This window comes from Streptosporangium oxazolinicum (assembly GCF_039537505.1).
GTDB lineage: Bacteria > Actinomycetota > Actinomycetes > Streptosporangiales > Streptosporangiaceae > Streptosporangium > Streptosporangium oxazolinicum.
The window spans coordinates 171,777-229,447 of the sequence record NZ_BAABAQ010000005.1; the positions used below are offsets into that span (position 1 = coordinate 171,777).

A 57,671-nucleotide genomic window follows, 5' to 3' on the forward strand; every position below is an offset into this window, starting at 1 on the left:
GTAACCGAGAAGAACTTCAACGACATCGCCGACGAGGGGATCGTCCTGCTGGACTTCTGGGCGGCCTGGTGCGGACCGTGCCGCACCTTCGGACCGATTTTCGAGAAGTCCTCGGAGAAGCACGCCGACATCAAGTTCGGCAAGATCGACACCGAGGCCGAGCAGGCGCTCGCGCAGGGGTTCGAGATCACGTCGATTCCGACGATCATGGCGATCCGTGATGGCATCGTCGTCTTCGCCCAGCCGGGCGCGCTGCCCGAGCCCGCCCTTGAGGATCTCATCGGTCAGGTTCGCGCACTCGACATGGAGGCGATCCGCGCCGAGCTCGCCAACGAGCTGGGCGTCCAGAAGGGCTGATGCCCGGATCGCGAAAGCCCCGTGTCGCCGGAGAGGGAGACCGATGACGCGGGGCTTTTCGCATGATCACAGGCCCGGGGGGCCGGTTCGTGAGGTCAGACCGAGCGGTAGAGCTCGGCCACCCGGAAGGCCAGGTCAAGCGACTGGCCACGGTTGAGGCGCGGGTCGCAGGCCGTCTCGTAGCGTCTGGCCAGGTCGTCCTCGACGATCTCGGCGCCGCCGCCCACGCACTCGGTGACGTCGTCGCCGGTGAACTCGATGTGCACGCCGCCCGGGTGGGTGCCGAGCGCGCGGTGCACCTCGAAGAAGCCCGCCACCTCGTTCAGGACGTCGTCCAGACGGCGGGTCTTGTGGCCGCTGGGTGCCTCGAAGGTGTTGCCGTGCATGGGGTCGCAGATCCACGCCACCTGGGCGCCGCTCGCGGTCACCTTCTCCACCAGCTCGGGGAGGTGCTCGCGGATCTTCGACGCGCCCATCCGGGTGATGAAGGTCAGGCGCCCGGCCTCGTTGTCCGGGTTGAGCTTCTCGATCAGTGCGAGGGCGTCCTCGGCGCTGGTCGTCGGGCCGAGCTTGACGCCGATCGGGTTGCGGATGCTGGCGAAGAACTCCACGTGGGCGCCGTCGAGCTGGCGGGTGCGCTCGCCGATCCAGACCATGTGCGCCGAGACGTCGTACGGGTGGCCGGTCCGCGAGTCGATCCGGGTGAGCGCCCGGTCGTAGTCGAGGATCAGCGCCTCGTGCGAGGAGTAGAACTCGACGGTGTGGAACTCCTCGGGCTCCGCCCCGCAGGCGCGCATGAAGGCGAGCGCCTGGTCGATCTCGCGGGCGAGCTGCTCGTAGCGCTTGCCGGCCGGGGACTCGATCACGAAGTCCTGGTTCCAGGCGTGCACCTGGCGCAGGTCGGCGTAGCCGCCCTTGGTGAAGGCGCGGACCAGGTTGAGCGTCACGGCCGAGGAGTGGTACGCCCGCAGCAGCCGCCACGGGTCGGGGACGCGGGACTCGGGGGTGAAGTCGAAGCCGTTGACCATGTCGCCCCGGTAGGCGGGCAGCTCGACGCCGTCGCGGATCTCGGAGTTCTTCGAGCGCGGCTTGGCGAACTGCCCGGCCATCCGGCCGATCTTCACCACGGGGACCTTCGCCGCGTAGGTCAGCACGATGGCCATCTGGAGCAGTGTCTTGAGCTTGTTGCGCACGTCGTCGGCGGTGGCGCCGCCGAAGGTCTCGGCGCAGTCTCCGCCCTGGAGGACGAAGGCCTCGCCCCGCGTCACCGCCGCGAGGTCGGCCTTGAGGTTGTCGCACTCGCCCGCGAAGACGAGGGGCGGGAGACCTTTCAGCTCGGTGACGACCTTGTCCAGCTCGCCGCGGTCGGGCCACTCGGGCTGCTGCGCCGCAGGCAGCCGCCGCCAGGAATCGAGGTTGATGCTCACGACATACCAGGCTATTGCAACCGGCTCTTCGAACAGACCCGATTGTCCACGTAGTGAGAAGGTCTTTATACCTGGTGAGATTCTACCGGGCTGGAGACATGTTCCGGAAGCACACCCATGCCGATGAAACGCCTGGCCAGGAAGCCGATCAGCGGGAGGCGGGAGATGTCGCGCGGCAGCCGCACCGCCTGGGAGCGCTCGGTTAGCGCCGGCCGGATCAACCGGTTCTGGACGGCACGCTGGGCGAGCTGGGTGATCACGGTGGGCGGGGTGCGCCGCCGCTGGACCCGCGCGAGCAGTGATTCGGGAATCTCGGCCCCGGAGGCGAGCGGCCCGGCGATCAGGTTCGCGGCGGCGACCGCGTCCTGTACGGCCAGGTTGATGCCGACGCCGAAGACCGGCGACATGGCGTGCGCGGCGTCGCCGATGATCAGCAGGCCGGGGCGGTGCCAGCGGCGCAGCCGGTTGAGCGCGACCGACAGCACGCTGACCGCCCCGAAGTCCCGCAGTAGCCCGGCCTTGTCCTTGAGGAAGGGCAAAAGCTCGGCGACCGGTTCGCGGAGCGCCTCGATTCCCTGCGAGCGCAGGGCCTCGAAGCCGCCCTTGGGGATCAGGTAGGCGAGCTGCCAGTAGGTCTCGCGGTTGATCGACACCATCATGTGGCCGTTGGACACCCGCAGGAACGTCATGCCGGGATCGGCGGGCTCGCGCGGCAGCCGGAACCAGACCACGTCCATGGGGGCGCTGTGCTCCACGGGGACCAGCCCGGCGGCCCGGCGTACGTCGGAGTGGCGGCCGTCGGCGGCCACGGTGAGCGTCGCGCGCAGCTCGTGCTCGCCCGAGGGGTCCCGGTAGCGCACCCCGCGCACCGCGTCGCCCTCGCGGATCACCCCGTGCACCTCGGCATCCATGACGAGGTGGAAGCTGGGGTACCGCTTGGCGGCGTTGGTCAGCAGGTCGAGGAACTCCCACTGCGGCACAAAGGCAATGTACTGATATTTGCCTTTAAGTCCCTTCAGGTTGGCGACCGGCACCGTGGCGTCGTCGGTGTGGATCTCCATCCCGTACGCCTTGCGGTGCGGGAGCCGGTGGAACTCCTCGGCCAGGCCCAGCTCGTCGAGGATCTGGAGGGTCGAGGGATGGATGGTGTCGCCCCTGAAGTCCCGTAGGAAGTCGCCGTGCTTCTCCAGGAGCGTCACCTCGACGCCGGCCCTGGCCAGCAGCAGTGCGAGCATCACCCCCGCCGGGCCGCCCCCGACGATCACGCATGTGTTGCGTCTCATAATTCATCACCTAATGAAATTCTGGCACAGGATCCGCCGGAAGAAAACAGGTTTCGCGGCAATCCACTCCCAGTCCAGTGTCGAATTGCGGAGTGTGAGGACAGAACGCGACCCCGGGGAAACGCCGGATCCCGACGGTCCCCCCGGCCTGGAGGACCTGCTGGCCCAGGTCGCCCTCGGGCAGGAGCCGGCCTTCGAGCGGCTCTACGATCTGCTGGCCGGTCCGATCTTCGGCCTCGCGCGGCGGGTCGTGCGTGACCGCGCGCAGGCCGAGGAGGTGGCGCAGGAGGTCCTGGTGGAGGTCTGGCGTACCGCCTCCCGGTACGACCGGACCCGTGGCAGCGCCCTGGCGTGGGTGATGACGATGGCCCACCGCCGCTCCGTCGACCGGGTACGTTCCGCCCAGGCCTCCACCGACAGGGAGGAACGGGTCTCCCGGATGTCCGGGGAGATCCCCTACGACCAGGTATCCGAGACGGTGACCACCCGGCTGGAGGGAGAGCGGGTGCGCCGCTGCCTCGGTGGCCTGACGGACCTGCAGAAACAGGCCGTCACCCTGGCCTACTACGGCGGCTACAGCTACCCGGAGGTGGCCGGGCTGCTCAGGGTGCCGCTGGGTACGATCAAGACGAGGATGCGCGACGGCCTGGTGCGGCTCCGCGACTGCATGGGGGTGGAAAAGTGAACGACGACCTCCACACCCTCTCCGGCGCGTACGCGCTGCACGCGCTGCCCGAACAGGACGTGGCGCTCTTCGAGGCGCACATGTCCCGGTGCGAGGCCTGCGCGGTCGAGGTGCGCGGCCTGTCCGAGACCGCGGCCCGGCTCGCCCTGGGCGCGGCCGAGCCTCCCCCCTCGGCGATGAGGGCCCGGGTCATGACGCGGATCGCCGAGGTGCGGCAGGAACCGCCGATCCTGGAGCGCCGGACCGCGCCGCCCGAGTGGTCCGAACGGTCCGAGGACTCCGAGGACTCCGAGTCGCCCGACCAGGCCGAGCGGTCTGAGCGGCCCGAGCGGTCCGGGCGCTCTGAGCGGCCCGGGAGGTCCAGGCGATCCGGGCGGGACGACGTGGTGCCGCTGCGCCCGGGTTCCCGGTGGCGCGGGCGGGTCCTGACCGGCCTGGCCGCGGTGGCGACCGCGGCGGCGGTGGTCCTCGGCGTCGCCGCGGTCAACGCGGCCAGGGAGCGCGACGAGCTCCGGCAGATCGTCGCCGTGATCGCGGCCCCTGACGCGCGGACCGTGAGGCAGCGCGTCTCCTCCGGGGGCACCGGCGTCGTCGTGATGGCGCCCTCCCAGGGCAGGATGCTCTTCACCGCCAGCGGCCTGCCGCCGCTGCCCGGCTCCCGGGTCTACGAGCTGTGGCTGATGGGCGGCGAAGGCGTCCGCCCGGCGGGGCTGCTGGAACGGACCGCCGACGGCGGTGTCGTCCCGATCCTGGCCACCCCTTTGCGCGGTGACGAGCAGGTCGGCCTGACCGTCGAGCCCGCCGGGGGCTCCGACCGGCCCACCACGACCCCCATCATGATCGCCGACTTTCCCGCGACCTGACCGGCCCGGCCGACCTGACCGACCTGGCCGGCAGTCCGCGGCTTCGGGGGCGCCCCTCTCGTTTCTCATTCCCCGGTCAGCTGGCTCACCGCCCGGACCAGGAGCCGCCGGAAGTCCTCGGGGGACCTGCCGGGGTAGGCGGCCTCTCCGGATCCGGGGCCGGCCATCGAGGAGAGCCTGAGGATCATGAGCAGGAGCTCCTCGGGCGCGTAGCGGGTGCTCACGGCCCCGGCGTCCTGCGCGTCGCGGATCGCCTCCAGCTTCGCGCCCACCGATCGCAGGCCCGCCGGGGTCGGCCCCGCCCGAGGGTCGCGTTCGAGCTGGAACCACAGCGTCAGTCTGGCGAACTCGGGATGGCGCCGGTGGTGGTCGAACAGCGACCCGGCGTATCCGGGCAGGTCGAGCGGGTCCATCGGGACGCTCTCGACCGTGTGCGTCACCATCGCGTCGTAGACGGCGTCGTAGAGCCCCTCCTTGTTGGTGAAGTAGGCGTAGATCAGCTGTTTGTTGCACCCGGCGGCGGCGGCGATGCGGGCGACGCGGGCGCCGGCGATGCCGTGGGCGGCGAACTCCGCCGTACCGGCCTCCAGTATTCGCCTGCGCGTGTCCTCTGAGTTGCGAGACATGATGCGCGCCAGCTTATCCAACCGTTTGGTTGACGGGGGGTCGGGGCCGCCCTATGGTGAAGTAACCAACCGGTTGGATACATGCGCGGCGCCGGTTCTGGCGCGTGGATCACCGGCACCGGTTCCGGCGTGCGGGCCCCCGCTGGAGGCGGGCCGACGGGTGCGGCTCCTGTCGAACATTCATCTCAAAAAACGACATATGGGCATAAGAAAGGACACACCGCTATGACGAAGGTTTACGTACCGGCCGAGCCGGAAACAGTCGCGGGGCGGTCACGGCGCACCGGGTGGCGCGGCCGGCGGTGGAGGATCGGCGTCGCCGTCGCGCTGCCGCTGTCACTCGTGGCGTACGGGACGTCGGTCTACGGTTTCCAGCCACTGCGCCTGGAAGACGCCCAGCGCGCGGCCATGAGCAAGGAGGGTGGTGAGTACGTCGCCTCCCGGGAGACGTTGGTCGTGCCGGATCTCGTCACGGGGATGATCACCGGCAGGCAGGCCGTACTCGACGGGCAGAGACGGTTCGCCGAGGCCGAGAGGCCGGTCGAGGACGGGATCATCCGGCGCTACGGGCTCCGCCTGGAGAACACGACGATCGCCGGTGTGCCGGTGACGATCGTGACCCCGCCCGCCGTCCGGCCGGGAAACGAGGACGCCATAGCGATCAACATCCACGGCGGGGGGTTCGTGTACGGCTCGGCGCGCGATCGCGTGGGGCTCCTCATGGCCCATGACCTCGGCATCAAGGTCTACTCGATCGACTACACCCTCTCTCCCCAGGCGGCCTACCCGGTCGCGATCAACGAAAGTCTCCGGGTCTACCGAGACCTCGTCGGACGGTTCGACCCGCGAAGGATCGTCGGCTTCAGCAGTTCCTCGGGCGGGAACCTCATGCTGGCCACGCTGCTCCAGGCGGAGAGACAGGGACTCCCCATGATCGCCGGGCTGGGACTCTTCACCCCCGCCACCGATATCAGCGGGGCCGGAGACAGCGGGGTCTTCAACGACGGCCGGGACGGTCTCGCGAAGAACATGGCGATGAGCATCGCCAGGCGCCACTACGCCCCGGGAATGGACTTCCGCGCACCGGGCCTGTCGCCCCTCTACGCCGGATACTCCGCCGGGTTCCCGCCGACCACCCTGGTCAGCGGTACGCGGGACCTCTTCCTCAGCAACGCGGTCCGCCAGTACTGGAAGCTCGACAGCGCCGGGGTGGACGCCGAGCTCCTGGTCTCCGAAGGACTGGGGCACGGCTTCCACTGGGAGCCCGACCTGCCGGAGGCCGTCCAGGTCCGCCGGGCCGTGTCCGATTTCCTCGCCGAGCGGCTCGGCGAGGAGCCCTCGAAGCGACCTGGGAGGTCATGATGACGGACGAGACCGCGGACGTCCGCGCGGAGGTGTTCCCGATGGCGCGGACGTGCCCGTTCGCCCCACCGGAGGAATACCGGACGATCAGGACGGAGCAGCCGGTCGCGCGGGTGCGCATGCCGGGTGACAGGTGGGCCTGGGTGATCACCCGGCACGAGGACGTGAGCGCGATGCTCGTCGATCCGAGGTTCAGCTCGGACCGGCGCGACCCGAGGTTCCCGGCGCAGGTGCTCGGCAGCCGGCCGGGCGAGGACGACAGGAGGATCGCCAAGTCGCTCATCACGATGGACGGGCCCGAGCACGCCCGGGTGCGCCGCGCGGTGCTCGGCGAGTTCTCCCCGCGCCGGATGGAGGCACTGCGGCCACGGATCCAGCGGATCGTCGACGAGCGGATCGACGCCGTCCTGGCCGGTCCGCGTCCGGTGGACCTCGTGCGGGAACTGTCACTGCCGGTGCCCTCGACGGTGATCTGCGAACTTCTCGGGGTCCCCTCCTCCGACGACGGGTTCTTCCAGGAACAGTCCGCCAGGATGCTCGACCGGTCCACCCCGGGACCCGAGCGGATCGCCGCGCTCATGGCCCTGGAGGCGTATCTGGACGATCTGGTCACCGCCAAGGAGCGGAACCCCACGGAGGAGGACCTGCTGGGCAGGCAGATCCTCCGGGGGCGGGCGGCGGGCGACTACCGGCACGGGGAACTGGCGGAGCTGGCGTACCTGCTGCTTCTCGCGGGGTACGAGACCACGGCGAACATGATCTCGCTGGGCGTCGTGGCCCTGCTGGAGAACCCGGGCCAGCTCGAACGGATCAGGGCCGACCCGGCGAGGACCCCGGCCGCGGTGGAGGAGTTGCTGCGCTACTTCACCATCGCCGAGTTCACCGCGGTGCGGCTGGCGATCGCGGATGTGGAGATCGGCGGCGTCTCCATCGGGGCGGGCGAAGGCGTACTGGGGCTGACCTACTCGGCCAACCGGGATCCGGACGTCTTCGAGAACCCCGACGACCTGGACGTCGAGCGTGGCGCGCGGCGTCATCTCGCGTTCGGGCTCGGGCCGCACCAGTGCCTCGGGCAGAGCCTCGCGAGAATCGAGTTGCAGGTCGTCCTCGACACGCTGTTCCGGCGGATCCCCGATCTCGGGCTCGCCGTGCCGGTCGCCGACCTGCCGTTCAAGGACAACGTGTCGGTCTACGGCCTGCACGCCCTGCCGGTCACCTGGTAGCCGGTCGCCGCCCCGGTGGCCCCTACGCGGCGATGACGGCCACGCCGACGCGGCCGCCGTCGACGTCGATCACCGTGCCGTGCACGAAGGCCGCCTCGTCACTGGCGAGGTACACGGCGGCGTGCGCGACGGCGTCGGGGGTGCCGGTGCCCCCGGCGGGGGTGCCCCTCATCATGACCTCCGCCGGATGCGTCCCGGTCTGGCCCGGCTCCGGCGCGTAGATCACTCCGGGGGAGATCGCGTTGACGCGTACGCCGGCGGGGCCGAACTCCGCCGCCCACGCCCTGGTCAGGGTCTCCATCGCGCCCTTGGTCGAGCTGTAGAGGGTGCCGACGGGGATGCCCAGGCGGGCGACCCAGGAGCCGAGGTTGATGATCGCTCCGCCGCCGCGCCCGGCCATCGCCGGGGCGATCGCGGCGGTGAGGAAGTAGGGCGCCTTCACGTTCACGGCGTAGACCTCGTCGAAGGTCGCCTCGTCGGTGTCGGCGGTCGTCCAGCCGGGGAAGATACCGGCGTTGTTGACCAGGATGTCGACGCGGCCGCCCAGCACGCGGTCCGCCTCGGCGGCCAGGTCGCGGGAGGCCCGGAGCGAGCCGTCCAGGCGCGCGGCGACGAAGTCGCCCCGGCCTCCCGCCGCGCGGATCCGCGCGACGACCTCCTCGCCGCGCCCCGCGTCGCGGCCGGTGACGACCACGTGCGCCCCCTCGGCGGCGAACGCGGTGGCGACGGCGCGCCCGATGTTGCTCGTGGCGCCGGTGACGAGCGCCGTCCTGCCGTCAAGTCTTCTGCTCACGGGGGTACTCCTGTCTCTCACGGTGGTCCGTTGACGACCTGTTTTGGACTGCTGGGTCCATACCGTAGCAGCAGATTGGACTGTGCAGTCCAGAGGGTTATGCTGGGGACATGTCGACCACGGCGAAGTTCACCGTCAAAGGGGCGCTCACCCGCGCCCGCATCGTCGAGGCCGCCGCCGATCTGGTCCTGGCCCGCGGGGTCGGTGGCACGACCCTGGACGACATCCGTGCCGGGACGGCGACCAGCAAGAGCCAGCTCTTCCACTACTTCCCGGACGGAAAGCGCGAGCTGGTCGCGGCGATCGCGTCGTTCCAGGCCGAGCGGGTGCTCCAGGCGCAGCGGCCCTTCCTGGACACGCTCGACACCTGGGAGGCATGGGAGGGCTGGCGCGACGCCGTCATCGCGCACTACGAGTCGCAGCCGCACTGGGGCTGCCCGATCGGGACGATGGCGAGCGAGCTCATCGGCAGTGATCCCGAGCGCGCGGCCGAGGTGGCCGCGCACATGGACCGCTGGTGCGGATACCTGCGGGCGGGACTCACGCGCATGCGCGCGACCGGCCTGCTGCGCCCCGGCGCCGACCCCGGGGAACTGGCTTTGGCGATCTTCGCGTCGCTTCAGGGAGGGCTGCTGCTCACCCAGACGATGCGGTCGATCAAGCCGCTGCGCGCCGCGCTGGACGCGGCCCTGACGGCGCTGCGGGCCGAGGCGGCCTGAGCCCGGCCCCCTCCGATGACGCGATCATCGTCGCCCTCGTCCCGCCCTCGCCTCGCGGTCGCTCGCCAGGCATGCCGGTCCCGGCGCGGCCCTCGTCCGGCGCCTCGCCGGAGGGCCGCGTTCCCCGGTGCCGGTACGTTGGCGGATCGGCCCGGGTCTACGGCCTCGCCGAGAGCACGCCGAGGGTTTTGAGCACGGTGGCGACGGAGCGGTCGCGGAGGGGGGCGTACTCCTTCTCCGGATACCGGCGGGGGCCGTTCTCGACCAGGATGATCAGGGCGAGGTAGAGGCGGTAGAGGGCCATCCGGGTGCGGGCGGAGCCGGTGAACTCCACGACGCCGCCCGCGTCGCGGTATCCGGCGACGATCGGGTCGGACTCCTCCAGCTCACCGGAGATCGTCGGGGTGACGAAGTCGGCCAGCGGGTCGCCCCAGAAGGCCCGCTCGTGGTCGATGATCGCCTGGACGCGCGGCGTCTCGTCGCGGGTCAGGAAGACGTTGCCCGGCCACACGTCGAAGTGGACCAGGCAGGGGGTCACGACCTCGTCCAGCGCGTCCGCGCCCGCCTCGATCGCCGCCGCGATCTCGGGCACCGGCCTGGGCAGCGGCGTGGCGTAGCGGCCCGCGTCGGCCAGGATCGCCCCGGTCATCGCCAGGAACGCCTCCCGCCAGGTGCCGCCGGTCAGGCCCGCGTACGGGTAGCCGTAGACGTCACCGGTGATCGCGTTCAGCCGGGCCAGGTGACCGCCGAGCTCCCCGCGCAGGGCCCGCCGGTCCGCCTCCGCCGGTCTCGCCCGGTTCCACGGCACCCCGTCGAGAGCGGACAGGACCAGGTAGTCGCCGCCCAGCACCGGATCGTCGAACCCGGCGCGCACCAGCTCGGGAACCGGCACCCCCGCGGGGCCCGCCAGGCCGTAGACCATGGCCTCGGTACGCAGCAGGTCGCGCTCGTAGCGCAGCTGCTCCAGCTCGGGCGGCGGCGACAGCTTCAGGACCACCTCGCGCCCGTCCAGCAGGGCCAGCCGCCACACGGCGTTGGCGAAGCCGTCGGTGAGCTCGGTGGCGGAGGAGACGCCGACGCCCAGGGCCCGCCGCGCCAGCGCGTCGAGTTCGGCGGGCGCGAGCGGGCGTTTCGTCCTACTCTCCACGCCCCACCTCGACACGCCCCGCCCCGACGCCGTACGCGGCCCTCAGGGTTCCGGTCGTCGTGGTGTGCGCGGTGGTGCCGCAGTGGGGGAGGGGCCGCGGGGACATGGGGGCCTTTCTGCGGGGGTTCTTCCGAAGGCCGGGACGCGGGCGGCGGGTCAGGCGGAGGCGCGCTCGATCAGGTGGGTGTCCAGTATCACCACCGGCTGCTCCAGATGCTCGCCGTTGATGCGGGCGACGAGCAGGTGGGCCATCTGCCGGCCCATCGACTCGGTGGGCTGGTGCACGCTGGTCAGGGCGGGGGAGGAGTGCGCCCCGGCGGGGGAGTCGTCGAAGCCGATTACCGCGACGTCACCGGGGATCGACCTGCCCTCCTCGCGCAGCACCCGCATCGCGCCCAGCGCCATCGGGTCGGAGGCGGTGAAGACGGCGTCCAGGTCCCGGTTCTCGGCGAGGAGCTTGCGCATCGCCGCCATGCCGCTCTCCTCGCTGAAGTCGCCGTACGCCACGATCTCGCCCACGCCGGTCGCGAGCAGCGCGTCGCGGTAGCCCGCGAGCCGGTCGACGCCCACCCCCATGTCCTGGGGGCCCGCGATGGTGGCGATCCGGCGGCGGCCCCTGCCCAGCAGGTATTTGACCGCCTGCCTGGCCCCGGCCCGGTTGTCGACGTCGACGTAGCTGTAGGGGGTGAGGCCGACGGGGCGGCCGCCGATGACGGTCGGCACGCCCATCGCCTCCAGCCGCCCCGGCAGCGGGTCGGCGCCGTGCAGGGAGATCAGCAGCACCCCGTCGACGTGCTGCCCGGTCAGGTAGTGCTCCAGCCGCTCGTGCTCCTGCTCCGACTGCGCCATCGCGAGGATGAGCTGCAGGCCGGTCTCGGACAGGGCCGAGCCGATGCCGCGGATGGTCCCGGCGAAGTACGGCTCGTCGAAGACCCTCAGCTCCGACTCCGAGACGACCAGCGCCACGGTGTCGGTGCGCCGGGTGACCAGCGCGCGGGCCGCCCGGTTGGGCACGTAGCCCAGCTCCTGGATCGCCCGCAGTACGGCGTTGCGAGCCTTCTCGCTCACCTTCGGCGAGCCGTTGATGACCCGCGACACCGTGCCCCGGCCGACACCGGCCAGGGCCGCGACCGCCTCAAGCGTCGGACGACGGTCGCCGTTCATGTGTGTACGCCCCCAGTGGTGAATTTCCCGGCCCCTATTCTGCCGGACCGCCCAGGCCTCCACGCCTGATGGTCCCGGCATACCAGAGAGCGCTCTCTTTGGGAACTCTGACCTGGGTCTCGTAGTCGACGTGCACCAGCCCGAACCGCTTGCCGTACCCCCACGCCCACTCGAAGTTGTCCATCAGCGACCAGGCGAAGTACCCCTCCAGCGGGATCCCGGCCTCGATCGCGGCGTGGCAGACACGCAGGTGGGCGTCGAGGTAGTCCACCCGGTCGCGGTCGTGGACGACGCCGTCGGGGCCCACGACGTCGTCGAAGGCCGCGCCGTTCTCGGAGATGACCAGCGGGACGCGCGGGTACTCGGCGGCGAGCCGGCGCAGGACCTCCAGCAGGCCCGAGTGGTCGATCTCCCAGCCCATCGCCGTCACGGGCCGCCCGCCCCCGACGAACGACACGTGCTCGCTGCCGACCCAGGGCGACCCGGTGTCGGTGGGCGCCGCCGCGGCCGACGCGGCGCCGCCGGGGGTGCCCGAGACGGTGAAGCGGCTGTAGTAGTTGATCAGCAGCTTGTCCAGCGGCGCCGAGATGAGCTCCATGTCCCCGTCGTGGACGAGCCCCGCGGGCCGGCCGAGGTCCTCCAGGACGTCGTCCGGGTACTCGCCCTTGAGCAGGGCGTCCAGGAAGAAGCGGTTCTGCAGCCCGTCGATGCGGCGGGCGGCGTCCTGGTCGGCCTCGGAGGAGGTGTGGGGCGAGACGGCGTACAGGTTGACGCAGCCGCCGAGGACGGTCTCCGGCCGCTGGGCCCGGATCGCCTGGGCGGCCAGGCCGTGCGCGAGCAGGAGGTGGTGGGCGGCGTACACGGCCCTGCCGGGCTCGCGCCGCCCGGGGGCGTGCTCACCCGAGGCGTACCCGAGGAACGCCGAGCACCAGGGCTCGTTGACCGTGCTCCAGTTGGCGACCCGGTCGCCCAGCGCGTCGTGCACGGCCGCCGCGTAGTCGGCGAAGCGCTTCGACGTGTCCCGTGACGGCCAGCCGCCCGCGTCCTCCAGGGGCTGGGGCAGGTCCCAGTGGTAGAGCGTCACCCACGGGTCGACGCCCCGGGAGAGGAGCTCGTCGACCAGGCGGCTGTAGAAGTCGATGCCCCCGGGGTTGACGGCACCGCGCCCCTCGGGCTGGACGCGGGGCCAGGAGATGGAGAACCGGTACGCGCCGAGGCCGAGTTCGGCCATCATCCGCACGTCGTCCCGGTAGCGGTTGTAGTGGTCGATGGCGACGTCGGCGTGCTCGCCGTTCACCACCCGTCCCGGCTGCTTGACGAAGGTGTCCCAGATGGAGCGGCCTCTGCCGTCCTCCGAGACCGCGCCCTCGATCTGGTAGGCGGAGGTGGCCGCGCCCCAGACGAAGTTCGCCGGGAACACCAGATCCGGGCTCTGAATCCGCGTCTCTTGCGTGGTCACGCCTTGACCGCACCTTCCATGAGTCCGCCGACGATCTGGCGGCCGAACATGATGAAAACGATGAACAGCGGCAGGACCGACGCCGCGGTGCCGGTGAACAGCATCACGTAGTCGGTTCCGTGCGCCTGGTTGAGCGCGGCGATCGACGTCTGCACCACCGGGTTGTCCGGGTTCAGCACGATCAACGGCCACATGAACTCGTTCCAGGTCTGCATGAAGACCAGGAGGGCGAGCACCGCCATCCCCGGCCGGAGCGCCGGGAGGATGACGCTCGTGTAGATGCGCATGGTGGAGGCGCCGTCGACGCGGGCCGCCTCGACCAGCTCGTCCGGCACCGCCTGGGTGGCGTACTGGGTCATCATGAAGACCCCGAAGCCGTTGACCAGGAAGGGCAGGATCACCGCCTTCAGCTGGCCGGTCCAGCCGAGGGTGACCATGAGCTCGTACAGCGGCACGACGCCCATCTGCTGGAGCGGGACCATCATCGTCAGCAGGATCAGGCCCAGCAGGATCTTGCTGCCCCGGAAGCGCAGCTTGGCGAAGGCGAAGCCGGCCAGGGTGGAGATCAGCACGACCGAGACGGTCACGGTGACCGAGACGATGGCCGAGTTCACCAGGCCGGTCACGAAGTAGGCGTCCTCGGTGGACAGCAGCCGCGCGACGTTCTCCCCGAGGTGGCCGCCGGGGAGCAGCGGCGGGGGTACGTCGATGGCCTCCTCGTTGGTCCGGGTGGCCATGATGAACATGTAGTAGATGGGGAACGCCGACAGCACGAGGGCGAGGGCCAGCACGACCTTCGTCATCGGGCCCGCGTCCCAGATGCGGTTCCGCGCGGCCGACGGGCCCGAAGGCCGTTCGGAACGCCGCGCGGGAGACCGCCGGAGCTGGGTGGCCGTCACGTGGAACCCCCGATACGGCGGGTGAAGGAGTAGTTGACGAGCGTCCCGACGAGGATCAGCGCGAACAGCAGCCACGCCGCGGCCGCGGCGTAGCCGAAGTCGAAGTCGCGGAACGCCTCCTTGACGATGAACATCGCCACGGTCTGGTACTGGCCGGTGGAGCCGCCGCTCATCGTCGGGTTGCCGTCGAACATGACCGGCTCGGTGAACAGCGTCAGGCCGCCGATGGTGGAGATGAACACCGTGAAGACGATCGTCGGGCGGAGCATCGGGATGGTGATCCGCCAGAACTGCCGCCTGGGCGAGGCGCCGTCGATGGCGGCGGCCTCGTAGAGGTCCTTGGGGATGGTCTGCATCGCGGCGAGCAGGATGATCGCGTTGTAGCCGGTCCAGCGCCAGTCGATCATCGTGGAGATCGCGATCCACGAGGACCACTTCTCGTTCTGCCAGTTGATCGCGTCGACCCCGAAGAGGCCCAGGAACCAGTTGATCATGCCGTAGTCGCGCCCGTACAGCTGGGTGAAGACCACCGCGACGGCGACGACGGAGGTGATCAGCGGCAGCAGCACGCCGAGGCGGAAGAAGAGCCGTCCCCGGATGCGTTTGTTGAGCGCGTTGGCCAGCAGGAGGGCGAGGACGAGCTGCGGGATCGTCGACATGACGAACATACCGAGGGTGTTGACCACCGCGTTCCAGAAGGTCTCGTCGGTGATCAGCTCGATGTAGTTGTCGAGGCCGACGAGGGTCTTGTCCCCGGCGAGCTCCCACTCGTGCAGCGAGACCCAGAGGGTGTAGCCGAGCGGGAAGACACCGAAGATCGCGAAAAGCAGGAAGTACGGGGAGACGAGGAAGTAGGGGGTCGCCCGGAGGTCGAACCGGGCCCACCCGCTGCTCCGCTCCGGTCCGCGGCGCCCCGCCGGCCGGCGGGGGCCGGGCCGGGGCGGGGCGGCCGGGGAGTCGACGTGCACTGTCATCGGTTTGCGCCTTTCAGCGGGGCCAGGCGACCGGCCCGGCCGCGGGATCGCCGCGGCCGGGCCGATGCGGGTCGGTACGGGGATCAGCCCGCTGCCTTGACGCCGGCCTCGAGGAACCTGGTCCAGGCCTGGTCGTAGGGGACCGAGCCCTGGTCCATGCCCTCCAGCACCTTCTCCACCGCGGTCTTGACCTGGGCGTGCTTCTCGCCGAGGAAGACGGGCAGCAGGTCCTTGACGGAGGCGCCGAAGATCTGGCCGGTCGGCGCGTCGTTGAAGAACGGGTTCTTCAGGTCGGCGACCGCCGGGTCCTGCTGCGCGACGAGGGAGCTCGGGAAGGCCGCGGCCTCCTGGAAGGCCATCACGTGGCCCTCCTTGCCGGTGAGGTAGTTCAGGACCTCGGCGGCCTCCTTGGGGTGCTTGCTCTGCTTGGGGATGGCCAGGTAGGAGCCGCCCCAGTTGCCCGCGCCGCCGGGTACGGAGGCGACGTCCCACTTGCCCTTGTTGTCGTCACCGGCCGCGCCGGAGACCACGCCGAGCATCCAGGCCGGGCAGCCCATGGTCGCGAAGCCGCCCTTCTTGATCGCGGCGTTCCACGGCGGGGTGAACGAGGCGAGCTTGGCGGTCAGGCCCGCCTCGCTGAAGCTCCTCACCGTGTCGAAGGAGGTCTTGACGGCCGGGTTGGTCTCGATGATGAGCTGGTTGTTCTTGTCGAAGTAGTTGACGTTGCCGTTCTTCGGCGCCTCCTGCGACAGGATCACGTTGTAGAGGGTGTTGGGGCCGTCGATGAACTTGGGGTCGGACTTGCCGGGGTTGGCGGCCTTGAACTTCTCGCCGATCGCCTTGAAGGCGTTCCAGTCCGGCCAGAGCTTGCCGACCTCCTCGCGCTCGGTGGGCAGGCCCGCCTTCTCGAACAGGTCCTTGCGGTAGCACATGGTCATGCCGCCGATGTCGGTGCCCAGGGCGAAGAGCTTGTTGTCGGCGTTGACGCCGTTCTCCCACTTGGCGGCGGGGAAGTCGGCCTTGCGGGCGTCCAGCCCGTACTCGGCCAGGTCGGTGAAGAACTGCGGACGGGCCTTCATGAGGCCCATCGCGCCCTCGTCCAGGGCGATGATGTCGGCCGCGCCGCTGCCCGCCTGCAGGCGCTGGAGCAGCTGCGGGAGGTAGACGTCCTCGAAACGGTCGGTCAGGTTCTGGTACTTGACCTGGATGTTCGGGTGCGCCGCGTTCCACGTCTCCACGGCCTTGTCGTAGCCGAAGTTCTCGCCGCCGCCGAAGGTGTGCACGGTGATGGTCACCGGTTCGGCCGCGGCGGCGGAGCCACCGCCCGCGGCGGGCTCGGCGGGCTCGCTGGAGCCGCACGACGTGATGGCCAGGGCGCTGGCCGCCATGACCGCGACGGCGGCGAGCCTGCCGTGCCGCTTGTTGTTCAACATTCCGGACCCCTCTCAGGTGGTCGCCCGAATCATTGGGAGGCGACATCGCGGACCGGTCCCCGACAAACGCGGTCCTCGCGACGAGGTCGTTCCTCAATGTGCTTTGGGAGCGCTCCCACGAAGAGTGGACGATGGGCAACCGGGACGTCAATATGCCGAAACTCAACCGTTACATCCGGCCGTTTTAGGTGGGACTATCAGTGTGAAGTGGTGATATATCACTCATAAGGGTGATTGGGAGCGCTCCCATCTCACGGATATACAGTCGGGGCGTTTCGTGTCCGTGCGGGGCTCGCGGGAAGAGCATGGGACTCGCGGGGAGAGTGGGGGCTCGCGGGAGGAGCGGGGGCGGCCGGGGCCGGAACGCCGTCAGGGGCACCGCTCGTCCGAGCGGTGCCCCTGGGAGCGGGTGGACCGGTCCGCGTTCACCGGCGGAGGAGCCGGGTGCCCGCGCCGTGGGGGCGCGGGAGCCGGGGGTGGGTCAGTTGGAGTAGACCGGGTAGCCGTAGCCGACGACCTGGGAGACGGGCCTGACGCGCTGCTCGACGTCGCCGTTGCCGGTGTTGCCCTCGATCGTGGTGATCGTGCCGTCCCCGTTGTCCTTCTTCACGAAGCCGACGTGGTCGATGCCGTCGATGGTCTTGCCGCCGGCCCAGTCGAAGTAGACGACCGCGCCGGGGGTGGGGGTGGTGCCCCAGTGCCCGTTGTTCCTGAACCACCTGGCGTGGGCGACGGTGTAGGCGTCCCAGCCCATCGTGGGGCGGATACCGGCCATCTCGCCGACCCAGGAGACGAACATCGCGCACCAGGGGGCGTTGGCGTAGTCGTACACGCTGTTGCCGCCGTCGCGGGCGAGGGTCTCCTTGGCGCGAGGGGTCGACATGTACCAGGAGTGGAACTTGGTCCCGCCGCCCTGGGCGTTCTCACGGACGCCGATCTGCTTCGAGGCGAGGTTCAGGACCTGCTCGGCGGAGACCTTGGGGAGCCTCTCGGCCACGATCTGGAGCGGGGTCTTCGCGGTCTTGGAATCCTGGGGCTTGGCGTCGGCGGGCGGGGCGTTCACGACGCCGTGACCGTCGGCCAGGGCCACACCGGTGGTGCCGGTCGCCAGGACGGCACACGCGCCCAGTACGGCACATGCTGCGCGGGGGGTGGAGATGAGGCGATGCTTAGTCATACGGGGGTTCGACTCCTTGCTTCGCTTCCATTCCGCCTACCGGGTTAGCTGACGGGTTCGGGCTGGGAAGTGCCCTACGACGCACGAGTGCGTTGATTCACCCCAGGAACGTGGTTCCCCGGTTCCGCAGACCTCGCGGATTCGGCGGCCGTGCTCACCGGTGGCGGAGGTTTCCGCCGGGTGGAGCGCGGTCGGGCAATGTGACGGCAATGCACAGACCTGTATAGACCTAGACAATTGCCATGAACAGGACGAACGTACGCCAACAGGACAGACGATTACAAGTAGGACACATTGCCCTGACTTGGCGATACGTCCGAAATAAGGCGGTACGGCGAGGTGTTACCCGGCGCCGGGCAGGGGGTGGATCATGCTCCTCCGGCGCCGGGTGCGCTTTTCCCCGGCGGGTGGCCGGGGGGACGGGATCCCCTGTGTCCATGGCGATCCAGGTTTTCCGGGCCCGCCCGCGGGGCGCCGGGCGGGGGTGCTGTCGCGCGAGGGGACGGCCCTGGATCAACGGTGGAGTGCCCGGCATACTATCGAACAGGTATTCGATAGTAAAAAGTATACGGATGGTAGGGGTTCTCCCATGGAAGGACCGACGGGATCCGGTGGCTCGTGGCCGCCCCCTGAGGGGTTTTCGCAGCTCAGGAGGGTGTAGGGGAGGCCGTCGGCGGGCCTCGCCGCCCGGAGGGTAAAGGAATGCGCCCTCGAGGGGGCTCGACGCCCGCGAAGGTAAAGGTGCGAAGTAAAGGAACGCGCTTTCCAAAAGGTCCCGCCGCCCGCGAACGGTAAAACGCGTGAGGCGGGGGAACGCGTCTCCAAGCGGGAGACGGCAAAGGCAAGAAAGATCATCGGCAGGCGCGCGTGGTCGGCTGTTCACCCGCAGTTCCCGAGCGCTTAAAGCCACCGGGTTAGGTTGTGGCAGTCGTGAACGGGTCATCGCCCGGCGTGGAGGACGGTCGAGACCACGCGCGGGAGCAGGGTTCGGCCATTGCCTGGGTGGAATCCCCGCTGCAGATGCTCTGTGCGGTGGAGGCCCACCATGCCGGGCTGCTCGGAGCCCACAGCCACCTCGTGCCCCGGGCGAAGCTCCGCCCGCTGGCCGTGACGGGCCGCGAACTCGGCCGTCTCACCCTGCCGAGGGGACTGGAGCTCACCTCGGCCCGGCCGGACATGCCCCGGCCGCGCCGAGGCGAGACCTGGGCGGTGGGCGACGCCTTCTCCGGCAAGGTCCAGTTCCGCTGGCTCACCGCGCTCCCCGGCCGGATCGTGATCGTCGACGACGGGCTCGCCACCATCAGGCTCCTGGAACTGCTCACCGGCAGGGTGGGAACGCCTCTGCTGAGGGCGAGGGGGAAGGCGGGAAGACTCAGGACCGTCCTCGCCACGGCGGCCGGGCTCAGGCTGCGCGCCGCCGCCCGCTCGGGGCGGCTGTCGATCTTCACCGCGCTGCCCGTCCCCCCCGACCTGGCGAAGGCCGTACGCGCCAGGGGAGCCGAGCTGGTCACCCACGACTTCGCCTGGCTGCGGTCCCAGCCGCTGCGCAGGCCCCGTCCCGAGGAGCGCACCGTCGTCCTCGGCACCTCGCTGGTCCGCAACGGCCTCATCCACCGCGACCGCTACTTCACCTGGCTGGCCGGGCTCGGCTCGACCGAGCCGGTGGCCTACTTCCCGCACCGCCGCGAGGACCCCGGCGACCTCGCGCGGGTCGGCGAGCAGCCGGGGATCACCGTCTACGACGGCGGGATCCCCGCCGAGATGACCCTGCGCGGCCTCGCCGCCGAACAGCGGGTGCTGAGCCTGCCGTCCACCGCGGTCACCTCACTGCGGGTCCTGCTCTCGGCCCGGGGCGTCGCCGTGGAGACGGTGGACGTCCCCGACGAGTGGTGGACGGCCGAGGCGGCGCCGTCACTGCGCTCCCACCTGTCGAGGTTCGCCCACCACGACACGGGAGTCACCGGGCCATGACCCCACGGCAGGGGCCCGGCGGACTCGCCGCTCGCGGGGCGCGTCCCGCGCCGCCTCTCCACACACGAATCCTCTCCACACACGAAACCGGGGGACTCCCCGTCGGAGGTTCTCTTTGAAGGTCCTGGCCGTGGCCGACTCTGACTCCTACCTGAAGTGGGCGGCCTGCCTGCTGAGGGACCTGCCCTCGGGCTGCGAGACGGAGCTGGCGGTCATCCGCACTCCCATCACCCCGTCGCCGGCGCAGATCCACGCCGCCGTCGCGGGCTCGGCGGCCGACCCGCCCGTGCTGTCGGCCCGCGCGTTGCGCCGGGCCGCGGAGCGTCTGCGGCCCGACGTGGTGCTCGTCGCCTGTACGGGGCCCGTGGTGGACGTGCTGGTCGGAGACGTACTGGCCGGGCTGCGGCCCCGGCCGGTGTTCGTCTCGGGGCTGCCGGGCATCTCCGTCCCCGCCACCGAGAAGGCGTGGCTGTTCCGCAGCGGGTGCGACCTGTTCGTGCTGCACAGCGGCCGGGAGGTCGAGGAGTTCTCGGAGATCGGCGGCCGGCTGGGCGGGGGCGGCCAGGTCGGGCTGGCCCGGCTGCCGTTCCTGCGCGGTGAGGCGGAGATCCCCGCCACCGGGCCGCGCGACCGGGTGGTGTTCGCCACCCAGGCCAAGGTGCCCAAGCGCAGGGAGGAGCGCGAGCGCGTCCTGCTCGCCCTGGCCGACCTGGCCGGACGGCGGCCCGACCTGGACGTCGTCGTCAAGCTCCGCGCCCTGGACACCGAGCGCCAGACCCACAACGAGCGCTACCACTACCAGCGCCTGTGGCAGTCGCTCGCCGAGGAGGGCCGGGTGCGCGCCGGGGCCGTGCGCTTCGCGGTGGGTGCGATGCACGAGCACCTGGCCCACGCGGCCGGGTTCGTCACCGTCAGCTCGACCGCCGCGCTGGAGGCGATCGCGCAGGAGGTACCGCTCCTGGTGCTGTCGGACTTCGGGGTGGGCGCCGAGATGATCAACCTGGTCTTCGAGGACAGCGGCCTGCTCGGCACCCTCGACGACCTCTCGGCCGGATGCTTCCTGGACCCGGACGACGCCTGGTGCAAGGTCAACTACTTCCACCCCGGCGGCGAGAGCGACTGGGTGTCGCGGATGGTCTCCCTGGTCGGGCAGGCCCGCTCCGGGCGCCTCGTCCCGGCGAAGTCCCTGCTGGAAGGACCCGAGTACGCCGCCGCCCGCCGCCGCGCCCGGATGCGGGTGGAGGTGCCGCCGAACGTGCTGCGCGTCGGCTACCGCGCCAAGCGCCGGATGCGCCGCTACCTCAAGGCGTTCGGCTAGGAGATGAGGAAGGGCGGACCCCGGACGCGGGGCCCGCCCGGGGGGATGACGCGGGAAGGGCTCCGCCTTTGTCAGGTGGCTAGGGTCGCGCTATGTCGGTACGAGCCCTCCGGGCGTTCCTGCGAGGTGTCCCGCCCAGCCTGATCGACGGGACACTCGTCGCCCTCGTCGTCGTCGTCACGACCACGATGATCGGCGTGTCCGCCGAGCCGGGCGCCAGGCCCCCGGACGCGCTGGCCTACGCCCTCGGCGCCGGGATGGGCCTGGTCCTGTTCGCCCGCCGTACCTGGCCGCTGCCGGTCCTGGTGGCCAGTTGCGCGCTGGTGCTGGTGTACCACTCCCTCGCCTACCCGAGCCTGTCCGTCGCGATCGTCCTGGGCGTGGCCACGTACACGGCCGCGGGGCGCGGGCACTTCGGCTGGGCGGCGCTGGTCGTGGGCGCGCTCAGCGTCTACAGCGTCGGCTACCGCGCGATCGTCGTCCAGGACCCGGTGCTCAGCCTCCTCGTCGAGAAGGCGGCGCTCCAGGCCGCGCTCCTGGCGGCCGTGCTCTTCCTCGGCGAGGCGGCACGCAGCAGGCAGGCCCTCGCCGAGGAGGTACGCGAGCGGCTGCGGATCGCCCAGGAGGCCAGGGAGGCCGAGGCCGAACGCCGCATCGAGGCAGAGCGGCTGCGGATCGCCCGGGAACTCCACGACGTGATCGCCCACACCGTCACGGTGATCCAGGTGCAGGCCCAGGTGGCCCACGAGCTGTTCGAGGAGGAGCCCGAGCGGAGCAGGCAGGCGGTGGCGGTGATCCGCGGAGCGAGCGTCGAGGCGATGAGCGAGCTGCGGTCGACGATCGGCCTGCTGCGCCACCTCGACCCGGGCGGGGAGCCCCGCTCTCCCGTACCCCGCCTGTCGAGCGTGCGGGACCTCACCGCGATGGCCGAACGGGCGGGACTCCACGTAGGGTGGGGCACGCGCGGGGAGCCGTACGATCTTCCGGTGGCGGTCGACGCGAGCGCCTACCGCATCATCCAGGAGTCGGTGACGAACGTGATTCGGCACTCGGGGGCGAGCATGGTCGAGATAACCGTCTCCTACGAGCCGTCGAGCCTCTCCATCGAGGTCGTCGACGACGGCGGCGGGCCGGGGGGAGCGGAAGGACCGGGGGAAGGGTCGCCCGGCCACGGCCTGACCGGGATGCGCGAGCGCGTCACCGCGCTGAGCGGTCACCTCACCGCGGGCCCCGCCCCCGGCGGCGGATTCCGCGTCCACGCCCGGCTGCCCACGAAGGAGAGGCACCGGTGAGCACACGCGTCGCCCTGGTGGACGACCAGACACTGGTACGCGCCGGTTTCCGCGCGCTGCTCGAACGCGACCCCGGCATCGTCGTCGTGGGGGAGGCGTCCGACGGGGCCGAGGCCGTCGAGCTGGCGCGCCGGGAGCGGCCCGGCATCGTGCTGATGGACATCCGCATGCCGGTCCTGGACGGCATCGAGGCGACCCGGGCCATCGTGGGCGACGCCTCGCTACGGGACGTGCGGGTCGTCGTGCTCACCACCTTCGAGGCCGACGAGTACGTCTTCGACGCGTTGCGGGCCGGGGCCAGCGGTTTCCTCCTCAAGGACACCGACCCCGGCGAGCTGCGCAGGGCCGTCCACGTGGTGGCCGGCGGGGAGTCGCTGCTCTCCCCCGGCGTCACGCGCCGCCTCATCGAGGGCTTCGTCACCGCGCGGCGCCCGCACCGGCTCGACGACACGCCCCTGAACGTACTGACAGAGCGGGAGAAGGAGATCGTGGGACTCGTCGGCGGCGGGCTGTCCAACGAGGAGATCTCCCGGCGCGTCTTCATCAGCCCGGCGACGGTGAAGACCCACGTGGGCCGCGCCCTGTTCAAGCTGGGAGCGCGCGACCGCGCGCAGCTCGTGGTGATCGCCTACGAGACGGGACTGGTCGTTCCCGGCGTACGGTGAGTGGGCCGGGAGGATTCGCGGTGCTTTCCTGCGTGCGGTGAGCGGGCCGCGTACGCCCAGCGGCGCTTCCCGGCGTGCGGTGAGCGGGCCGGGAGAATCCGCGGTGCTTTCCTGCATACGGTGAGCGGGCCGCATACGCCCAGCGGCGCTTCCCGGCGCCCCCACAGGATGACGACCGGCCCCCGGGCACGCCTCTAGCGTGCGAGACCATGGAACCCCTCGACCTGGCCAGGCTTGAGTTCGCGCTGACGACGAGCCTGCACTTCCTCTTCGTCGCGCTCACCCTCGGCCTCGCGCCCCTGATCCTGTACATGCAGGCCAGATGGGTGTTCGGCGGCAGGCCGGTGTACGAGCGGATGACCCGGTTCTGGGGGCAGATCTACCTCGTCAACTACGCGCTCGGCATCGTCACGGGCATCGTGATGGAGTTCCAGTTCGGGCTCAACTGGAGCGGCCTGACGAAGCTGACGGGGGATGTCTTCGGCGCGGCCATCGCGCTGGAGACCCTCGTGGCGTTCTTCCTGGAGTCCACCTTCCTCGGGCTGTGGATCTTCGGATGGCACCGGCTCCCCAGGATCGCGCACCTCGCCGTCTTCGCCGTCGTCACGCTGACGGCCTACGCCTCGGCGTTCTTCATCATGGTGTCGAACTCCTTCATGCAGCACCCCGTCGGGTACGAGAGGCACGGGGCGGGCATCCGCCTGACCGACTTCGGCGCGCTGGTGAGCAATCCCGCCCTGACGGTGACCCTGGCCCACCTGCTGCCGGCCGCGCTCAGCGTCGGGGCGTTCTTCGTGGCCGGGGTCAGTGCCCACCACTTCATCCGGCGTACGCGGGACGTCGACTTCTTCCGCCGCTCGATGCGCGTGGGCCTGGTGGTGGCGGCCGTGACCGCTCCCCTCGTCATGGCCGGCGGCATCGCGCAGTTCCCGGTGATCGGCGGTTTCCAGCCCGTCAAGACGGCGCTGACCAGCGGTAACGCCGAAGAGCTCGCGAAGGCCCAGAGCCTGCTCGCCGCCCGGTTCGGGCCGGGCGACCTCACCCCGCCCACGTGGATCTACGAGGTCGGCCAGGTCATGATCTACATCGGCCAGATACTGGCGCTGTCCGCCCTGCTCCTCCTCCCGCTGATGGTCTGGCGCTGGAGCATCCGCCTGCGGCCGCTGCTGTACGTGATGACATTCCTGATCCCGCTCCCGTTCGTCGCCGCCGTCTGCGGATGGCTGGTCCGGGAGGTGGGCCGGCAGCCCTGGGCCGTCTACGGCCTGCTGAGGACCGAGGAGGCGCTCGGCGACATCGGACCGGCGGCCATCACCGGATCGCTGGTCGCGTTCACCACGGTCCTGCTCTTCCTGGCCGTCGTCGACTACTCGCTCATCGCCCATTTCGTCCGGCGCGGCCCCGAAGAGGACGTGCTCACGCTCGGCGCCAGGACCCTGCCGGCGCCGGAGCCCGGCACCGCCACCCGCCTGTCGCCGGAAAAGCCGGAAAAGCCGGAAAGAGAGGAAACGTCGTGGACGTCGTCTGGCTACTGATCCTGGGATCGCTCCTGGTCGGCTACTTCGTCCTGGAGGGGATCGTCCTCGGCGCGGGGCTGCTGCTGGGCAGGTACGGCACGCGGGACGACACACAGGACGACACGGACGTCTCCGTCGCCGCCTTCGCGCCGTTCGCGCTGGCCAACGAGGTCTGGCTCGTCGCCGTGGCGGGCGTGCTGATGGGCGCGTTCCCGCTGATGGAAGGAGAGGTCATCTCGGGGCTCTACCCGTTCGTCGTCACCGGCCTCGTCGGATGGGTCGTCCGTGACGCGGGGCTGTGGTTCAGGCTCCGCCGTACGGGGCGTGCCTGGCGGCGCCTGTGGGCGAGGGCGATCGTCACCGGCAGCGGGCTGCTCGCCGTCGCGTGGGGGTTCGTCATCGGCAACCTGCTCCTCGGCCTGCCCGAATCGCCGCCGTCGGCCGGGAGGCTGTTCACCCCCTACGCGGCGCTGTGGGCGGTGACCCTGCCCGCGTTGTTCGCGGCGCACGGGGCGGCCTTCATGGCCCGCCGCCTGCCCGGCCGTCTCCGCCCCGGTGTCCGGCGGCTCGGGGACAGGGTCACCGGGATCGCCCTCGCGCTCACCGCCGTGGCGACGGGCGGCGGCCTGGCGGTGGCCCTCGTCACCCGGGGGCTCGGCGACGCCCTCGCGACGCTTCCGCTCTTCGGCGCCGTGGTGGCGCTGTGGCGCGTCCGGTCCCGCCCGTTCGGCGAGGACGGCCGGAGCCTCGCGCTCAGTGCCGTGGCGGTGGGCGCCCCGGCCGTCGTGGCCGGGCTGGTCGCCGCGCCCGGCCTGATGGCCCACCCGGCGAGCGGACCGGCTCTGGCGGTGCTGACCGCCTATGGGCTCGGCGCGCTCGTCCTCGTTCTCGTCGTGCAGGTGTGGGCCTGGCGGCTGTTCGACAGGCGCGTCGAGCGGGACGCCCCGTCCTTCTTCTGACTTTCTGACGGCGCGCGCCGGAGCTAGGGGAACGCCTTCGACAGGCGGTTGCGGAGCCTGCCCAGGGGGCTGCGTTCCCGGGGGGCGGCGGCCTGGGGGGCGAGCAGGTCCAGGGCGCCGAGGCGCTGGCGCTTGAAGTAGCGGGCGGGGCCGTGCGCCTCCAGGTAGGCGGCGGCGCTCTCGCGCAGCCGCGGATACACCTCGGCCTGCATGCAGTAGCCGACCGCGCTCACCAGGGCGGGAAGATCCACCGGCGGCGGCTCCTCCAGCGAGCCGTCCGCCGACAGGCGCGGCAGCAGGGCGTCGGTGACGGTGGCCGGGATCCGGTTGCTGTTCTCGTACGGGGTGAGCCGCTCCAGGACCAGCTCGCCGCCCACCGTCGCCACCGGGAGCCCGAAGTAGCGGCTCGCGGTGATCAGGGCGGTGGAGAAGCAGCCGACCACGAGCTCGGGCCTGAGTGTGGCGAAACACGACTCGGCCGGTACGGTCTCCGCCACCACGTCCAGCTCGACGCCCAGTTCGGCGGCCGTCTCGCGCAACTGCTGGGCGTGCCTGCGCCCGGCGGCCGGGTGGGGCTTGAACAGCACGCCGCGAAACCCCCGGGCGACGAGGCCGCGCAGCATGTCGGCGTGCAGCCGCGCCTCCTCCTCGGGGGTGACGATGTCGAGGGCGGACAGGTACTGCCCGAGGATCATCGCCCGGCCCGGGGGCGCGTCACCGGCCTGCCCGCCGACCCTCCCGATCACGTCGAGGAAGGCCCGGTCGGGGAGGGTCTCGGCGGCAACCCCGTACTCCGACAGCAGCAGCGGCGTCAGGCCGGGGACCAGGTCGAGGTGGAGCAGGCGCGTGATGCGGCCGGAGATCTCCAGCGGCAGCGGGTCGCGGGTCGGGCCGTAGCTCATCAGGCCGTCGGAGTAGACAGAGATCGGGCAGTCCTTGACCAGCCCTCCCAGGGTCCTGCCCGGGGGGACCGCGATCGACTCCAGGATGAGCTCGTCGGGGCCGTCGCCCAGGGACAGACGCGAGCCGATCAGACGGCTCAGCATCGGCACCTCGATGACGCGCGCCTTCCAGTCCGAGGGGTGCAGCGGGGCCACGATCTCGTTCCACGAGTAGAGCTCGTCGAAGCGCGGGCGCAGCGCGGCGAATCCCGGGGTCTCGTCCAGGGACGGCGTGATCTCCGGGATGGCCGCGTTGTTGGACACCAGCAGGATCCGGCGCCCCTCGCGCGGGCCGAAGCGGCCCTCGTCGATCGCCGCCGCCAGCGTCATCGCGCCGAACAGGGTCGAGGCGTAGAACAGCTGCGTCATCAGCCCTCCAGGAGTCTCTGCAGGATCTGGTCGCGTTCCGGATCCAGGCGGGTCTCGGCGAGCAGGTCCGCGGGGAACCGCCTCAGGGTCGCGGCGCCGCGCTCCTCGAAGCGGGCGCGAAGCTCGGGGGAGAACCGCTCGCCCATCTCCAGGTGGTGGGCGAGGAGCGCGCGGAACATGCGTACCGCCTTGGGGGTGAACTCCTCCTCCAGGCCGTCGAAGACCATGTCGAAGGCGTCGAAGAAGTGCAGTTGCCTGGCGTCGCCGATCTGTGTGAGCGAGCCCGACACCATCCGCCGGTAGAACAGTCCGGCCAGCGACACCACCGCGAACGACGCCGCGCCGCGGTGCAGCCGCCAGATCCACGGCCTGTCCTCGGCGGTGTGCAGGTGCCCGGGGAAGGTGAGCAGCTCGCCGAGGTCGCGGCGGTAGATCCCCGCCCACGCGTACGGGTAGTCGACCATGGTCTTCGACCGGGCGGGCAGGATGTGGTCGCGCGGCTTCAGCACCACCTCCCGGGTGGCGAGCGGCGCCCGGTGGATCACCCGCTTCCTGCCCTCCACCTGGACGTGGTCGACCCGGACGAAGTCGCAGCCGAGCCGCTCGATCGCCCCGACCAGGTTCTCCAGGTATCCGGGTGCGAGCCAGTCGTCGCCGTCCATGAAGGTGAGGTAGCGGCCGGAGGCCAGGGAGACCCCGAGGTTGCGCGCGTCGGCGAGCCCGACCGGCGCGTCGTTGTGCAGCACGACCAGACCGGGCAGGTCGTCGCGGAAGTCCTCGACGATCTGCCCGGTCGCGTCTGCCGATCCGTCGTCCACCACGATGAACTCGAAGTCCCTGCGCGCGTTCCTGACCAGCGAGGTCAGCGCGTCACCGATGTAGACCTCCGCGTCCCGCACCGGGACGACGACGGACAGCTTGATCAAGTTGTTCTTCCCATTCCCGAATCAGAGGGTCATACGGTGACACGGCGCAGGCGCGACTTGGGAGCCTCCTCGCCGGGGAAGACGCGCTTGACGCCGTCGCCCAGGGCGGTCTCGATGATCCGGATGTCGCGGACCAGGTGCTCCAGCCCGGCGGGCTCCAGCGAGGCGGCGTGGTCGGAGCCCCACATGGTGCGGTCGAGCGTGATGTGCCGCTCCACGGTCACCGCGCCCAGGGTCACCGCCGCGAGCGAGATCTGCAGGCCGCGCTCGTGGCCCGAGTAGCCGACCGGCACGCCGTACCGCTCCTGGAGGGTGACGATCGCGCGGAGGTTCGCCTCCTCGGGAGGCAGGGGGTAGGTGGAGGTGGCGTGCATCAGCACCAGCTTGGAGGTGCCGACGATCTCCACCGCCCGGTCGATCTCCTCCAGCGTGGACATGCCGGTGGACAGGATGATCGGCTTGCCGGTCGCGGCGAGCGCGCGGAGCAGCTCCAGGTCGGTCACGCTCGCCGAGGCGACCTTGTGGGTGACCACGTTCATGGACTCCAGGAACTCCACCGACGGCACGTCCCACGGCGAGGCGAACCAGTGCAGGCCGCGCTCCTCGCAGTACTTGGCGATCTGGGTGTACTCGTCCAGGCCGAACTCGGTCCTGATCTTGTATTCCATGTAGGTCATCTCGCCCCAGGGCGTCTGCCGGATCTGGTCGCGCTGCTCCAGCGGCACGCAGATCTCCGGGGTGCGCTTCTGGAACTTGACCGCCTGGCAGCCCGCCTCGGCCGCCACGTCGATGAGCTTGCGCGCGATGTCCAGGTCGCCGTTGTGGTTGATGCCGATCTCACCGATCACGTAGACCGGCTGCCCGGCGCCGACCAGCGCGTCACCGATCTGGACGGGCTTGGCGACCGGGGTGAGCCGCAGCTCGGCGCGAGGCGCGGGAGCGGTGGCGACCGCGTCCTCGCGGTCCACCGGGCGGGCCGCGAGGACGCGGTCGCACAGCTCCCGTACGGCTCCGGCGCCTCCGGGCCTGGTCAGCACGGTCCTGGCGGCGGCGCGGACCTTGGGGTGGGCGTCGGGGACCGTGACCGGCCAGCCGACGTCGCTCATCGGGCCCAGGTCGTTGACGTCGTTGCCGACGTACGCGACGCGGGCCGGGTCGATTCCCTCGATGGCGAGCCAGTCGCGCAGCACGGTCCGCTTGTCGGTGAGGCCCTGCAGGACGGGCACGCCCAGCTTGCGGGCGCGGGCCGCGACCACCGGGTTGTGCTCGGTGGACATGATCATCAGCTTGACGCCGGAGCGGCGCAGCAGCGAGATGCCCATGCCGTCGGAGCGGCTCACCGCGACCATCTCGCGGCCGTCCTGGTCGACGTAGGCGCGGTCATCGGTGTGCACGCCGTCGAAGTCGGTGATCACCGCGTCCACGTCGATCGGCTCGGGCTCGTCGACGAAGGGCGCGAGCGCCCGTACGATCTCCAGGTCCTCGGGGGTGTCGATCTCGATGGCGTGGCGCGAGGGCACCTGCTGCACGGCGACGGCGCCGAAGAAGCGGTGGCCGTGCTCGCGCAGGCCCTCGGTGCGCATCACGTAGAACGCGCCGGTCTCGCGGAAGTTCGGCTCGCGGTCCTGGCGGCGGGGGCGGTAGGACGGGTCGTGGTTGACCCCCGCGCCGTTGGCGCTCCACAGGAACTCGTGCGTCTCCAGCCCGGAAAACACCACGTCGGCACTGCCGTCCAGGACCTTGGAGATCGCGCTGTCCAGGTCGGCGGGGTCGATGAACGCGCTGGTGCACTGCACCAGGATGACCACCTCGGGGGTCTCGGACACCTGGTCGAGCGCGTGCAGCACGGCGGACTCGCTGGAGGCGGTCGCGCCGCTCAGATCTCCGGGGCGGTCGATCACGGTCGCGCCCGCGGCGCGGGCCACCTCGGCGATTTCCTCGTGATCGGTGCTGACCACGACCTCGTCGACCAGCTCGGCGCGCACGCAGGCCCGTACCGCACGGGCGACCAGGGGACTGCCTCCCACCGCGGCCAGGTTCTTCAGGGGGACCCCCACCGAACCTCCACGGGCGGGGACAACGGCCAGGACTCGCAAGGTGGCTCCTCATGACATACGGCGAACGCCCCTGAGCTGGGGTGTCATAGGAACCTAGCCACGAGGGTGACCGGAAAGGGGTGTCTGAGCTGAACGTCCAGAGTCGCCCGTCTTAACTTTCCGCGCCACCGGGAGCCCCAGCCTGGCGTGCCGCGGACGGCACAGGACGGCACGCGCGGCATCTTCCATAACGGTCATACCGGGCAGGGAAGGCCGGGCGGCGTCGGTCGCGGTGACCCGCGGATCCTCAGACGGCCGCGCCGATGGAGCCCATGAGCATGGGGAGCGAGCGTTCCAGGCCGCGGCGCCAGTAGGGCCAGGAGTGGGTGCCGGGGCCGTAGAAGTCGACGGCCACCTCGGCGCCGTTCGCCCTGGCCCGCTCGACGAAGGTCACGGCCTGGAGGAGCAGGGAGGCCTCGCCCTCGTCCCGTGCCTCGGAGGCGTCGTCCAGCGGGCCGGGGGCGCCGTCGCCGCTGGAGACGAAGAGCCGCACCCCGCGCAGTGCGCCGGTGAGGTCGGCCGGGTTGTGGGCGGCCCACCGCGGATCCCGGGGGGAGCCCCAGAGCTTCACGGACTCCTCGCCGTACTGCCCGAGCAGCCAGTCGACGCCGCCGTTGCCGTCGCGGGTGTGCAGCACCCCGGAGTAGGAGGCCGCCGCCTGGAACATGCCGGGATGGCGGGCCGCGTACGACATCGCCCCGAACCCGCCCATGGACAGCCCCGCCACCGCCCGCCGGTCCCCGGCTCCGTAGTCGCGCTCCAGGACGGCCCTGACCTCGGTGAGGTGGAAGGTCTCCCAGCCGGGGCCCTCGCGCCAGTCGGAGTAGAAGCCGACGGGGCCGCCCTCGGGGATGACCACGAGCGCGCGGTAGCCCGAGGTGAGCTCCGCGGCGCCGCCCTTGGTGACCCAGGTGTCGTAGTCGGACTGGCAGCAGCCGTTCAGCAGGTACAGCACCGGCCACGGACCCGAGTCCGGTGTCCACCCCTCGGGCAGCAGGACCCGCACCCTGCCCTCGCGGCCGAGCGCGGCGGAGGTGACGGTGAGCTCGTGGTCGCGCTCACCCAGCTTCTTCACCGCGACGGCGGAGGCTCGCGAGTGCTCCTCGCCGTACGGGCCGGTCGAGGACGGTGGCAGCAGTGCGAGCAGCACCGCCACGACCGCGACGGCGGCCAGCAGGAGCACTCCCAGACGTGCAGCGGTGCGGTTCACGCCGCCAATCCTCCCGTGTCCCGCCGATCGCGTGAAGCCCACATGTCGTACCGGCTCCGGGAAGGGGACTGTACCGGTTCCGGAGAAGGGGCGGCGAGGCGGTGTGTCCGGCGGGGACGGGTCTCTGATTAGGACCGTCCAATCATGTTAATTCTGGTGACATATGGCGTTTTACTAACCCGAAAGCTTGAAAATTACACAAGATCTATTCAGGATTCTCCACGTGGGTTGTAAAGATCGTGTGCACCCCGCGTCGCTCTGCCCGGCGAGAAGCTCTCGCCCGGAGTGAAGGAGAATGCGTGTCAAACACCCCTCGACGCCGGCGAACGGTCCTGGCCGGGATCACCGCCGCCCTCGTGCTCGTGCTTCCTCAGGGCGTGGCCCAGGCCGCACCCGCCCCCGAAAAGATCCACAAGACCGTTCTGGCGGATCTGGCCGCGGACGACAAGGCCACCTTCTGGGTACGCCTGAACAGTGACGCCGATCTCAGCGCGGCCCGCAGGGCGAAGACCAAGACCGAGAAGGCCACGCAGGTCTTCCAGGCCAAGACCGAGCTCGCCACCTCGTCGCAGGCGGGCCTGCGCAAGCTGCTCACCGCCGAGCGCGCCGACTTCACCTCCTTCTGGATCGCCAACGCCATCCAGGTGACCGGCAACGCCAAGCTCGCCGAGGAGATCGCCAAGCGGCCCGAGGTGGACAGGATCGAGCCCGGCCGGGTCGTCAAGGTGCCCGAGCCGCTGCCCGGCAAGGAGGTGGCGAAGATCAACGCGATCGAATGGAACATCGACCGCGTCAACGCCCCCCGGGTCTGGGACGAGCTCGGCGTCCGCGGCGAGGGCATCGTCGTGGCCAACATCGACACCGGCGTGCAGTTCGACCACCCCGCGCTGGCCGCCAAGTACCGGGGCAAGGACGCCGGCGGTGGCGTCGACCACGACTACAACTGGTTCGACCCGGCCGGGATCTGCTCCGGCACCGCGCCGTGCGACAACAACGGCCACGGCACCCACACCATGGGCACCATGGTGGGCGACGACGGCGGCGCCAACACCATCGGCGTCGCCCCCGGCGCGAAGTGGATCGCCGCCAAGGGTTGCGAGTCCAGCAGCTGCTCGGACGCCTCGCTGCTCGCCGCCGGGCAGTGGGTGCTCGCGCCCACCGACCTGAACGGCGACAACCCGCGTCCCGACCTGGCGCCGCACATCGTCAACAACTCCTGGGGCGGCGGCGGCTTCGACCCCTGGTACAAGGAGACCGTCGACGCGTGGGTCGCGGCGGGCATCTTCCCCGTCTTCGCCAACGGCAACGTCACGAACGCGGGCTGCAACTCCAGCGGCTCACCCGGCCAGTACGTCGCCAGCTACAGCGCCGGCGCGTTCGACGTCAACAACACGATCGCCACCTTCTCCACCCGGGGCTCCGGCGAGAACGGCGAGATCAAGCCCAACCTCGCGGCCCCCGGCGTGAACGTGCGCTCGTCCGTGACCAATAGCGGGTACGGGGCCAACTCCGGCACGTCGATGGCCGCGCCGCACCTGGCGGCCACCGTCGCGCTGATGTGGTCGGCCTCTCCCGCCCTGCTGGGCGACATCACCACCACCCGGGAACTCCTCGACCGGACCGCGATCGACGTCAACGACACGCGCTGCGGCGGCACCGCCGCCGACAACAACATCTGGGGCGAGGGCAGGCTCGACGCGTTCGCCGCGGTCCAGGCCACCCCCGCCGGTGAACTCGGCGGGCTGACCGGCACCGTCACCTCCGGCGGCACGCCGCTCGCCTCGGCGGCCGTCACCGTCACCGGGCCGCTGAACCGCACGACCACCACCGCGCAGGACGGCACGTACGCGCTGCCCCGCCTGCTGGCCGGCGAGTACGAGCTCACGGTCACGAAGTTCGGGTACGACGACGCCGCCACCGTGACCGTCACCGTCGTGGCCGACCAGACGGTCACCCAGGACGTGTCGCTGACGCGGCGGGCCTCGGGCACGGTCTCGGGCACGGTCACCGCCGCGGGCGCTCCCGAGCCCGGTGCCACGCTGACCGCGGTGGGCACCCCGGTCAGCGCGGTCGCCGACGCCGCGGGCCGCTACCGGCTCACCCTGCCCAACGGCGACTACCAGCTGAAGGTCACCCCGGGCTCCCGGTGCGCGGGAGAGCTCACCGTGCCGATCACGGTGAACGGCGACCTGACCAGGGACGTCGACCTGCCGCGCCGCACCGACTCCTTCGGCTACACCTGTGACAGCGCCGCCGAGGCGTACGTCGCGGGCACCGCCAAGAGCGCGCTCACCGGCGACGACGCGGTCCAGCAGATCGCGCTGCCGTTCACCTTCCCGTTCTACGGCACCGGCTACACCGGCGCCTGGGTCAGCACCAACGGGTTCCTCGCCTTCAGGGACAGCGCCGCCCTGGCGAGCAACGCGGCCCTGCCCGCCACCGCCGCGCCCAACGCGGCGCTCTACCCCTTCTGGGACGACCTCGTGCTGGACGACCAGTCCGGCCTCTACACCGCCACCGTCGGAACCGCGCCGAACCGGACCTTCGTCGTCGAGTGGCGCAACGCCCGCTTCTACGCCGACGCCACCCAGCGCGTCTCGTTCTCGGCGCTGCTCGGTGAGAACGGCTCGGTCGGATACCGCTACGACAGCGTCGACAGCGAGCGCGACGCCGGGATCGGTGCCACGGTGGGCATCGAGAACGCGGACGGCACCGACGCGCTGCAGTACTCCTTCAACAGTGCCGCGATCGGCGACGGCCAGAGCCTGACCTTCACCGCGAGCCGGCACGGCCTGCTGGCCGGTACCGTCACCGACGCCAACGACGGTAAGCCGCTGGCGGGCGCGACGGTGAAGGTCGGCGACGTGGCGACCTTCACCACCGGGGCGGACGGCACGTTCCTCGGGCAGATCCTGCTGGGCGACTACCGGGTCGAGGTCTCCAAGGAGAACTACGGGACCTTCACCCAGGAGGTCACCGTCACCGCCGGAGCCCGTACCGTGGCCGACGTCGCGCTCGCCACCGGACAGGTGACGGCCTCGGTCGCCGAGCTGACCCTGGTGCAACCGGCGGAGACCACCAGGACGGGCACGGTCGAACTGTCCAACCTGGGGGTCACCACGGCCTACACCGTGGTCACCGACCCCGCCCAGGGCTGGCTGAGCGTGACCCCCGCCACCGGCCAGCTCGCCAAGGGTGGGTCGGTGACGCTGAAGGTGACCGCCTCCAGCGCGGGTGTCCAGCCGGGCACCGTACGCACCGGCAAGCTGCTGGTGCGCTCGGCGAGCGGCCGCAACCCGCAGATCGAGATCCTCGTGACGGTCGTGGTGCCCAAGCACCAGGTCGCCGTCGAGGTGGGCGGCACCAAGGACGTCGTCGACGCCGCGGGGGACCGCTGGACCGCGGACCGCAAGCACAGCACCGGCGGTCACGGCTACGTCGGCACCGCCACCAAGACGAACACGGCGAGCAGGACGATCACCGGCACCACCGAGCAGGCGCTGTTCAGGAGCGTCCGCGAGGGGATGCTGGAGTACCGGTTCGACCGGGTGCCCAACGGCACCTACACCGTCGAGCTGGGCTTCGCCGAGACCCGGGGCAAGCGTGAGGGCCAGCGCGTCTTCGACGTCATCGTCGAGGGTCAGCTGGCGATTCCCGCGCTGGACCTCGCCCTGGAGACCGGCGCGTACACCGCCACCACCCGGCAGTACACGGTGAAGGTCACCGACGGCCAGCTCAACGTGCGGTTCGCCAAGCGGACCGGCGACACCGTGCTCAACAGCGTCCGTATCTCCGAGCGTCCCGACAAGGCCACCCCGTAGTGGCCTGAACCCGGTCGGCCCGTCCCGCCTTCCCCGCGGGACGGGCCGTGCTCGTTTCCCGGTCATTCGCGACTGTTCGCAGCTGTTTACGGTGGTTCGCGGGCCGGTGGTTGGGGATCGGCCGGTCCGGGGTCGGGTGATCCGGGGGCCGGTCCGGAGCGAAGTGGTTCGCGGCCGGGGCTCGCGGGCCGGTGGGGCGGGCAAAGTCCTGGCCAAACGGTGTTACAGGTCGCGTGGAGCCGGGGATTGGCGGGATGTGTCGTGATTCACGGAGGCCGCCATGGTCAGGAAAGCCACCACCGCTTCGAACGGCAGGACGCGGGGCCGGGCGAACGAGGAACAGCCGTCGCACATCACCGTGCCGGTGATCGGCACGCTGACCGTACCGCCGCCGGACCGGCTGGTCTTCTACGGGGTGCTGGGCGTGCTGGGCGCGTTGGGAGTCATCGAATGGCCCGTCGCGTTCGTCGTCGGCCTCGGCCACTACCTGTCGGAACAGCGGAGGTCCCCCGCGCTGCGGCAGGCCGGGCAGGCCGCCGAGGCGGCGTAGCCGGGACCGGGGACGCCTTCACCTGGCCTCGGGACCGGGACGGGGACAGGGGTAGGGGCCGGGGGTGATGGTGATGGCCCCTGTCGGCGAACTCGCCGGGCAGGGGTGGGCGCAGATGGGGGCGCTCTCCCTCGCCTTCGTGCTCTCGGCCGGGATCGGCCTTGAGCGGGAGGTCCGGCAGAAGAGCGCGGGCCTGCGCACCCACACCCTGGTCGGCTTCGCCGCCGCCCTGATGATGCTGGTGTCGAAATACGGCTTCGCCGATGTCCTGGGGGAGCACGTCACTCTCGATCCGTCCCGGGTGGCCGCCCAGATCGTGTCCGGCATCGGCTTCATCGGCGCGGGCCTGATATTCGTCCGAGGTGACGCGGTCCGCGGCCTCACCACCGCCGCGGCGGTCTGGCTCACCGCCGGGGTGGGCATGGCGGCGGGGGCCGGGCTGTGGCTGCTGGCGATCGTCGTGACCGTGGGGTACTTCATGACGGTGTTCATCCTCACGCCGCTGGCCGACCGGCTTCCCCGGTCCAAGTACGCGCCCTCGCGGCTCCAGCTGACCTACCGCGAGGGGCGGGGCGTGCTGCGGTCGGCACTGGCCGAATGCACGCACCGGGGATTCGGCGTGGACGAGCTGTCCGTTGAGCAGCGCTCCGGGAAGCGGATCCCGGAGGCCGTGTCGCTCTCGCTCACCGTGCACGGCGCCGGCTCGATAACGGAGCTGACCACGGCGCTCTCCGAGATCGACGGGGTGCTCGCCGTGGTGAGCCTGGACGCCAACACGGCGGCGCTCTGAGAGCGGGGACGCGACCGGTATTGCCGAGAAAGGCAAACAAATACAATTACCGCCCCCCGGCTGACCGAAAAGGCGTTATGTGATATCTGTCACATTCATTTAGCGGCTCGTTGACTCAGCCAATTGACCGGCGAACAATATATCTGTCGTTAATTTCACGTCGACCGGGAATGCCGTTCCCGTGAGGTGCGCGGCGGGATGAAGCATGACGGCGACCGGTCGATCCGCCACGTCACCAAGGGTGTCGCGTCCGCGTTCACGGGCGTCCTCGCGCATCGACCCCCGTCCCGGATTCACCGATGAACGGCACATGAACCGGCCTGTTCGCGCGGGCATGAGCGCGAATTCGTGCGGTCCGGCCGGAAAGCGACGGCGTGGAGGTGAGCATCGCGTGTGACCGTCGAACAACAGCGTGAACAACCCCGGATCTCCCCGGGATGGCGCCTTGTCATCGCCCTGGCCATAACGCAGACCGTCGGCTACGGCATTCTCTACTACGCGTTCGCCGTTTTCCTCAGCCCCATGCGACGCGACCTGAACGCCTCCGCCGGCCAGGTCACCGGTGCCTTCACCCTCGCCGTACTGATCACCGGACTGGCCGCCCCGCTGGTCGGCCGCCTGCTGGATCGTCACGGTGGACGCGTCCTCATGACGCTGGGCTCGGTCGCGGGCACGCTGGCGACGTTCGCCTGGTCGCGGGTCGACGATCTGCCCGGCCTGTACGCGGTCCTCGCCGTCATCGGCCTGGCCTCGGCCATGACGCTCTACGAACCGGCGTTCGCGATCGTCGTCGCCTGGTTCGACCCCGGCCGCCGCTCCGCCGCCCTGCTGACCGTCACGCTGGTGGCCGGATTCGCCTCCAGCGTCTTCCTTCCCCTCACCGGGCTGCTGGTCGATCGCCACGGCTGGCGTACGGCCCTGGTCGTGCTCGCCGTCATCCACGCCGTGACCACCATTCCGCTGCACGCCTTCTTCGTACGCCGGCCACCTCGCGCCGGGAGTCCCGGCCGCGCCGGGCGCGAGGACCGGCCGGGGGGCGCCGGTCTCGGCCGGGCGATGCGCGGGCGGCCCTTCTGGCTGCTGGCCGTCGCGTTCGTCGCGCACACCGCGGCCGTCGCGATCGTCGCCGTTCACCTGCTCGCCTACCTCACCGAGCTGGGCCATCCTCCCACCTTCGCCGCCTTCGTCACCGGGCTGCTCGGTGTCCTGTCGGTCACCGGCAGGCTCGTCACCACCGGTCTCCACCGGCGCTTCCCTGCCGCCGCGGTCACCGCCGCCGTCTTCCTCCTCCAGGCCGTCGCCGCGGCGTCCCTGCCGCTGCTCGGCGGGAGCGAGGCCGGTGCCGTCGCCTGCGTGATCGCCTTCGGGGCCGGGTTCGGGGTGGGCACCCTCGCGCGCCCCGTGCTGGTCGCGGAGCGGTACGGGGCCGCCGCCTACGCGACCATCGCCGGAGCGCAGGCCCTTCCGATCATGCTCGCCAAGGCGCTCGGCCCCCTGGGGGCGGCCTTCCTCGGCCAGAGCGCGGGCTACCCCGTCGTGCTGCTCTCGGTGGCCGTCTCCAGCGTCGTCGCGGCCGTCGCGCTCATCGCCTACGGAAGATCCCAAGGGTGACGGTGCGGACGCCCGCATTGACAGGCAACCGAAAGGTTGCTTGAATCCGAACATGCATCCGAACGGTTGCCTAACTCTGTGAGACAGCATGGACGCGGTATTCAAAGCCCTCGCCGACGCCAGTCGCCGGAAGCTGCTCGACAGCCTCAACCGGCGTAACGGCCAGACCCTGCGCGAGCTGTGCGCGGAGCTGGACATGACCCGGCAGGCCGTGACCAAGCACCTGTCCGTCCTGGAGGCGGCCGGTCTGGTGGAGACGGTCAGACGCGGCAGGGAGAAGTTCCACCACCTCAACGCCGCGCCCATCAACGAGATCGCCGATCGGTGGATCGGCCGCTACGACCGCGAGCGGGCGCGCGCGCTCGCCGACCTGAAACAAGCCCTGGAGGGTACGGACGTGTCCGAGACCAGCTTCGTCTACGTCAGCTACATCAAGACCACGCCCGACCGGCTGTGGGAGGCCCTGACCAGCCCGGCCTTCATCGGCCGCTACTTCGGCGGCGGGGGCCCGCGATCCGACTGGACGCCGGGGGCCCCGATCGAGTGGAAGATCTCCGCGGACGGCGAGTTCCACGACTGGGGCCAGCGGGTGCTCGAGGCCGAGCCCGGCAAGCGTCTGTCGTACACCTGGCACAACTACGAGCGGGAGGTGGCCGACCTGTTCGGCTGGAGCGACGAGAAGCTCGCCGAGCTCAGGAAGGAGCCGACCTCGAAGATCACCTTCGAGATCGAGCCCGTCGGTGGGGCCACGGTGAAGCTGACCGTGACCCACGAGGGCCTCGTCGCGGGCAGTGAGATGATCAAGGGGGTCAGTGAGGGCTGGCCCGGGATCCTGTCGAACCTGAAGACCCTGCTGGAATCGGGCGAGACGCTGCCGATCGATTAGGCGCCGGACGCCCGCCCCCGCTCGTCCGGGTATACGTGGTTGTTCATGTGGTTTGTTACCTGAGGATCCCGTGGGATGAGTAGGGGATACTCATGCTTCCCGCCGCGCCCCCCGCCTAGCGTTCGGGAAGAACCGGTCCCGCCGATCCACGAGGGGCGGCGTGGAAGGGCTGGATCCGTCCTTATCACCGTTGTCACCGTTTCGTTGACTCCGGCGCCACTCCTCGCGGGTGTCGCACCGGCTATGGGAGAGGCCGCGAGCCTGGCGGGGGCCGGCTCGCGGGCCATCCCGTCCGGCGACCCCGCGACCGTCGCGAACCGGGCATCCGGTACGGGTCCGGCCGCCGCGGTGACCGGCCTCGACGGGCGCCCCGTCCGCGCTCACCGGCGGCGGCGAGGCCGGTTTCGACATCGCGGCCTGGGCGACGCTATCGGCGAGACATTCGTCCACCTGCCCCCCAGCGAAAGAGCATTGGTGCGATTATCCGGACATGTCATCTGAATTCTATTGTCGACAATATCCGACGAATCGTGATCAAGGGCCTTTTATGGAAAAACCGGAGTACGTAAACAGATCCACCTGCCGATAGCGACATGGCCCGGAGGATCGCCATTGCCATGTTCGGCTGAGGTTTCAGTGGCTGACGAGCCGGTTATCCTCTTAGGGCCGTGCCTGGAAGAATGTCGCGGTTAAAGCTCGACCCCCCGTTCATTGATTCGGCGTTGTTCGCCGTAACTCCGGCGGGAGGTCGGCCTTGCTGTTCTGGGCTCGTATGGGCAGAGGCTTGTTTGGGACCGCCCTGTCAGGACTGCTGGCGTGCGCGGTCGGTCTGGCACCGATGATGTACACCTCCTCTGCCACGGCCCTCGGTGAAGGCGACCGTCCATCGTTCGTGATCAGCTGCGGCCCGAGCGGGACCGGCCCGACACTGCGCCTGACGCGGGAGACGCGCTTCGAGGGCGACCGTGCGATCGTCACGGTGCACGTCGCCAACACCGGTGACACCGACGCGGAGGGCGCGAGTTTCGCCGAGGACCTCTCCGCCGCCCCCGACAGCGAGACCGTGAGCGACACGCGGGCGACCACGGGTACGTTGACCTATGACGAGCCCCTGCTCAGATGGACGGGCGACCTGGCCGCCGGTGACAGCGCCGAGGTCCGGTACGCCGTCCGGATGGCCGGCGAGCGGATGTTCATCCCGACGGTGAACGCGCGCGCGGGGCGCACCTGCCAGGAGACGGCCGCTCACCCCGAGCTCGCCGAGGCGCCGGGCGGTGAGGCCGACACCCCGCCGGGCGCACCGGACGACGAAGGGGACATGTCGGCCGACACCCCGAAGGGCACACCGGCCTTCGAGACCGACACCCCGGCGGACGCCCCGGCCGGCACCACGGCCGACGAGCCGGCCGGCGACCAGCACGGGCCGTCCGGCACCCCGGCCGATCCGACGTCGAAGACCGCGAGGAGCGCGACCTCCCAGCGCGGGTCACCGACGGACGCCATGACCGAGACCAGACCGGCCCGATCGGGTGCGAGAAGCGGTGCGCGCCGGGCACCGATCGCCTTCTCCAATCGGTACACGAACAACTACCGGGGATCGGTGACCCGGGCGGCCAACGCGGTGGTGACCTGCTACCCACCGGCGGTGACGGACTGCGCCACCCGTCAGAACGGCTCGGGCAACAACAACGTCGCCGCCACCTTCATCGACGTGGACAGCGACGCGACGACGTTCAACTCCAGCACCGCCGACCTCACGCTGTCGGCCGGTGCGCAGGTGGCGTACGCGCGGCTGTACTGGGGTGGGCGCGGCCAGACCACGACCGACACGCCGGGCCTGCCGGCCGGTAACCGCCTCGCCCCCAGCATCGACCTGCGCGGCCGAGTACTGATCAAGGCTCCCGGTGACAGCGCCTACCGGACGATCACCGCCACGGCCGCCGACATCGGTGACACCCCCGACAACGTCACCGCGACCGGAATCGTCTACGGGGCCTCCGCGGACGTCACCTCCTTGGTCGCGTCGGCGGGTGCCGGAACCTACGCGGTGGGAAATGTGCAGGCCGCCCGGGGATTCGACAGCCTCGGCGCGTTCGGAGGCTGGTCGCTGGTGGTGGCCTACCGCGACCCCGCCCTGCCGTTGCGGAACATCTCGGTGTTCGACGGCTTCCTGCAGCAGCAGAACGGCGCCGCGGACACCACGATCAACCTCTCCGGGTTCCGGACCCCGGCCGTGGGCTCCGTGAACGTCCAGCTGGGGGAGATCGCCTACGACGGCGACAACGCGATCGTCGGCGACTCCCTGAGCATCAAGACCACCAACGGGCCGCTGACCGTGCTCAGCGACGCCCTCCACCCGGCGAACAACTTCTTCAACTCCACCATCGCCAACCTCGGCACCCAGGTGACCAACCGGAATCCCACCTACACCAACCTGCTCGGGTACGACTCCAACATCATCGACGCGTCCTCGGCGTTCCGTAACAACGACACCTCGGCCCAGTTCACCTTCAGCACCGTGGGAGACGCCTACTGGCCGCAGGCGTTCTTCACGCAGATCGACCTCCACCAGGCGAACCTCCAGATGACGAAGACCGCCCAGGTGATCGGGGGTGGGGATCCCCAGCCGGGCTCCGTCGTCGAATACACCATCACCACCACCAACGTGGGAGACGACACCGCCATCGGGGTGCTGCTCTTCGACCCGCTGCCCCCCAACACCGTCTACGTGCCGGGAACCATCTCCGTGGCCTCGGGGCCCAACGCCGGGTCCAAGACAGATCCCCCGGGAGACGACCAGGGACAGTTCGTCGGCAACCAGGTCAGCGCGCAGCTGGGAACCGGGGCGAACGCCTCAAGCGGTGGCACACTCACACCCGGCCAGTCCACCTCCGTGCGGTTCCGGGTCACGCTCGGCCCCAACTCACCCGGCACGACGGTGACCGACACCGCGACCATCACCTACGCCAGCGCCGACACCCCCACCCAGCAGGGAACGGCCACCGCGAGCGCCTCGACGGCGGTCCCCGTGCTCGTCCCGTCGGTGGCGTTGCTGAAGACGGCGTCGCCGACCACGATCACGGCGGCCGGACGTACGATCACGTACTCGTATCTGATCACCAACACCGGCAGGACCGCGCTCACCGGGGTGAACGCGGTGGACACCGCGTTCTCCGGTTCGGGGACCCGCCCGGTGATCACGTGTCCGGTGACGACGTTGGCTCCGCAGGCGTCGACGACGTGTACGAGCACGTATGTGACGACGCAGGCGGACGTTGACGCGGGGTCGATTGTGAATACGGCGGTGGCTTCGGGGACTCCGCCGACGGGTGCGGCGGTGAGTTCGGCTCCGTCGACGGCGACGGTGACGGCTACCCGGACGTCGAGTCTGGCGTTGCTGAAGACGGCGTCGCCGACCACGGTCACGGCGGCCGGGCGGACGGTGACGTACTCGTACGCGATCGTGAACACCGGTAACACGACGCTCACCGGCGTTGGTGTGGTGGACACGGTGTTCTCGGGGTCGGGGACTCGTCCGGTGATCACGTGTCCGGTGACGACGTTGGCTCCGCAGGCGTCGACGACGTGTACGAGCACGTATGTGACGACGCAGGCGGATGTCGACGCGGGGTCGATTGTGAATACGGCGGTGGCTTCGGGGACTCCGCCGACGGGTGCGGCGGTGAGTTCGGCTCCGTCGACGGCGACGGTGACGGCTACCCGGACGTCGAGTCTGGCGTTGCTGAAGACGGCGTCACCGACCACCGTCACGGCCGCCGGGCGGACGATCACGTACTCGTACGTGGTGACCAACACCGGCAACGCGACGTTGACCGGGGTGGGTGTGGTGGACACGGCATTCTCGGGGTCGGGGACTCGTCCGGTGATCACGTGTCCGGTGACGACGTTGGCCCCGCAGGCGTCGACGACGTGTACGAGCACGTATGTGACCACGCAGGCGGATGTCAATGCGGGGTCGATTGTGAATACGGCGGTGGCTTCGGGGACTCCGCCGACGGGTGCGGCGGTGAGTTCGGCTCCGTCGACGGCGACGGTGACGGCCACCCGGACGCCGAGCCTGGCGTTGCTGAAGACGGCGTCACCGACCACCGTCACGGCCGCCGGACAGACGGTCACGTACTCGTACGCGATCACCAACACCGGTAACACGACGCTCACCGGGGTGGGTGTGGTGGATACGGCGTTCTCCGGTTCGGGAACCCGAGCGGTGATCACCTGTCCGGTGACCACGTTGGCGCCGCAGCAGTCGACCACCTGCACGGGCACCTACGTGGTCACCCAGGCGGACGTCGACGCCGGGTCGATCGTGAACACCGCGACCGCCTCCGGCACTCCGCCGACGGGTCCGGCGGTGAGTTCGGCTCCGTCCACGGCGACGGTGACGGCCACCCGGACGCCGAGTCTGGCGTTGCTTAAGACGGCGTCGCCGAGCACGGTGGCGGCGGCCGGGCTCACGGTCACGTACTCCTTCCTGGTCACCAACACCGGTAACGCGACGTTGACCGGCATCGGCGTGGCGGACACGGCGTTCTCCGGCTCGGGGACTCCTCCGGTGATCACCTGTCCGGTGACGACACTGGCCCCGAGGGCGTCCACGACCTGTACGGGCACGTATGTGACCACGCAGGCCGATGTCGACGCCGGTTCGGTGGTGAACACCGCGGTCGCCTCGGGCACCCCGCCGACGGGTCCGGCGATCACCTCCGCCCCGTCGACGGCGACGCTGACCGCTGTGGAGGCACCCGGCCTGGCGCTGCTGAAGACCGCGGTTCCGAGCACGGTGACGGCCGCCGGACAGACGGTGACGTACTCCTTCCTGGTCACCAACACCGGTAACACGACGCTCACCGGGGTGAGTGCGACCGATACGGCGTTCTCCGGCTCGGGGACTCCTCCGGTAATCACCTGTCCGGTGACGACACTGGCCCCGAGGGCGTCGACGACCTGTACGGGCACGTATGTGATTACCCAAGCGGACATCGACGCGGGTTCGGTGGTGAACACGGCGACGGCCTCCGGCACCCCACCGACGGGTCCGGCGGTCACCTCCGCCCCGTCCACGGCGACGGTGACGGCCACTCCGGCGCCGGGCCTGGCGTTGTTGAAGACGGCGTCGCCGAGCACGGTGGCGGCGGCCGGGCGTACGGTGACGTACTCCTTCCTGGTGACCAACACCGGTAACACGACGCTCACCGGCGTCGGTGCGACGGACACGGTGTTCTCGGGTTCGGGTGCGCCCCCGGTGATCACGTGCCCGGTGACGACATTGGCCCCGCAGGGGTCGACGACCTGTACGGGCACGTACGTGACCACGCAGGCGGACATCGACGCCGGTTCGATCGTGAACACCGCGACCGCCTCCGGCACCCCACCGACGGGTCCCGCCATCACCTCCGCTCCGTCCACGGTGACGATCGCGGTTGTGTCGGCGCCAAGCCTGGCGTTGTTGAAGACGGCGTCGCCGAGCACGGTGGCGGCGGCCGGGCGTACGGTGACGTACTCCTTCCTGGTGACCAACACCGGTAACGCGACGTTGACCGGCGTTGGTGCGGTGGACACGGCGTTCTCGGGTTCGGGTGCGCCTCCGGTGATCACGTGTCCGGTGACGACATTGGCCCCACAGGGGTCGACGACCTGCACGGGCACGTACGTGACCACCCAGGCGGACATCGACGCGGGTTCGGTGGTGAATACGGCGGTGGCTTCGGGGACTCCGCCGACGGGTGCGGCGGTGAGTTCGGCTCCGTCGACGGCGACGGTGACGGCCACTCCGGCGCCGAGTCTGGCGTTGTTGAAGACGGCGTCACCGAGCACGGTGGCGGCGGCCGGTCAGACGGTGACGTACTCCTATCTGGTGACCAACACGGGTAACACGACGCTCACCGGTGTGAGTGCGGTGGATACGGCGTTCTCCGGCTCGGGGACTCCGGCGGTGGTCACCTGTCCGGTGACGACGTTGGAGCCGCAGCAGTCGACCACCTGCACGGGTGCGTATGTGGTAACGCAGGCGGACATCGACGCCGGTTCGATCGTGAACACCGCGATCGCCTCCGGCACCCCGCCGACGGGTCCGGCGGTGAGCTCCGCTCCGTCGACGGTGACGATCGCGGTCGTGTCGGCGCCGAGCCTGGCGTTGCTGAAGATCGCGGTTCCGGCGACGGTCACGACGGCGGGCCAGACGGTGACGTACTCCTATCTGGTGACCAACACCGGTAACACGACGCTCACCGGTGTGAGTGCGGTGGATACGGCGTTCTCCGGCTCGGGGACTCCGGCGGTGGTCACCTGTCCGGTGACGACGTTGGAGCCGCAGCAGTCGACCACCTGTACGGGCACGTATGTGACCACCCAGGCGGACATCGACGCCGGTTCGATCGTGAACACGGCGGTGGCCTCGGGTACCCCGCCGACGGGTCCGGCGGTCACGTCCGCTCCGTCCACGGCGACGGTGACGGCCGCGTCGGCGCCGAGCCTGGCGTTGTTGAAGACGGCGTCGCCAAGTGTGGTGACGGCGGCCGGGCGCACGGTGACGTACTCGTACGTGGTGACCAACACCGGCAATGCGACGCTCACCGGTGTTGGTGTGGTGGATACGGCGTTCTCCGGTTCGGGTGCGCCTCCGGTGGTCACGTGTCCGGTGACGACATTGGCCCCGCAGGGGTCGACGACCTGCACGGGCACGTACGTGACCACCCAGGCGGACATCGACGCGGGTTCGGTGGTGAATACGGCGGTGGCCTCGGGGACTCCGCCGACGGGTCCGGCGGTGAGTTCGGCTCCGTCAACGGCGACGGTGACGGTTGCGTCGGCGCCGAGCCTGGCGTTGCTGAAGACCGCGGTTCCGGCGACGGTGACGGCGGCGGAGCAGGAAGTGACGTACTCCTTCCTGGTGACCAATACCGGTAACACGACGCTCACCGGGGTGAGCGTGATCGACACCACGTTCTCGGGGTCGGGGACTCCTCCGGTGATCACGTGTCCGGTGACCACGCTGGAGCCGCAGGATTCGACGACCTGCACGGGCACCTACGTGGTCACCCAGGCGGACATCGACACCGGGTCGATCGTGAACACCGCGGTGGCCTCGGGATCTCCGCCGACGGGTCCGGCGGTGAGTTCGGCTCCGTCGACGGCGACGGTGGCCACGACTCCGGCGCCGAGTGTGGCACTGTTGAAGACCGCGGTTCCGGCGACGGTCACGACGGCGGGCCAGACGGTGACGTACTCCTACCTGGTGACCAACACCGGTAACACGACGCTCACCGGTATCAGTGCGGCGGACACGGCGTTCTCCGGTTCCGGGACTCCGGCGGTGATCACGTGTCCGGTGACGACGCTGGCCCCGCAGGATTCGACGACCTGTACGGGCACCTACGTGACCACGCAGGCGGACGTTGACGCGGGGTCGATTGTGAATACGGCGGTGGCCTCGGGGACTCCGCCGACGGGTCCGGCGGTGAGTTCGGCTCCGTCGACGGCGACGGTGGCGGCCGCGTCGGCACCGGGCCTGGCGTTGCTGAAGACCGTGGTTCCGGCAACGGTGACGGCCGCGGGCCAGACGGTGACGTACTCCTACCTGGTGACGAACACCGGTAACACGACGCTCACCGGTGTTGGCGTAGTGGATACCGCGTTCTCGGGTTCGGGTGCGCCTCCGGTGATCACCTGTCCGGTGACCACGCTGGCTCCGCAGGCGTCGACGACCTGTACGGGGACGTACGTGGTGACGCAGGCGGATATCGACGCGGGGTCGATTGTGGATACGGCGGTGGCTTCGGGGACTCCGCCGACGGGTCCGGCGGTGAGTTCGGCTCCGTCGACGGCGACGGTGACGGCCGTGTCGGCGCCGAGTCTGGCGTTGTTGAAGACGGCGTCGCCGAATGTGGTGACGGCGGCCGGGCGTACGGTGATCTACTCCTACTTGGTGACGAACACCGGTAACACGACGCTGACCGGGGTGAGTGCAGCGGACACGGCGTTCTCCGGCTCCGGGACTCCAGCGGTGGTCACCTGTCCGGTGACGACGTTGGAGCCGCAGGATTCGACCACCTGTACGGGCACGTATGTGTCCACGCAGGCGGACATCGACGCGGGTTCGGTGGTGAACACGGCGGTGGCCTCGGGGACTCCGCCGACGGGTCCGGCGGTGAGCTCCGCTCCGTCCACGGTGACGATCACGGCTGTGTCGGCGCCGAGTCTGGCGCTGTTGAAGACGGCGTCGCCGAGCACGGTGACAGCTGCGGGCCAGACGGTCACGTATTCGTATGTGATCACCAACACCGGTAACGCGACGTTGACCGGTATCAGCGCGACGGATACGGCGTTCTCCGGTTCGGGGACTCCGCCGGTGGTCACCTGCCCGGTGACCACCCTGGAACCGCAGGAGTCGACCACCTGCACGGGCACGTACGTGGTGACGCAGGCGGATATCGATGCCGATGCGCTTGTGAACACGGCGGTTGCTTCGGGGACCCCGCCGACGGGTCCGGCGGTCACCTCCGCTCCGTCCACGGCGACGGTGGCCACGACTTTGGCGCCGAGTGTGGCGTTGTTGAAGACGGCGTCGCCGAATGTGGTGACGGCGGCCGGGCGTACGGTGATCTACTCCTATCTGGTGACCAACACCGGTAACACGACGCTGACCGGGGTGAGTGCGGCCGATACGGCGTTCTCCGGCTCCGGGACGCCAGCGGTGATCACCTGCCCGGTGACCACGCTGGTTCCGCAGGCGTCGACCACTTGCACGGGCACGTATGTGTCCACGCAGGCCGATGTCGACGCGGGATCGATCGTGAACACGGCGGTGGCTTCCGGCACTCCGCCCACAGGTCCGGCGGTCACCTCCGCTCCGTCCACGGTGACGATCACGGCCGTGTCGGCGCCGAGTCTGGCGTTGTTGAAGACGGCGTCGCCGAACACGGTGACGGCCGCCGGTCAGACGGTGACGTACTCCTATCTGGTGACGAACACCGGTAACACGACGCTGACCGGGGTGAGTGCGGCCGATACGGCGTTCTCTGGTTCCGGGACTCCGGCGGTGGTCACCTGTCCGGTGACGACGTTGGAGCCGCAGGATTCGACGACCTGTACGGGCACGTATGTGGTGACGCAGGCGGATATCGACGCGGGTTCGGTGGTGAATACGGCGACGGCGTCGGGGACTCCGCCGACGGGTGCGGCGGTGAGTTCGGCTCCGTCGACGGCGACGGTGACGGCCGTGTCGGCGCCGAGCGTGGCGTTGTTGAAGACGGCGTCGCCGAATGTGGTGACGGCGGCCGGGCGTACGGTGATCTACTCCTATTTGGTGACGAACACCGGTAACACGACGCTGACCGGGGTGAGTGCGGCCGATACGGCGTTCTCGGGTTCGGGGACTCCGGCGGTGATCACCTGTCCGGTGACGACGTTGGAGCCGCAGGAGTCGACCACCTGCACGGGCACGTATGTGTCCACGCAGGCCGACGTCGACGCGGGGTCGATTGTGAACACCGCGGTTGCTTCGGGCACCCCGCCGACGGGTCCGGCGGTGAGTTCGGCTCCGTCCACGGTGACGGTGACGGCCGTGTCGGCGCCGAGTCTGGCGCTGTTGAAGACCGCGGTTCCTGCGGCGGTGACGGCGGCCGGTCAGACGGTGACGTACTCCTATTTGGTGACGAACACCGGTAACACGACGCTGACCGGGGTGAGTGCGGCCGATACGGCGTTCTCGGGTTCGGGGACTCCGGCGGTGGTGACCTGTCCGGTGACGACGTTGGAGCCGCAGGAGTCGACCACCTGTACGGGCACGTATGTGGTGACGCAGGCGGACATCGACGCGGGTTCGGTGGTGAACACCGCGGTTGCTTCGGGGACCCCACCGACGGGTCCGGCGGTCACCTCCGCTCCGTCCACGGCGACGGTGACGGCCGCGTCGGCGCCGAGCCTGGCGTTGCTGAAGACGGCGTCGCCGAGCACGGTGACGGCGGCCGGGCATACGGTCACCTACTCCTATCTGGTGACGAACACCGGTAACACGACGCTCACCGGGGTGAGTGCGGCCGATACGGCGTTCTCCGGTTCCGGGACTCCGGCGGTGGTTACCTGTCCGGTGACGACGTTGGAGCCGCAGGATTCGACCACCTGTACAGGCACGTACGTGGTGACGCAGGCGGACATCGACGCGGGTTCGGTGGTGAACACGGCGGTGGCCTCGGGTACTCCGCCGACGGGTCCGGTGGTGACGTCCGCTCCGTCGACGGCGACGGTGACGGCCGTGCCGGTGCCGAGTTTGGCGTTGTTGAAAACGGCATCGCCGAGCACGGTGACGGCCGAGGGTCAGACGGTGACGTACTCCTATCTGGTGACGAACACCGGTAACACAACGCTCACCGGCGTCGATGCGGCCGATACGGCGTTCTCCGGTTCCGGGACTCCGGCGGTGGTCACCTGCCCGGTGACCACATTGGAGCCGCAGGATTCGACGACCTGTACGGGCACGTATGTGGTGACGCAGGCGGACATCGACGCGGGATCGATCGTGAACACCGCGACGGCCTCGGGCACCCCGCCGACGGGTCCGGCGGTGACGTCCGCTCCATCCACAGCGACGGTGACGGCTGTGTCGACGCCGAGTCTGGCATTGCTGAAGACTGCTGTTCCGGTGACGGTGACGGCTGCGGGCCAGGAGGTGACGTACTCCTACCTGGTGACGAACACCGGTAACACGACGCTCACCGGTATCAGTGCGGCGGATACGGCGTTCTCCGGCTCTGGAACTCCGGCTGTGATCACCTGCCCGGTGACGACGTTGGAGCCGCAGGATTCGACCACCTGTACGGGTACGTATGTGGTAACGCAGGACGACGTCGACGCGGGGTCGATCGTGAACACGGCGGTCGCCTCGGGCACTCCGCCGACGGGTCCGGCGGTCACCTCCGCTCCGTCCACGGCGACGATCACGGCAACACCGGCGCCGAGTCTGGCACTGTTGAAGACGGCGTCGCCGAGCACGGTGGCGGCGGCCGGTCGGACGATCACGTACTCGTACGCGATCGTCAATACCGGCAACACGACGTTGACCGGCATCGATACCACGGATACGGCGTTCTCCGGTTCGGGGACTCCTCCGGTGGTCACCTGCCCGGTGACCACCCTGGAGCCGCAGGAGTCGACCACTTGCACGGGCACGTACGTGTCCACGCAGGCGGACATCGACGCCGGGTCGATCGTGAACACGGCGGTCGCCTCGGGCACCCCGCCGACGGGTCCGGCGGTCACCTCCGCTCCGTCCACGGCGACGATCACGGCAACACCGGCGCCGAGTCTGGCACTGTTGAAGACCGCTTTCCCGTCGGCCATGACGACGGCCGGCCAGACGATCACGTACTCGTACGCGATCGTCAACACCGGTAACACAACGTTGACCGGTATCAGTGCGACGGACACGGCGTTCTCGGGTTCGGGGACTCCTCCGGTGATCACCTGCCCGGTGACCACCTTGGAGCCGCAGGAGTCGACGACCTGTACGGGCACGTACGTGGTCACCCAGGCGGACATCGACGCCGACACGATCGTGAACACCGCGACGGCCTCGGGCACCCCGCCGACAGGTCCGGCGGTCACCTCCGCCCCGTCCACGGTGACGATCACCGGAGACCCGGCTCCCGGCCTGACGCTGTTGAAAACCGCGGCGCCGAGCACGGTGGAGGCAGCCGGGCGGACAGTGACGTACTCCTACCTGGTCGTCAACACCGGTAACGCGACACTGACCGGCGTTGGTGTGGTGGATACGGCGTTCTCGGGGTCGGGGACTCCTCCGGTGGTGACGTGTCCGGTGACGACGCTGGCTCCGCAGGGGTCGACGACCTGTACGGGGACGTACGTGACCACGCAGGCGGACATTGACGCGGGGTCGATTGTGAACACGGCGGTGGCGTCGGGCACCCCGCCGGTCGGCCCGGCGGTGAGTTCGGCTCCGTCGACGGCGACGATCGTGGTGACCTCGGCGCCGAGTGTGGCGTTGTTGAAGACGGCGTCGCCGAGCACGGTGGCGGCGGCTGGGCGGACGGTGACGTATTCCTTCCTGGTGACCAACACGGGTAACGCGACATTGACCGGGGTGGGTGCGGTGGATACGGCGTTCTCGGGTTCGGGGACTCCTCCGGTGATCACCTGTCCGGTGACGACGCTGGCTCCGCAGGCATCGACCACCTGCACCGGCACGTATGTGACCACGCAGGCGGACATCGACGCGGGGTCGATCGTGAACACGGCGACGGCCTCGGGCACCCCGCCGACGGGTCCGGCGGTCACCTCCGCTCCGTCCACGGTGACGATCACGGTCGTACCGGCTCCGAGTGTGGCGTTGTTGAAGACGGCGTCACTGAGCACGGTGACGGCTGCGGGTCAGACGGTGACGTACTCCTTCCTGGTGACCAACACCGGTAACGCGACGCTCACTGGGGTGAGTGCGATCGATACGGCGTTCTCGGGTTCGGGGACTCCTCCGGTGATCACCTGTCCGGTGACGACGCTGGCTCCGCAGGCGTCGACCACCTGCACGGGCACGTACGTGGTGACGCAGGCCGATATCGACGCGGGTTCGGTGGTGAACACGGCGGTGGCTTCGGGGACTCCGCCGACGGGTCCGGCGGTGAGTTCGGCTCCGTCGACGGCGACGGTGACGGCCGTGTCGGCTCCGAGCCTGGCGTTGTTGAAGACCGCGGTTCCGGCGACGGTGACGGCCGCGGGTCAGACGGTGACGTATTCCTACCTGGTGACCAACACCGGTAACGCGACGCTCACCGGGGTGAGTGCGACCGATACGGCGTTCTCCGGCTCCGGGGCACCTCCGGTGGTCACCTGCCCGGTGACCACGTTGGCCCCGCAGGCATCGACCACCTGCACGGGCACGTATGTGACCACGCAGGCCGATGTCGACGCCGGGTCGGTGGTGAACACCGCGACGGCTTCGGGGACTCCGCCGGCGGGTCCGGCGGTCACCTCCGCTCCGTCCACAGCGACGGTGACGGTCGTGTCGGCGCCGAGTGTGGCGCTGTTGAAGACGGCGTCTCCGAGCACGGTAACGGCCGCAGGGCAGACGGTGACGTACTCCTACCTGGTGACCAACACCGGCAACGCGACGTTGACCGGTATCAGCGCGACGGATACGGCGTTCTCCGGCTCCGGGACTCCGGCGGTGGTCACGTGTCCGGTGACGACGTTGGCTCCGCAGGCGTCGACGACCTGCACCGGTACGTATGTGGTGACCCAGGCGGACATCGACGCGGGTTCGGTGGTGAACACCGCGACGGCTTCAGGGACTCCGCCGACGGGTCCGGCGGTCACGTCCGCTCCGTCGACGGCGACGATCACGGCCACATCGACGCCGAGTCTGGCGTTGTTGAAGACCGCGTCGCCGAGTACGGTGGCAGCGGCCGGGCGGACGGTGACGTACTCCTATCTGGTGACCAATACGGGTAACGCGACGTTGACCGGGGTGGGCGTGGTGGATACGGCGTTCTCCGGTTCGGGCACTCCTCCGGTGGTCACGTGTCCGGTGACGACGTTGGCTCCGCAGGCATCGACGACCTGTACGGGCACGTATGTGACCACGCAGGCCGATATCGACGCGGGGTCGGTGGTGAACACGGCGGTGGCTTCGGGGACTCCGCCGACGGGTCCAGCGGTCACGTCCGCTCCGTCGACGGTGACGATCGCGGTCGTACCGGCGCCGGGTGTGGCGTTGTTGAAGACGGCGTCGCCGAGTACGGTCACGGCTGCGGGTCAGACGGTGACATATTCCTATCTGGTGACCAACACCGGCAATACAACGCTCACCGGGGTGAGCGCGACCGATACCGCCTTCTCGGGCTCGGGTGTGCCTCCGGTGATCACGTGTCCGGTGACGACGTTGGCTCCGCAGGCGTCGACGACCTGCACGGGCACGTATGTGACGACGCAGGCGGACATCGACGCCGGTTCGGTGGTGAACGCGGCGGCGGCTTCGGGGACCCCGCCGACGGGTCCGGCGGTCACCTCCGCTTCGTCCACGGCGACGATCACGGCCATACCGGCGCCGAGTCTGGCGTTGTTGAAGACGGCGTCGCCGAGCACGGTGGCGGCGGCCGGGCGTACGGTGACGTACTCCTTCCTGGTGACCAATACCGGTAACGCGACGTTGACCGGGGTGAGTGCGGTGGATACGGCGTTCTCCGGTTCGGGCACTCCGCCGGTGGTGACGTGTCCGGTGACGACGCTGGCCCCGCAGGCGTCGACCACCTGCACGGGCACGTATGTGACCACCCAGGCCGACGTCGACGCGGGTTCGGTGGTGAATACGGCGGTGGCTTCGGGGACCCCGCCGACGGGTCCGGCGGTCACGTCCGCTCCGTCCACGGTGACGATCGCGGCCGTACCGGCGCCGAGCCTGGCGCTGTTGAAGACCGCGGTTCCGGTGGCGGTGACGGCGGCGGGGCAGACGGTGACGTACTCCTTCCTGGTGACCAACACCGGTAACACGACACTTACCGGGGTGAGCGCGACGGATACGGCGTTCTCCGGTTCCGGGGCTCCGCCGGTGGTTACCTGTCCGGTGACGACGTTGGAGCCGCAGGAGTCGACCACCTGCACGGGTACATATGTGGTGACGCAGGTCGACATCGACGCGGGTTCGGTGGTGAACACCGCGACGGCTTCGGGGACTCCGCCGACGGGTCCGGCGGTCACCTCCGCTTCGTCCACGTCGACGATCACGGCCATACCGGCGCCGAGTCTGGCGTTGTTGAAGACGGCGTCGCCGAGTACGGTGGCGGCGGCCGGGCGGACGGTGACGTATTCCTACTTGGTGACCAACACCGGTAATACAACGCTCACCGGGGTGAGTGCGGTGGACACGGCGTTCTCCGGCTCCGGGGCTCCGCCGGTGGTCACCTGTCCGGTGACGACGTTGGAGCCGCAGCAGTCGACGACCTGTACGGGGACGTATGTGACCACCCAGGCGGACATCGACGCTGACACGATTGTGAATACCGCGGTCGCTTCCGGTACTCCGCCGACGGGTCCGGCGGTGAGCTCCGCTTCGTCGACGTCGACGATCGCGGTGACCCTGGCGCCGAGTCTGGCACTGTTGAAGACGGCGTCGCCGAGTACGGTGACGGCCGCGGGTCAGACGGTGACGTACTCCTATCTGGTGACCAACACCGGTAACACGACGCTCACCGGTATCAGTGCGGCGGACACGGCGTTCTCCGGTTCCGGGACTCCGGCGGTGGTTACCTGTCCGGTGACGACGTTGGAGCCGCAGGATTCGACGACCTGCACGGGTACGTACGTGACGACGCAGGCGGACATCGACGCCGGGTCGGTGGTGAACACGGCGACGGCGTCGGGCACCCCGCCGGTCGGCCCGGCGGTGAGTTCGGCTCCGTCCACGGCGACGGTGACGGCCGCGTCGGCACCGAGTGTGGCGTTGCTGAAGACGGCAGCGCCGAGCACGGTGACGGCCGCGGGTCAGACGGTGACGTACTCCTTCCTGGTGACCAACACGGGTAACGCGACGTTGACCGGGGTGAGTGCGGTGGATACGGCATTCTCGGGTTCGGGTGCGCCTCCAGTGATTACCTGCCCGGTGACGACATTGGAGCCGCAGGAGTCGACCACCTGCACGGGCACGTACGTGGTCACCCAGGCGGACATCGACGCTGACACGATCGTGAATACCGCGGTCGCCTCCGGTACTCCGCCGACCGGTCCGGCGGTCACCTCCGCTCCGTCCACGTCGACGATCGCGGTGACCCTGGCACCGGGTGTGGCGTTGTTGAAGACGGCAGCGCCGAGTGTAGTGACGACCGCGGGTCAGACGGTGACGTATTCGTACCTGGTGACCAACACCGGTAATACGACGCTCACCGGGGTGAGCGCGACGGATACGGCGTTCTCCGGCTCCGGGACTCCGCCGGTGATCACGTGTCCGGTGACGACGCTGGCCCCGCAGCAGTCGACCACCTGCACCGGCACGTACGTGACGACGCAGGCGGACATCGACGCCGGGTCGGTGGCGAACACCGCGACGGCCTCGGGCACCCCGCCCACAGGTCCTGCGGTCACCTCCGCTCCGTCCACGTCGACGATCACGGCCACTCCGGCGCCGAGTCTGGCGTTGTTGAAGACGGCGTCGCCGAGCACGGTTGCGGCGGCCGGGCGGACGGTGACGTACTCCTTCCTGGTGACCAACACCGGTACCACGACGCTCACCGGGGTGAGTGCGACCGACACCGCGTTCTCCGGCTCCGGGACTCCGCCGGTGATCACCTGTCCGGTGACGACGTTGGAGCCGCAGCAGTCGACCACCTGCACCGGCACGTACGTGACGACGCAGGCGGACATCGACGCCGGGTCGGTGGCGAACACCGCGACGGCCTCGGGCACTCCGCCGACGGGTCCGGCGGTCACCTCCGCTTCGTCCACGTCGACGATCACGGTCGTGTCGGCGCCGAGTCTGGCGCTGTTGAAGACGGCGTCGCCGAGCACGGTGACGGCTGCGGGCCAGGCGGTGACGTACTCGTATGTGATCACCAACACCGGCAATGCGACGCTCACCGGGGTGAGTGCGACGGATACGGCGTTCTCCGGCTCGGGGACTCCTCCGGTGATCACGTGTCCGGTGACGACGTTGGAGCCGCAGCAGTCGACTACCTGCACCGGCACGTACGTGGTCACGCAGGCGGACATCGACGCTGACACGATCGTGAATACCGCGGTCGCCTCCGGTACTCCGCCGACGGGTCCGGCGGTCACCTCCGCTCCGTCCACGTCGACGATCGCGGTGACCCTGGCGCCGAGTCTGGCGTTGTTGAAGACGGCGTCGCCGAGCACGGTGGCGGCGGCCGGTCAGACAGTGACGTACTCCTACCTGGTGACCAACACTGGTAACGCGACGTTGACCGGAGTGAGCGCGGTGGACACGGCGTTCTCCGGTTCGGGTACGCCTCCGGTGATCACGTGTCCGGTGACGACGTTGACTCCGCAGGCGTCGACGACCTGCACCGGCACCTACGTGATCACCCAGGCGGACATCGACGCGGGTTCGGTGGTGAATACGGCGGTGGCTTCGGGGACCCCGCCGACGGGTCCGGCGGTCACGTCCGCTCCGTCCACGGCGACGATCGCGGTGACCCTGGCGCCGGGTGTGGCGTTGTTGAAGACCGCGCTTCCGGCGACGGTCACGACGGTGGGCCAGACGGTGACGTATTCCTATCTGGTGACCAACACCGGTAACACAACGCTCACCGGAGTGAATGCGACGGACACGGCGTTCTCCGGCTCGGGCACTCCGCCGGTGATCAGCTGTCCGGCCGCGACGTTGGCTCCGCAGGTGTCGACGACCTGTACGGGCACCTACGTGGTGACGCAGGCCGACATCGACGCCGACACGATCGTGAACACCGCGACGGCTTCAGGCACTCCTCCGACGGGTCCGGCGGTCACCTCCGCTCCGTCCACGGCGACGATCACGGTGACCCTGGCGCCGGGTCTGGCGTTGTTGAAGACGGCGTCGCCGAATGTGGTGACGGCGGCCGGGCGGACGGTGATCTACTCCTATCTGGTGACGAACACCGGTAACACGACGCTCACCGGAGTGAGTGCGGTGGACACGGCGTTCTCGGGTTCGGGCACTCCGCCGGTGGTCACGTGTCCGGTGACGACACTGGCCCCGCAGGTGTCGACGACCTGCACGGGCACGTACGTGTCCACGCAGGCTGATGTCGACGCGGGGTCGATTGTGAACACGGCGACGGCCTCGGGGACTCCTCCGACGGGTCCGGCGGTTACGTCCGCTCCGTCCACGGCGACGGTGACGGCCGCGTCGACGCCGAGTCTGGCGCTGTTGAAGACGGCGTCGCCGAGCACGGTGACGGCCGCGGGGCAGACGGTGACGTACTCGTACGTGATCACCAACACCGGCAACGCGACGCTCACCGGTGTCAACGCGACGGATACGGCGTTCTCCGGTTCCGGGACTCCTCCGGTGATCACCTGCCCGGTGACCATCTTGGAGCCGCAGGCGTCGACCACCTGTACGGGCACCTACGTGGTGACGCAGGCCGACATCGACGCCGACACGATCGTGAACACCGCGACGGCCTCGGGGACTCCGCCGACGGGTCCGGCGGTCACCTCCGCTCCGTCCACGGCGACCGTCGCGGTGACCCTGGCGCCGGGTCTGGCGTTGCTGAAGACGGCGTCGCCGAGCACGGTGGCGGCGGCCGGAGAGACGGTGACGTACTCCTATCTGGTGACCAACACCGGTAACGCGACGTTGACCGGTATCAGTGCGACGGATACGGCGTTCTCCGGTTCGGGGGTGCCTCCGGTAATTACCTGTCCGGTGACGACGCTGGCTCCGCAGGCATCGACCACCTGTACCGGCACGTATGTGGTGACGCAGGCGGACATCGACGCCGACACGATCGTGAACACCGCGACGGCCTCGGGCACCCCGCCGACGGGTCCGGCGGTCACCTCCGCTCCGTCCACGTCGACGATCGCGGTGACCCTGGCGCCGGGTCTGGCGGTGTTGAAGACAGCGCTTCCGGCGGCCGTCACGGAGGCGGGCCAGACGGTCACGTACTCGTACGTGGTCACCAACACCGGTAACACGACGCTCACCGGGGTGAGCGCGGTGGACACGGCGTTCTCCGGCTCGGGCACTCCTCCGGTGGTGACGTGTCCGGTGACGACGTTGGCTCCGCAGGCGTCGACGACCTGCACGGGCACGTACGTGGTCACCCAAGCCGACATCGACGCCGACACGATCGTGAACACAGCGACGGCCTCGGGCACCCCGCCGACGGGTCCGGCGGTCACGTCCGCTCCGTCCACGGCGACGGTGACGGCCGCGTCGGCGCCGGGCCTGGCGGTGTTGAAGACGGCGTCGCCGAGTACGGTTGCGGCGGCCGGGCGGACGGTGACGTACTCCTACCTGGTGGTCAACACCGGAAACGTCACGTTGACCGGGGTGAGCGCGGTGGACACCGCGTTCTCGGGGTCCGGGACACCTCCGGTGATCACCTGCCCGGTGACGACGTTGGAGCCGCAGGCGTCGACGACCTGTACGGGCACGTACGTGGTCACCCAAGCCGACATCGACGCGGGGCA

General features: G+C 69.9%; 33 protein-coding genes and 1 riboswitch (2 of these 34 cut by a window edge). Of the genes, 18 read left to right on the forward strand and 15 right to left on the reverse strand.

Annotation, left to right across the window (positions count from 1 at the left end; genetic code table 11):
* Positions 1-357, forward strand: the 3' portion of a protein-coding gene (trxA, locus tag ABD817_RS16230; protein WP_344918748.1) for a thioredoxin. Its footprint begins 15 nt before the window's first position; 357 of the gene's 372 nt are visible here — the last part of the coding sequence; its start codon lies beyond the left edge, outside the window; it ends in the stop codon at positions 355-357.
* 95 nt (positions 358-452) lie between these two features.
* Here trxA and ABD817_RS16235 read toward each other — a convergent pair whose 3' ends face one another.
* Together ABD817_RS16235 and ABD817_RS16240 are read right to left on the reverse strand one after the other, a co-directional pair.
* Entirely contained in the window at positions 453-1,784 is a 1,332-nt protein-coding gene (locus ABD817_RS16235) for a class II 3-deoxy-7-phosphoheptulonate synthase (protein ID WP_344918749.1), read from the reverse strand.
* 65 nt (positions 1,785-1,849) lie between these two features.
* Positions 1,850-3,067 (reverse strand): FAD-dependent oxidoreductase, encoded by a 1,218-nt coding sequence (locus ABD817_RS16240; protein WP_344918750.1) that lies wholly within the window; start codon positions 3,065-3,067, stop codon positions 1,850-1,852.
* 94 nt (positions 3,068-3,161) lie between these two features.
* Between ABD817_RS16240 and sigK the strand changes: the two genes are divergently transcribed.
* Complete coding sequence (sigK, locus tag ABD817_RS16245) at positions 3,162-3,752, forward strand: ECF RNA polymerase sigma factor SigK (RefSeq protein WP_344918751.1); 591 nt, start codon at positions 3,162-3,164, stop codon at positions 3,750-3,752.
* Complete coding sequence (locus ABD817_RS16250; RefSeq protein ID WP_344918752.1) at positions 3,749-4,615, forward strand: anti-sigma factor; 867 nt, start codon at positions 3,749-3,751, stop codon at positions 4,613-4,615. Before sigK ends, ABD817_RS16250 begins: the two co-directional genes overlap by 4 nt.
* A gap of 65 nt (positions 4,616-4,680) precedes the next feature.
* Here the strand turns inward: ABD817_RS16250 and ABD817_RS16255 are convergent, their stop codons facing one another.
* Entirely contained in the window at positions 4,681-5,241 is a 561-nt protein-coding gene (locus tag ABD817_RS16255; RefSeq protein ID WP_344918754.1) for a TetR/AcrR family transcriptional regulator, read from the reverse strand.
* Between the two features lie 225 nt (positions 5,242-5,466).
* Between ABD817_RS16255 and ABD817_RS16260 the strand changes: the two genes are divergently transcribed.
* Together ABD817_RS16260 and ABD817_RS16265 are read left to right on the forward strand one after the other, a co-directional pair.
* The gene (locus tag ABD817_RS16260; protein ID WP_344918755.1) at positions 5,467-6,603 is read left to right on the forward strand and encodes an alpha/beta hydrolase; all 1,137 of its coding nucleotides are present in this window, start codon (positions 5,467-5,469) and stop codon (positions 6,601-6,603) included.
* Positions 6,603-7,826 carry a cytochrome P450 gene (locus ABD817_RS16265; RefSeq protein WP_344918756.1) on the forward strand — a complete coding sequence of 408 codons (1,224 nt, stop codon included), beginning with the start codon at positions 6,603-6,605 and terminating at the stop codon, positions 7,824-7,826. The genes ABD817_RS16260 and ABD817_RS16265 overlap by 1 nt, the downstream gene beginning before the upstream one ends.
* A 22-nt stretch (positions 7,827-7,848) precedes the next feature.
* On the opposite strand, the gene ABD817_RS16270 is transcribed toward ABD817_RS16265, so the two are convergent.
* Positions 7,849-8,619 (reverse strand): SDR family NAD(P)-dependent oxidoreductase, encoded by a 771-nt coding sequence (locus ABD817_RS16270; protein WP_344918757.1) that lies wholly within the window; start codon positions 8,617-8,619, stop codon positions 7,849-7,851.
* Between the two features lie 110 nt (positions 8,620-8,729).
* Here ABD817_RS16270 and ABD817_RS16275 point away from each other — a divergent pair, with 110 nt between their 5' ends.
* Positions 8,730-9,338, forward strand: a complete 609-nt coding sequence (locus ABD817_RS16275; protein WP_344918758.1) for a TetR/AcrR family transcriptional regulator — start codon at positions 8,730-8,732, stop codon at positions 9,336-9,338.
* Positions 9,339-9,495: 157 nt separating this feature from the next.
* Here ABD817_RS16275 and ABD817_RS16280 read toward each other — a convergent pair whose 3' ends face one another.
* The 7 genes from ABD817_RS16280 to ABD817_RS16310 all read right to left on the reverse strand — a co-directional run bounded on the left by ABD817_RS16280 (position 9,496) and on the right by ABD817_RS16310 (position 17,591).
* Complete coding sequence (locus ABD817_RS16280; protein WP_344918759.1) at positions 9,496-10,485, reverse strand: phosphotransferase family protein; 990 nt, start codon at positions 10,483-10,485, stop codon at positions 9,496-9,498.
* 156 nt (positions 10,486-10,641) lie between these two features.
* Positions 10,642-11,649, reverse strand: a complete 1,008-nt coding sequence (locus ABD817_RS16285; RefSeq protein ID WP_344918760.1) for a LacI family DNA-binding transcriptional regulator — start codon at positions 11,647-11,649, stop codon at positions 10,642-10,644.
* Positions 11,650-11,683: 34 nt separating this feature from the next.
* Entirely contained in the window at positions 11,684-13,108 is a 1,425-nt protein-coding gene (locus ABD817_RS16290; RefSeq protein ID WP_344918761.1) for a GH1 family beta-glucosidase, read from the reverse strand.
* The gene (locus tag ABD817_RS16295) at positions 13,105-13,911 is read right to left on the reverse strand and encodes a carbohydrate ABC transporter permease (protein WP_344918762.1); all 807 of its coding nucleotides are present in this window, start codon (positions 13,909-13,911) and stop codon (positions 13,105-13,107) included. Before ABD817_RS16295 ends, ABD817_RS16290 begins: the two co-directional genes overlap by 4 nt.
* Before the next feature lie 92 nt (positions 13,912-14,003).
* Positions 14,004-14,981, reverse strand: coding sequence for a carbohydrate ABC transporter permease (locus ABD817_RS16300; protein WP_344918763.1), 978 nt, complete (start codon positions 14,979-14,981; stop codon positions 14,004-14,006).
* Positions 14,982-15,064: 83 nt separating this feature from the next.
* Positions 15,065-16,414, reverse strand: coding sequence for an ABC transporter substrate-binding protein (locus ABD817_RS16305; RefSeq protein WP_344918765.1), 1,350 nt, complete (start codon positions 16,412-16,414; stop codon positions 15,065-15,067).
* A gap of 481 nt (positions 16,415-16,895) precedes the next feature.
* Complete coding sequence (locus tag ABD817_RS16310; RefSeq protein ID WP_344918766.1) at positions 16,896-17,591, reverse strand: CHAP domain-containing protein; 696 nt, start codon at positions 17,589-17,591, stop codon at positions 16,896-16,898.
* Positions 17,592-17,609: 18 nt separating this feature from the next.
* Positions 17,610-17,748: riboswitch (cyclic di-AMP (ydaO/yuaA leader) on the reverse strand.
* A gap of 773 nt (positions 17,749-18,521) precedes the next feature.
* On the opposite strand from ABD817_RS16310, the gene ABD817_RS16315 reads away from it, so the two are divergent.
* The 6 genes from ABD817_RS16315 (at position 18,522) to ABD817_RS16340 (ending at position 25,313) form a co-directional block, all read left to right on the forward strand.
* Positions 18,522-19,562: a hypothetical protein gene (locus ABD817_RS16315; protein ID WP_344918768.1), complete on the forward strand. Its 1,041-nt coding sequence runs from the start codon at positions 18,522-18,524 to the stop codon at positions 19,560-19,562.
* Between the two features lie 130 nt (positions 19,563-19,692).
* Positions 19,693-20,880 carry a DUF6716 putative glycosyltransferase gene (locus tag ABD817_RS16320; protein WP_344918769.1) on the forward strand — a complete coding sequence of 396 codons (1,188 nt, stop codon included), beginning with the start codon at positions 19,693-19,695 and terminating at the stop codon, positions 20,878-20,880.
* Between the two features lie 92 nt (positions 20,881-20,972).
* Positions 20,973-22,172 carry a sensor histidine kinase gene (locus ABD817_RS16325; protein ID WP_344918770.1) on the forward strand — a complete coding sequence of 400 codons (1,200 nt, stop codon included), beginning with the start codon at positions 20,973-20,975 and terminating at the stop codon, positions 22,170-22,172.
* Positions 22,169-22,837: a response regulator gene (locus ABD817_RS16330; protein ID WP_344918771.1), complete on the forward strand. Its 669-nt coding sequence runs from the start codon at positions 22,169-22,171 to the stop codon at positions 22,835-22,837. Before ABD817_RS16325 ends, ABD817_RS16330 begins: the two co-directional genes overlap by 4 nt.
* A gap of 209 nt (positions 22,838-23,046) precedes the next feature.
* Positions 23,047-24,372: a cytochrome ubiquinol oxidase subunit I gene (locus ABD817_RS16335; RefSeq protein ID WP_344918772.1), complete on the forward strand. Its 1,326-nt coding sequence runs from the start codon at positions 23,047-23,049 to the stop codon at positions 24,370-24,372.
* Entirely contained in the window at positions 24,351-25,313 is a 963-nt protein-coding gene (locus tag ABD817_RS16340; protein WP_344918774.1) for a cytochrome d ubiquinol oxidase subunit II, read from the forward strand. Before ABD817_RS16335 ends, ABD817_RS16340 begins: the two co-directional genes overlap by 22 nt.
* 23 nt (positions 25,314-25,336) lie before the next feature.
* On the opposite strand, the gene ABD817_RS16345 is transcribed toward ABD817_RS16340, so the two are convergent.
* From ABD817_RS16345 to ABD817_RS16360, 4 genes are all read right to left on the reverse strand, one after another.
* On the reverse strand, positions 25,337-26,623 hold the full coding sequence (locus ABD817_RS16345; protein ID WP_344918775.1) for an alpha-2,8-polysialyltransferase family protein: 1,287 nt from the start codon (positions 26,621-26,623) through the stop codon (positions 25,337-25,339).
* Positions 26,623-27,549 carry a glycosyltransferase family 2 protein gene (locus ABD817_RS16350; RefSeq protein WP_344918776.1) on the reverse strand — a complete coding sequence of 309 codons (927 nt, stop codon included), beginning with the start codon at positions 27,547-27,549 and terminating at the stop codon, positions 26,623-26,625. The genes ABD817_RS16345 and ABD817_RS16350 overlap by 1 nt, the downstream gene beginning before the upstream one ends.
* Positions 27,550-27,578: 29 nt before the next feature.
* Complete coding sequence (locus ABD817_RS16355; RefSeq protein WP_344918777.1) at positions 27,579-29,645, reverse strand: N-acetylneuraminate synthase family protein; 2,067 nt, start codon at positions 29,643-29,645, stop codon at positions 27,579-27,581.
* Positions 29,646-29,892: 247 nt separating this feature from the next.
* Entirely contained in the window at positions 29,893-30,855 is a 963-nt protein-coding gene (locus ABD817_RS16360; protein ID WP_344918778.1) for an alpha/beta hydrolase, read from the reverse strand.
* A gap of 299 nt (positions 30,856-31,154) precedes the next feature.
* On the opposite strand from ABD817_RS16360, the gene ABD817_RS16365 reads away from it, so the two are divergent.
* From ABD817_RS16365 to ABD817_RS16390, 6 genes are all read left to right on the forward strand, one after another.
* Positions 31,155-34,676: a S8 family serine peptidase gene (locus tag ABD817_RS16365; protein ID WP_344918779.1), complete on the forward strand. Its 3,522-nt coding sequence runs from the start codon at positions 31,155-31,157 to the stop codon at positions 34,674-34,676.
* Between the two features lie 280 nt (positions 34,677-34,956).
* Positions 34,957-35,226, forward strand: a complete 270-nt coding sequence (locus tag ABD817_RS16370) for a hypothetical protein (protein WP_344918781.1) — start codon at positions 34,957-34,959, stop codon at positions 35,224-35,226.
* Between the two features lie 73 nt (positions 35,227-35,299).
* Positions 35,300-36,016 (forward strand): MgtC/SapB family protein, encoded by a 717-nt coding sequence (locus ABD817_RS16375; protein WP_344918782.1) that lies wholly within the window; start codon positions 35,300-35,302, stop codon positions 36,014-36,016.
* Positions 36,017-36,409: 393 nt separating this feature from the next.
* Complete coding sequence (locus tag ABD817_RS16380; RefSeq protein WP_344918783.1) at positions 36,410-37,627, forward strand: MFS transporter; 1,218 nt, start codon at positions 36,410-36,412, stop codon at positions 37,625-37,627.
* An 88-nt stretch (positions 37,628-37,715) separates the two neighbouring features.
* Positions 37,716-38,513, forward strand: a complete 798-nt coding sequence (locus ABD817_RS16385; RefSeq protein WP_344918784.1) for an ArsR/SmtB family transcription factor — start codon at positions 37,716-37,718, stop codon at positions 38,511-38,513.
* 772 nt (positions 38,514-39,285) lie between these two features.
* Positions 39,286-57,671 carry the 5' portion of a beta strand repeat-containing protein gene (locus ABD817_RS16390; protein ID WP_344918785.1) on the forward strand. 2,758 nt of this gene lie beyond the right edge of the window, so the window shows 18,386 of its 21,144 coding nt (coding positions 1-18,386); its start codon is at positions 39,286-39,288; the stop codon falls past the right edge of the window.

What these genes read in the sequence shown, in the direction of transcription:
- ABD817_RS16300 (WP_344918763.1), bottom strand. Translation starts at nt 14,981, where the DNA reads ATGACAGTGCACGTCGACTCCCCGGCCGCCCCGCCCCGGCCCGGCCCC.
- ABD817_RS16275 (WP_344918758.1), top strand. Translation starts at nt 8,730, where the DNA reads ATGTCGACCACGGCGAAGTTCACCGTCAAAGGGGCGCTCACCCGCGCC.
- ABD817_RS16345 (WP_344918775.1), bottom strand. Translation starts at nt 26,623, where the DNA reads ATGACGCAGCTGTTCTACGCCTCGACCCTGTTCGGCGCGATGACGCTG.
- ABD817_RS16285 (WP_344918760.1), bottom strand. Translation starts at nt 11,649, where the DNA reads ATGAACGGCGACCGTCGTCCGACGCTTGAGGCGGTCGCGGCCCTGGCC.
- ABD817_RS16255 (WP_344918754.1), bottom strand. Translation starts at nt 5,241, where the DNA reads ATGTCTCGCAACTCAGAGGACACGCGCAGGCGAATACTGGAGGCCGGT.
- ABD817_RS16310 (WP_344918766.1), bottom strand. Translation starts at nt 17,591, where the DNA reads ATGACTAAGCATCGCCTCATCTCCACCCCCCGCGCAGCATGTGCCGTA.
- ABD817_RS16240 (WP_344918750.1), bottom strand. Translation starts at nt 3,067, where the DNA reads ATGAGACGCAACACATGCGTGATCGTCGGGGGCGGCCCGGCGGGGGTG.
- ABD817_RS16375 (WP_344918782.1), top strand. Translation starts at nt 35,300, where the DNA reads ATGGCCCCTGTCGGCGAACTCGCCGGGCAGGGGTGGGCGCAGATGGGG.
- ABD817_RS16305 (WP_344918765.1), bottom strand. Translation starts at nt 16,414, where the DNA reads ATGTTGAACAACAAGCGGCACGGCAGGCTCGCCGCCGTCGCGGTCATG.
- ABD817_RS16295 (WP_344918762.1), bottom strand. Translation starts at nt 13,911, where the DNA reads ATGACGAAGGTCGTGCTGGCCCTCGCCCTCGTGCTGTCGGCGTTCCCC.
- ABD817_RS16260 (WP_344918755.1), top strand. Translation starts at nt 5,467, where the DNA reads ATGACGAAGGTTTACGTACCGGCCGAGCCGGAAACAGTCGCGGGGCGG.
- ABD817_RS16325 (WP_344918770.1), top strand. Translation starts at nt 20,973, where the DNA reads ATGTCGGTACGAGCCCTCCGGGCGTTCCTGCGAGGTGTCCCGCCCAGC.
- ABD817_RS16265 (WP_344918756.1), top strand. Translation starts at nt 6,603, where the DNA reads ATGACGGACGAGACCGCGGACGTCCGCGCGGAGGTGTTCCCGATGGCG.
- ABD817_RS16335 (WP_344918772.1), top strand. Translation starts at nt 23,047, where the DNA reads ATGGAACCCCTCGACCTGGCCAGGCTTGAGTTCGCGCTGACGACGAGC.
- ABD817_RS16385 (WP_344918784.1), top strand. Translation starts at nt 37,716, where the DNA reads ATGGACGCGGTATTCAAAGCCCTCGCCGACGCCAGTCGCCGGAAGCTG.
- ABD817_RS16370 (WP_344918781.1), top strand. Translation starts at nt 34,957, where the DNA reads ATGGTCAGGAAAGCCACCACCGCTTCGAACGGCAGGACGCGGGGCCGG.